Annotated in this window: 42 protein-coding genes and 11 tRNA genes; 15 read left to right on the forward strand and 38 right to left on the reverse strand. The window is 47.0% G+C overall.

Going from position 1 to position 45,526, the window contains the following annotated elements:
* The 5 genes from TY10_RS18785 to TY10_RS18805 all read right to left on the reverse strand — a co-directional run.
* A partial coding sequence (locus TY10_RS18785) for a hypothetical protein (RefSeq protein WP_042166788.1) occupies positions 1-431 on the reverse strand: 431 nt, incomplete at its 3' end.
* A 16-nt stretch (positions 432-447) separates the two neighbouring features.
* Positions 448-1,335, reverse strand: coding sequence for a hypothetical protein (locus TY10_RS18790; protein ID WP_042166791.1), 888 nt, complete (start codon positions 1,333-1,335; stop codon positions 448-450).
* Positions 1,336-1,867: 532 nt separating this feature from the next.
* Positions 1,868-2,068, reverse strand: a complete 201-nt coding sequence (locus TY10_RS30550) for a hypothetical protein (RefSeq protein WP_155985967.1) — start codon at positions 2,066-2,068, stop codon at positions 1,868-1,870.
* Positions 2,043-2,618, reverse strand: a complete 576-nt coding sequence (locus TY10_RS18795; RefSeq protein ID WP_052350640.1) for an HNH endonuclease — start codon at positions 2,616-2,618, stop codon at positions 2,043-2,045. Before TY10_RS18795 ends, TY10_RS30550 begins: the two co-directional genes overlap by 26 nt.
* Positions 2,619-3,402: 784 nt before the next feature.
* Entirely contained in the window at positions 3,403-4,119 is a 717-nt protein-coding gene (locus tag TY10_RS18805) for a hypothetical protein (protein WP_042166795.1), read from the reverse strand.
* Between the two features lie 569 nt (positions 4,120-4,688).
* Here TY10_RS18805 and TY10_RS18815 point away from each other — a divergent pair.
* A complete protein-coding gene (locus TY10_RS18815; protein ID WP_042166798.1) occupies positions 4,689-5,336 on the forward strand; it encodes a hypothetical protein in 648 nt (215 codons plus the stop codon).
* A 967-nt stretch (positions 5,337-6,303) separates the two neighbouring features.
* Here TY10_RS18815 and TY10_RS18820 read toward each other — a convergent pair.
* The 3 genes from TY10_RS18820 to TY10_RS18830 all read right to left on the reverse strand — a co-directional run bounded on the left by TY10_RS18820 (position 6,304) and on the right by TY10_RS18830 (position 9,115).
* Entirely contained in the window at positions 6,304-6,951 is a 648-nt protein-coding gene (locus TY10_RS18820) for a pentapeptide repeat-containing protein (protein ID WP_042166799.1), read from the reverse strand.
* Between the two features lie 157 nt (positions 6,952-7,108).
* The gene (locus TY10_RS18825) at positions 7,109-7,780 is read right to left on the reverse strand and encodes a hypothetical protein (protein WP_042166856.1); all 672 of its coding nucleotides are present in this window, start codon (positions 7,778-7,780) and stop codon (positions 7,109-7,111) included.
* 105 nt (positions 7,781-7,885) lie between these two features.
* The gene (locus tag TY10_RS18830; RefSeq protein WP_063510451.1) at positions 7,886-9,115 is read right to left on the reverse strand and encodes a protein kinase domain-containing protein; all 1,230 of its coding nucleotides are present in this window, start codon (positions 9,113-9,115) and stop codon (positions 7,886-7,888) included.
* A 525-nt stretch (positions 9,116-9,640) separates the two neighbouring features.
* Between TY10_RS18830 and TY10_RS18840 the strand changes: the two genes are divergently transcribed.
* From TY10_RS18840 to TY10_RS18850, 4 genes are all read left to right on the forward strand, one after another.
* Positions 9,641-9,931, forward strand: a complete 291-nt coding sequence (locus TY10_RS18840; RefSeq protein WP_042166802.1) for a transposase — start codon at positions 9,641-9,643, stop codon at positions 9,929-9,931.
* A gap of 23 nt (positions 9,932-9,954) precedes the next feature.
* Positions 9,955-10,578: an IS3 family transposase gene (locus TY10_RS18845; RefSeq protein WP_155985968.1), complete on the forward strand. Its 624-nt coding sequence runs from the start codon at positions 9,955-9,957 to the stop codon at positions 10,576-10,578.
* 39 nt (positions 10,579-10,617) lie between these two features.
* The gene (locus TY10_RS30555; RefSeq protein WP_155985969.1) at positions 10,618-10,815 is read left to right on the forward strand and encodes an IS3 family transposase; all 198 of its coding nucleotides are present in this window, start codon (positions 10,618-10,620) and stop codon (positions 10,813-10,815) included.
* Positions 10,816-11,247: 432 nt separating this feature from the next.
* Positions 11,248-11,493 (forward strand): hypothetical protein, encoded by a 246-nt coding sequence (locus TY10_RS18850; RefSeq protein WP_042166804.1) that lies wholly within the window; start codon positions 11,248-11,250, stop codon positions 11,491-11,493.
* Between the two features lie 305 nt (positions 11,494-11,798).
* On the opposite strand, the gene TY10_RS18855 is transcribed toward TY10_RS18850, so the two are convergent.
* From TY10_RS18855 to ppc, 10 genes are all read right to left on the reverse strand, one after another.
* Entirely contained in the window at positions 11,799-12,131 is a 333-nt protein-coding gene (locus tag TY10_RS18855; RefSeq protein WP_042166860.1) for a helix-turn-helix domain-containing protein, read from the reverse strand.
* A 172-nt stretch (positions 12,132-12,303) separates the two neighbouring features.
* The gene (gene glmS, locus TY10_RS18860; protein ID WP_042166806.1) at positions 12,304-14,136 is read right to left on the reverse strand and encodes a glutamine--fructose-6-phosphate transaminase (isomerizing); all 1,833 of its coding nucleotides are present in this window, start codon (positions 14,134-14,136) and stop codon (positions 12,304-12,306) included.
* A gap of 623 nt (positions 14,137-14,759) precedes the next feature.
* Complete coding sequence (gene glmM, locus TY10_RS18865) at positions 14,760-16,100, reverse strand: phosphoglucosamine mutase (RefSeq protein ID WP_042166809.1); 1,341 nt, start codon at positions 16,098-16,100, stop codon at positions 14,760-14,762.
* Between the two features lie 103 nt (positions 16,101-16,203).
* Entirely contained in the window at positions 16,204-17,652 is a 1,449-nt protein-coding gene (locus TY10_RS18870; RefSeq protein WP_052350643.1) for a CdaR family protein, read from the reverse strand.
* A complete protein-coding gene (gene cdaA, locus TY10_RS18875) occupies positions 17,645-18,484 on the reverse strand; it encodes a diadenylate cyclase CdaA (RefSeq protein WP_042166810.1) in 840 nt (279 codons plus the stop codon). The genes TY10_RS18870 and cdaA overlap by 8 nt, the downstream gene beginning before the upstream one ends.
* A 189-nt stretch (positions 18,485-18,673) precedes the next feature.
* Entirely contained in the window at positions 18,674-19,324 is a 651-nt protein-coding gene (locus TY10_RS18880; RefSeq protein WP_042166812.1) for a zf-HC2 domain-containing protein, read from the reverse strand.
* 96 nt (positions 19,325-19,420) lie between these two features.
* Positions 19,421-19,987 carry an RNA polymerase sigma factor SigW gene (sigW, locus tag TY10_RS18885; RefSeq protein ID WP_042166813.1) on the reverse strand — a complete coding sequence of 189 codons (567 nt, stop codon included), beginning with the start codon at positions 19,985-19,987 and terminating at the stop codon, positions 19,421-19,423.
* Positions 19,988-20,434: 447 nt separating this feature from the next.
* Complete coding sequence (locus tag TY10_RS18890) at positions 20,435-21,577, reverse strand: S1C family serine protease (protein ID WP_042166815.1); 1,143 nt, start codon at positions 21,575-21,577, stop codon at positions 20,435-20,437.
* Between the two features lie 140 nt (positions 21,578-21,717).
* A complete protein-coding gene (locus TY10_RS18895) occupies positions 21,718-22,764 on the reverse strand; it encodes a hypothetical protein (RefSeq protein WP_042166818.1) in 1,047 nt (348 codons plus the stop codon).
* Positions 22,765-22,926: 162 nt separating this feature from the next.
* Positions 22,927-25,734, reverse strand: coding sequence for a phosphoenolpyruvate carboxylase (gene ppc / locus TY10_RS18900; RefSeq protein ID WP_042166821.1), 2,808 nt, complete (start codon positions 25,732-25,734; stop codon positions 22,927-22,929).
* A 564-nt stretch (positions 25,735-26,298) separates the two neighbouring features.
* Between ppc and TY10_RS18910 the strand changes: the two genes are divergently transcribed.
* Together TY10_RS18910 and TY10_RS31720 are read left to right on the forward strand one after the other, a co-directional pair.
* Positions 26,299-26,661 (forward strand): hypothetical protein, encoded by a 363-nt coding sequence (locus tag TY10_RS18910; protein ID WP_042166826.1) that lies wholly within the window; start codon positions 26,299-26,301, stop codon positions 26,659-26,661.
* A gap of 40 nt (positions 26,662-26,701) precedes the next feature.
* On the forward strand, positions 26,702-27,160 hold the full coding sequence (locus TY10_RS31720) for a WGxxGxxG family protein (RefSeq protein ID WP_052350644.1): 459 nt from the start codon (positions 26,702-26,704) through the stop codon (positions 27,158-27,160).
* A gap of 22 nt (positions 27,161-27,182) precedes the next feature.
* Here TY10_RS31720 and TY10_RS18920 read toward each other — a convergent pair whose 3' ends face one another.
* The 8 genes from TY10_RS18920 to nfsA form a co-directional block, all read right to left on the reverse strand.
* Positions 27,183-27,404 carry a hypothetical protein gene (locus TY10_RS18920; RefSeq protein ID WP_042166828.1) on the reverse strand — a complete coding sequence of 74 codons (222 nt, stop codon included), beginning with the start codon at positions 27,402-27,404 and terminating at the stop codon, positions 27,183-27,185.
* A gap of 173 nt (positions 27,405-27,577) precedes the next feature.
* Positions 27,578-28,102, reverse strand: coding sequence for a hypothetical protein (locus TY10_RS18925; protein ID WP_052350645.1), 525 nt, complete (start codon positions 28,100-28,102; stop codon positions 27,578-27,580).
* 264 nt (positions 28,103-28,366) lie between these two features.
* Positions 28,367-28,440, reverse strand: a tRNA-Gly gene (locus TY10_RS18930).
* Positions 28,441-28,447: 7 nt separating this feature from the next.
* A tRNA-Pro gene (locus tag TY10_RS18935) sits at positions 28,448-28,524 on the reverse strand.
* 15 nt (positions 28,525-28,539) lie between these two features.
* Positions 28,540-28,616: transfer RNA gene (locus TY10_RS18940), tRNA-Arg, on the reverse strand.
* 9 nt (positions 28,617-28,625) lie between these two features.
* Positions 28,626-28,700 (reverse strand) — tRNA-Gly (locus TY10_RS18945).
* A 145-nt stretch (positions 28,701-28,845) separates the two neighbouring features.
* Positions 28,846-29,700, reverse strand: coding sequence for an ABC transporter ATP-binding protein (locus tag TY10_RS18950; protein ID WP_042166830.1), 855 nt, complete (start codon positions 29,698-29,700; stop codon positions 28,846-28,848).
* 224 nt (positions 29,701-29,924) lie between these two features.
* A complete protein-coding gene (gene nfsA / locus TY10_RS18955; protein WP_042166833.1) occupies positions 29,925-30,665 on the reverse strand; it encodes an oxygen-insensitive NADPH nitroreductase in 741 nt (246 codons plus the stop codon).
* A gap of 261 nt (positions 30,666-30,926) precedes the next feature.
* Between nfsA and TY10_RS18960 the strand changes: the two genes are divergently transcribed.
* Genes TY10_RS18960 through TY10_RS18975 form a run of 4 tightly spaced genes read left to right on the forward strand, consistent with a single transcriptional unit; the run spans position 30,927 to position 36,640 of the window.
* Complete coding sequence (locus TY10_RS18960) at positions 30,927-33,290, forward strand: AraC family transcriptional regulator (RefSeq protein WP_042166835.1); 2,364 nt, start codon at positions 30,927-30,929, stop codon at positions 33,288-33,290.
* A 22-nt stretch (positions 33,291-33,312) separates the two neighbouring features.
* Entirely contained in the window at positions 33,313-34,215 is a 903-nt protein-coding gene (locus TY10_RS18965; RefSeq protein WP_081735365.1) for an ABC transporter permease, read from the forward strand.
* Positions 34,215-35,087: a carbohydrate ABC transporter permease gene (locus tag TY10_RS18970; RefSeq protein WP_042166841.1), complete on the forward strand. Its 873-nt coding sequence runs from the start codon at positions 34,215-34,217 to the stop codon at positions 35,085-35,087. Before TY10_RS18965 ends, TY10_RS18970 begins: the two co-directional genes overlap by 1 nt.
* 17 nt (positions 35,088-35,104) lie before the next feature.
* On the forward strand, positions 35,105-36,640 hold the full coding sequence (locus tag TY10_RS18975) for an extracellular solute-binding protein (protein WP_042166842.1): 1,536 nt from the start codon (positions 35,105-35,107) through the stop codon (positions 36,638-36,640).
* Between the two features lie 44 nt (positions 36,641-36,684).
* Here TY10_RS18975 and TY10_RS18980 read toward each other — a convergent pair whose 3' ends face one another.
* Positions 36,685-37,956 (reverse strand): TolB family protein, encoded by a 1,272-nt coding sequence (locus TY10_RS18980; RefSeq protein ID WP_042166843.1) that lies wholly within the window; start codon positions 37,954-37,956, stop codon positions 36,685-36,687.
* Positions 37,957-38,092: 136 nt separating this feature from the next.
* On the opposite strand from TY10_RS18980, the gene TY10_RS18985 reads away from it, so the two are divergent.
* Entirely contained in the window at positions 38,093-38,941 is an 849-nt protein-coding gene (locus TY10_RS18985) for a helix-turn-helix domain-containing protein (RefSeq protein ID WP_042166844.1), read from the forward strand.
* Positions 38,942-39,009: 68 nt separating this feature from the next.
* Positions 39,010-39,333, forward strand: a complete 324-nt coding sequence (locus TY10_RS18990) for an MGMT family protein (protein WP_042166871.1) — start codon at positions 39,010-39,012, stop codon at positions 39,331-39,333.
* A 55-nt stretch (positions 39,334-39,388) separates the two neighbouring features.
* Here TY10_RS18990 and TY10_RS18995 read toward each other — a convergent pair whose 3' ends face one another.
* Positions 39,389-39,610, reverse strand: a complete 222-nt coding sequence (locus TY10_RS18995) for a hypothetical protein (RefSeq protein WP_042166846.1) — start codon at positions 39,608-39,610, stop codon at positions 39,389-39,391.
* Between the two features lie 125 nt (positions 39,611-39,735).
* Entirely contained in the window at positions 39,736-40,965 is a 1,230-nt protein-coding gene (locus tag TY10_RS19000; protein WP_042166847.1) for an MFS transporter, read from the reverse strand.
* Positions 40,966-41,175: 210 nt separating this feature from the next.
* Between TY10_RS19000 and TY10_RS19005 the strand changes: the two genes are divergently transcribed.
* Positions 41,176-42,516 carry an ABC transporter substrate-binding protein gene (locus TY10_RS19005; protein WP_042166850.1) on the forward strand — a complete coding sequence of 447 codons (1,341 nt, stop codon included), beginning with the start codon at positions 41,176-41,178 and terminating at the stop codon, positions 42,514-42,516.
* Positions 42,517-42,634: 118 nt separating this feature from the next.
* Here TY10_RS19005 and ytaF read toward each other — a convergent pair whose 3' ends face one another.
* Positions 42,635-43,324, reverse strand: coding sequence for a sporulation membrane protein YtaF (gene ytaF, locus TY10_RS19010; RefSeq protein WP_042166852.1), 690 nt, complete (start codon positions 43,322-43,324; stop codon positions 42,635-42,637).
* 171 nt (positions 43,325-43,495) lie between these two features.
* Between ytaF and TY10_RS19015 the strand changes: the two genes are divergently transcribed.
* Positions 43,496-44,158, forward strand: a complete 663-nt coding sequence (locus TY10_RS19015; RefSeq protein ID WP_042166854.1) for a DUF1232 domain-containing protein — start codon at positions 43,496-43,498, stop codon at positions 44,156-44,158.
* A gap of 56 nt (positions 44,159-44,214) precedes the next feature.
* Here TY10_RS19015 and TY10_RS19020 read toward each other — a convergent pair whose 3' ends face one another.
* From TY10_RS19020 to TY10_RS19055, 8 genes are all read right to left on the reverse strand, one after another.
* A complete protein-coding gene (locus TY10_RS19020) occupies positions 44,215-44,703 on the reverse strand; it encodes a ferritin-like domain-containing protein (RefSeq protein ID WP_238327786.1) in 489 nt (162 codons plus the stop codon).
* Between the two features lie 133 nt (positions 44,704-44,836).
* Positions 44,837-44,919: transfer RNA gene (locus TY10_RS19025), tRNA-Leu, on the reverse strand.
* 22 nt (positions 44,920-44,941) lie between these two features.
* A tRNA-Lys gene (locus TY10_RS19030) sits at positions 44,942-45,017 on the reverse strand.
* 10 nt (positions 45,018-45,027) lie between these two features.
* A tRNA-Gln gene (locus TY10_RS19035) sits at positions 45,028-45,102 on the reverse strand.
* A 9-nt stretch (positions 45,103-45,111) separates the two neighbouring features.
* Positions 45,112-45,187: transfer RNA gene (locus TY10_RS19040), tRNA-Val, on the reverse strand.
* 27 nt (positions 45,188-45,214) lie between these two features.
* Positions 45,215-45,289 (reverse strand) — tRNA-Glu (locus tag TY10_RS19045).
* Positions 45,290-45,307: 18 nt separating this feature from the next.
* Positions 45,308-45,383, reverse strand: a tRNA-Thr gene (locus tag TY10_RS19050).
* 4 nt (positions 45,384-45,387) lie between these two features.
* Positions 45,388-45,463: transfer RNA gene (locus TY10_RS19055), tRNA-Asn, on the reverse strand.
* Between the last annotated feature and the right edge of the window lie 63 nt (positions 45,464-45,526).

Raw genomic sequence — 45,526 nt, forward strand, 5'->3', positions numbered from 1 at the left:
GAAACATCTTTAAGTATCTCTTCTATACTAGTAGTTTTGACTTCGGGTAAGTTTATGGTGGCTAATTTTCTATAATTACTAATTAATTGTTCTGAAGTCTGGGAAATTAAATCAATTTTTGTGGTTGAATTATCTACAAATTCGATTGTTTCCCAGAAAAGACTGACAGAAAAAATATCTTCTATTTCCTTTAATAAGAACCGAACATCACTTTTGATCTTTTCATATATTTTTGTTTTGCTTTCTACTCCTCTTTGAGAAAAGTATTGATCAATTACCCTTTGATCAATTGAATCGATTTTATAAATCTCTGGATAGATTTCTCTGTATAAGAAAGTCAAATTAGGAGAGTTAAGTCTTGAGGAAACAATGACAGACACTGTGCTCGCACGATTTATTAAGTATTTAATTGATGAGATCGTTCTATCCACGTCATGAATACTTACCTCATCTAGTCCATCGAAAAAAATAGATAAATTTCTGGTCAGTTTCCCCATAGGATATAAAATAATCTTGCAATCTATAGCGTATAAGGGACTCTATATCACCCATTACACACTCTCTTAATCTGATAAATACGGGTATAGGCTCAGCTGTAGCGCTTAATGTTTCATAATAACTTTCTAGGAATTTCTCCGAGCAATACAAAAATAACTTTTTTATAATTTCTGTTTTTCCTGTCCCTGCATGTCCTAAAAGGATGCTCATTTTATTACTGAGAATCTCTCCTTGTGACCTACTAAGCTCGTCTCCATTAATAGTTAACTCTAAGAAAGAGGTGGATTTTAAGAAGGTCCTTTCTTCTACTGATATGGAAGAGTCTATAAATGCAATTTCATTTTGGGAAGAAAAGTAAAGTCGGTATATATCAAGATTTCCAACTTCATTTAGCAGTTCAGAGAAGTTTTCTTCCTTAATCCAGCGTAATGTAACATTGTGCTCTCTGGCATTTCTTTGAATCATAACCCGAGAACTCTTTAAATTAGTATTAGCCAATTCTTGATCTGTACATTCTGGCTTTATATCAAGATTGGTATAAATATATATTTCATTTAACCTTCCTTTATAAAGGTTAAATGCTTTCTCTAATGATCCATGTACTTGATCATAGAATGATGTGGAATTGTGACTGGTAGAATATTTGCATTGAAATCCATAGTATTTATCACCAGAATTGATTGGCTCGGTTTCTAATCCTGCTTGATTATAATTTGCTGTAAAATCATATCCGCTAACTTTAAATTTTCGCATGAATAGATGCCTGCACATTCTTTCAAATGCATCTTGTTTATCCGGATTCTTGATATTAAACTTGTTCCAATTAATAGAAATCATAAAATCACTCCTCTTCTCTTACATCGATATTACATCCTAATTCCGAAATGTATGATTTGCACCACAGTTATGACTGAATCAGCTCCGTTAACGTTCAATTGGCTTGGGTGAGCGTATGAGCACGTGTACGCTCGGGAAGGACTTGATTCATGGGGTGACAAAGGGAGAACGCCCTGGTGGACGTTCTCCCCTTGTATTGGCTTGGTGACCCCAGCAGAAAATAATTGACTGCTGGTATCCACATGGGACAATGCTTCTACATTTCTCTGTTCTCCTTGCAAAATCCGATTCAGCCACTATTGGGCTCCATGATCGCGATAAAACTCAAAGGAAACATCCAAATTATATTTTCACCGTCACAAGCACTGCTATCCTTCGATTAGGCTATTGCCGATACACTTGCCCCAGAAAGAGTACAAGTATTGTGTAGTAGCGATATTTGGCCAATGATGTGCTTCTTATCTTATGTCCTTTAAAATGTATTGAAACCAACACAGACATTGAGGTTACGATAGGACAATATTATAAATTATTAAATCTCTTCTTTGACTGCACTCTGCTTCTTTAAATTATCTTTGTGCTTCACATATACAATCGCTATAGGAAAATTTATTGCAGCCCCCTTTCCTCCATTCAGCAATCTAACTTCACGTGCACCGAAAACGTAATATTCATTTTCTAATAATTTCTTGATCATTTTTGTTAATTCAAAATCCCAATCTAACTCTTTCACCGGATTCAAAATCACTTAATAAATCACCAAAATCATGTAGGTATTGCAAAAAGCCTGAAATCAATTCAACCTCAGTCTCATTTTTGGGTTCATCATGATCAAACTCATATCCCATTGCTCGATCCAAAATATTAATGATTTCTTTTCCCGTTGTAACTCTAGGTAATTTTTCAGGAATATTCTCTTTGATTCTTTTAATTCTCAGAAGTTTATCCTCTTGGCGCTCAAGGCTTTTAGATACCCAATGCTCATGTTTTACTTTAATTTGTTTAATAATTTCTTTGGTAAACGTCTCAGGTTGGTCATCAATCATCTTGTGATGAATGCGACATAAAAGAATTAAGTTGTCATATCTATCGATTTTATCCTTAGGACGGTTTTGATCATGTCTAGGCCCATTCATTTGACCAGAAATAATATGGCATTCCTCACCGATAATTGACGAATCATCTTTTTCAGTCTCATCAATAATTAGTTCAAGCTTGCATATGGAACATCTATTTCCCGATCTACCCCATAATGTCTTTCTAGTCTTATCTGAGATCGACATGCAATTATCGCTGACCTCCCTTAAATATGGGTTCGACTTGACTTATGTCATAGATATATTATTCCAAGTTTCCCCATTGAAACAAATAGCTCGCTATTTGCTATTTAGTACAATCATTCCACGTTATGAATTGTAGTTTTAAATCTCCCCCCAAGAGGCTGCCTCTTGAGGAATAACACAATATTATAGCACCATTCAAACACTTTTTAAGCTTCTATAACCTTCTTGCATTGTCATTTTTTTTCGTAACTTATGGAAATATCACTTAATAATCTGTTCCAGTAGAGCACATGCACCAAATGGTGCAGACTGGTCATATGGCCAAAGGAAGGTTCTTGTCAACTTTGGACATGGCAGCAGAAGTCTGGCATGATTAGAGACGCTTATGGTAAAAGTACTTGTTCTTTAAGTTGTTCATCAATACTAATTGATTTAAATAATAAGGCTCTACACTTCTTTTCTGACTTCCACGTTAATTTAGTAATCAATTTCAGGTTTTCGCGTTCAATTTCACCAACATTTGCTATGGTCGAGCTAATGTCCTCTATGGAGTTTCTCCTAATGAAAGTGTATAACTTCCCAAGGAACCCCATCATAATATCTGACAACTGAATTAGTCCTGAACTTTTGGAATTAATAAATTTATAATGGTCTAACTCTCTTCCTCTATCCATAAATTTATAGTCTTTCAATATCAACTCTATCTGATCTTCTTGATCAAAATAGTGAATTGAATTCTTAAACATACACAAGGGATTAGTATAAAAAATCGAATAATCATTCATCAAAATATGCTTTTTTCATTTGTTATAAATGGAATGTCTTTAGTTTTTTTAGAAGCCTTTAGAATTTGTACTGTTGTTGCAATTCCCAGGTGACTTTTCTCATTATCGCTATAGGGTTCAATCAACTCAATGATCTCGTCTATAAAATCAACAATTTCATTTTCTTGAATACTAGGGTAACCGTACCTGAAAAATATCTCTTCTGTTCTTTCTATATTCTCGTTTAAGACTAGATAAAAATCATTTTTAATATGATTTGCAAAAGTAAAGTCAAAAGCCCCTATTGTTTCTGAACCTACTATTGCCGAATCAATGATATCCACAATTGAAAAATACAGCGGGTTCAAGTTACTATAGTGTAAATACAAATTCTTGGAATCTATCCACTTTAGAACTTGATTTATTTTTCTAGATTTCAGTACATCTGGAAAATCCCCGGAAGCTATATGCTTGAATTTAACATCAGTGATCGTTTTTTGTAGTTTTAAGCTTTGGAACAATTCCGTAGTATCAACATTTGTACTCTTCCCCTCATATGCCAGACCGCCTAGAATAAAATTTTGATCTACAGGAATATTAAATTTCTCTTCCTCAACATGAAACTTTCTTCCGTTATTGGTTTCATCATAGTAAAAAGTATATGTTTCATTCACTCCTTCCAACCCATGAAGAAGAATCGCATTATTTCGAAATTCATTAACATCAATTTTAATCATACATTGGACCCCTTATTGTTAGAGTTACCATTCAGCTAATATTTTTGTAACGAACCTCATACAATTCGTTAAAACCCTGGTGCGCGAATCACCTCTTCTAAATTCTACCATACCTTGGGGCATTAGCACACAATTCTCTAGTCAAAAAGAACTAAAAAAACCTGGAACTTTAGGTCTCAGAGGTTGCAAAATTCTTAATATCACATACTTCTAAACTTTCGATCTCTACTAATATCAAGAACGAGTTATATCTTAAGACTTTTCGTTTATAGTTGAAAGTTATGGAGTATAATTGGAAGGATGAGGATGTTGGTGAAAAGAGAAAATTAGACAAACTGATTTTCCTTAGGTATAGCGGTATCATTAATACTTATGGGGGATATGTGATATGAATGAAGAGATACTGGAGATGTTCTCCTTCTTTGAACAGCAATATGATGCTTGTGTACTCCCTTTGAATTGGGAGGGTGTGAAGTATCTCGGCTCTAAACAAGATCAAACTTGCCGTTTCTGTCAAAAAAGGCAGATCAGAAGTTACTTTCAAGAAGAAAGCTCATGCAATCCCCGAAATGCTCGGTAATAAACGTTTATTAAGCCATTATGAATGCGATAGCTGCAATCAATTTTTCTCCGATATGGAGAACCATCTTGGCAATTATACTTCCTTCTGGCGGGCTGTTTCTCAGGTTAGAGGAAAGCGCGGAACCCCAAAGTATAAGAAGAATCTTGAGATCCAATCAGTTGATGGTCAACTGCGAATTGGTGATTACATCGATAGCCCTTCCATCATCCACAATGATGAAAATAAAGAGATCATCCTCCCTGGGGTAAGAGAACCATACATTCCGATTGCAGTATATAAATGTTTCGTAAAAATGGCTCTCACCTTAATGCCAGAATCCGAGATACAGCATTTCAAAAAAACCATTGAATGGGTAATGGAACCCGATCACTCGATAAAGAAATGTCCGTTTGGATTGAAAGCTTTTGTACAGTTTACTCCTGGATTCAAAGTATATCCCCATCCCTGTAATTGGTTATTTTTCCGGAAAGAAAATATAGAACCTCACATCCCGTATTCTATCTATGCAGTTTGCTTCAGCAGTCTTATGTTTCAAGTTACTATTCCTCATTGCGAATGTGATATTAATTTTCTTACTTTTTTAGAAAAAGGGGGGGCAAGCAGAAATCGCTGCTTTGCCTTCGCCGTATTATGAGAACCATCCTCTTGGACCATCTCATATCCAAGTAAAAGATTTATCTGGCACTGACTGGGCTCGTGGTGAAAAAGAATACATCTCGATTTCATACGATCTCAAAGAGGAAATACTCTCAAACAAAATAAACTCTGAGGAACCATAGCTGTAAAAGTTAAACCATTCCTAGTAAAGAAAATGCCCATGATCAAGGGACCTCGACCTGGGCAGACATTAATCACCAAACTATTCTCTTCAGTAATGGACCAAGTCCAACTAGAATTTCATACAGCTACCCCTTTTCTGGTATAGCCGCTCCTTCAATGTTTATTTATCTTCACTTCTCATACTGCGGGAGCCTACCCGCAACATACTCCTTATTTGAAGGTAACATAAGAAAGGTGCTGATTTTGTCAGCACCTTTCTTATGTTACATATTAACCAATTCCCATTCTCGATACTTTCAAGATCAATCAGTTGCCATAGTACTCTCCGGTTCCTGCAGAATACGATTAAGCGTTTGAAACTGCTTTTCACTAAAACTGTCAGCTTGTTTACCCTCTACTGCCATTGCCCACCATAATGTGCCGTTAATTCCACAACTCCCGCAGGTTCTCGGAATGATCTTGAACTGACCCATTTGAGGTGGGTAATACCGTTTTTGTGAGGGCTGAGTGGATAAAGAAAAACCACCCTGCGAGAGGGTGGTTGGGTGTTAAGCCTATTTAATATATTTAAAAGTCCATTATCAGCCATTGTAAATAAAACAGATGAAACAAACTTATTATAGAGTTTACTTTACCTCACACAATCGAGAGATAGCCATATAATCGAGTACTTTCACAACGATCAAAGCAATGAAGCCTGTCAAAGTAGCAATTTCACCAACCATAGACATCATCTCCCGAATGTTATCCATTATGCCATGTCCCCGATCGACATTGAATTCCAACCTCTCGATTGGATGAGGCGGGACACTTCTGTTATATCACATTTGAAGATATGCGTGCAAATAGTCTTCAACACACTTGAATGTCAGGAACTTTTCCTTACGATTCTTGAGTCTCCTTAACCCTCTAACTAGCTTATGTTCAGGAAACATATCTAAGAGTAACTTCAAATTCAGGTGGTTGAGCTTCGTGGTCGATAAGTGCAGGACTCTAAAAGTGAATACATTTTTGTTCTCAATTAGAGCATTTAGTGCATCTTGCAACTGATCACTTACTGTAACCCTTGGATACTCGGTTAGGATTGTAACTCCAGTTCCTAAATTCAGGTGTTTTACATCTTTAAAAGATGTGTTCACAAAAATTACATTCTCAAACTTAGCACTCCTAAAATTACACCCTTCAAGCAGCGCTCCGACAAAAATACAGTTTCTGAATGTAGCCCCCTCAAAATCCCCCTTCCTTAAGTTAGTCCCAAGAAAGTCGACCCCATCAAATCTAGCCTTCTTGAAGACACATTTGGTCAGGATTGCACCTCTGAAGTTTACGTTCTTAAACTTTGCACTATCAAAATTAACCTGAAATGACCTGCTCTTACAGAAGTATATGTAGCTATAACTTCGACCGATCTTCATTGTCTTAAAAGAGTTTAGTCGATATATCTTCAATCTCTTGATAGCTTTTGCCATTAGGACACCTTCAATTTAACATTTTCCATATAACTTTATTATACCAAAGTGCTGTTTTGGATCGCAAATTCATACCTTCATCCCCGAACATATACTAACATATAGACCCCCACTCAAGCAGACAGCCCTTATTAATCTAATAAGGGCTGTCCACTGCTTACACCAAAATACTTTTCAATGTAGAGATCCCATGAATCTGACTTATAATTTCTTTTGGACAATCCTTCAGAAACTTTGTAACGCATGCAGGGTTATATAAGACGATATGAAGATGACCTCTATCGAAATCAAATACCAAATCTCCCTTGACCCTCCACTCGCGCTCGTGTGTCCAATCAGTTATATCCCATTCTTTCGTGGATTCGTTATATTTGAACTCATTGTCGACAATTCTCCACCACTCATCCTTGTGAAGAAAATCTTTAGCGGTTTGTGTCTCTTCGTATATCACTGACCGTGCACCATACTCTCTATACATTTGGGATTTTACGAATGAAAGTCCTACCCCACAGTAACGTAGTTTTTCTTTCAGGTTTTGACTTCTCCTAAATTTCTCATGTTCTACATTTTGAACAATAGCGTAGAGTGGAGCATCTTGGAAGCATACGGCTTTTGAATCACCAACAATATAAGCATCTTTGGTGCTTCCATTCAGTTGCTTTGCTTTTAATATTTCGATCAGGTTTTCGACAGCCAGTAGATTTATCTCTTCAAATGACTTTCCAGATAAATCAATTCCGGCTGCGGGTCTAGTCAAATGAGTGAGCCGTCCTGTCAAATCCGACCTGCTAACAATTCTATTAACCCATGCTTCATATGTAATTCCCACTACCATACCATCTCCTTAATAATTTATAAATGTGTCTATTAAATTCACTTTGATAGTTTAGGCTCAACCTGTTGTTTTATTCCATAAGGTTTATAGACTTGTTACCTACTCGGCAGATTCTTTGCGGAGTGAAGGGAACACCTTCGAATACAATTCAGCCTTCATTTCTTCAATACTAGTAAACCTCTGGCTCTTATCCGGAGAAATTGCTCTTGAAATGAATTCCTTCAATGCTTCATTGGTTTCACGATGATACCCAGTTGTTCGACCAGTAAGAATAAAATAAATGACTTTTCCAAGTGCGTAAGTCTCGTGTCTTATTTCATAATTCTCGAAACCAACTGCAGTCAAGTCAGTGTAATCATTAATAGCTCCTTTGATTTCTGTTCCCTGTCTGGTTAAAGTACTATTAGGTCGTTTTACCAAGCCGAAATCGGAGACCTTTAAGAAGGAAGCACCATCGCCATAATGCTTGACTAAAATATTTGTGTAACTGATGTCCCTATGGAGTATTCCTGTTGAATGAATATAATTGAAGGCACGAATTAACTGTTCTACATAAACTCTTCTTTTGTTAAACGTTAGTGTAGAGTTGCTCCGGTTTATGTATTTAGACAATGTCTCATCTGCGTACTCCATTACATACTCATTCTTCTCATCATCATAGGAATAGGCTTTAATGACAAACAGACTATCCAAGGTTCGAAGATCGTAAAATTCATTCTTAAATCGCTCCAGCTCATCAGGTCGCAAATCACCTTCCGCTCGTTTAACAGCGAAGTAAGAATTATAATGTGGATCTTTATACTTTAGCACCTTCGCGTATGAACCCTCACCAATAAACTTTAATTTTGCAATAGCACTTGGTATTGTGCCTGGGATTGTCATGGTATCAACTAAAGTAAAAATAGGCTTGTCCTCTATGATATCTATTGGTGGGAAATCCTCAGGGATAGGACTTCCTCCACTCATGGATAGGAAAGATCTGCATTTGCCCATAATTTCTTCATAGTAGTCATTGATCTCAAAAGCAAAATCACCTTTAAGTGTAGCTTGAGTTACCCTTATCTGTTCAATTAAATCGATGAGCTCTTTACTTTGAGCAGCATTATAATGTCCACCACCATCTGTGTAGCGCTTCTGATTCATGAATTCGAACAAACTATTAAACTGAGTATGAAATATTGCAAACAATTCTTTAAGCCTCTCATCAGAAATATCATCGTAGAACCCTCTGAAGAGCGCCACACTATCTGAACTGTGTCTTGAACCCACTTGATTTAGTTTTATATGCAAAAATTTTGTTGGATCAGTAATGTAGATCTCCTCCATCATTAACCCATCTGGGAATAATCACCACACTACCATTATACTAAATACCTACTACTGTTTTCACCTCTTATTCGAGCAGCTGTGGAAACTCATTACAAATCTCATGGTCGAGTGAGCTGATAATGCTGCATAAAAAATGCCCCATTTGCGGGGATGGTCGCACATGGGGTCGTCTGAAGGAGGAGAGCTGATACTGTTCAAGGATTTCATCTCCCATTTATAATGTGTTCTGGCTACAAGATCTTGAAATTCGCCCAGGTCTACCCCTGATCTGAGAAGCTGCGAATTAGACCTACGCCATTCTGATTTGGGGCATACCTCTAGCTTCAAACTTTTCAACAAACAATTCCATGCGAGTGATAACCTCCTGAGGAGTAACTTCAATCATATTTACACTAATAATTGATAAGAGTTCTTCAATACTTTCTTGATATGCCAGATACCCATTCTGGAGTGCTACGATAAAAATGCAGTCGAAAAACCCCCTCATATGAAATAAAATGAAAGCTAACGAGGGGATGAGAGACAATGAATCGGTACGACAAAACATTCAAAGAAGAAGCCGTAAGGTTGAGTGATGAGGTTGGATCAAAGAAAGCCGCTGAGCAGTTAGGCGTGCCCTACCACACGTTGCAGGAATGGAGAAAGCGAAGAACCCTTCACGGCGACGGAGCGCATATCGGGAGTGGACGCGCTTATGCATCTGCCGATAAGACGGCGCGTGAAATCGAATTAGAAAAAGAAATAGGCGAGCTGCGCCGCGCGAATGAAATTCTCAAGGATGCACTCGGTTTTTTCGCAAAAGACCGGAAGCGGTAAAGGCATGCCAGCTCTATGCATACATCCGTGAAAGACGGGATCAGTGGACCGTCAAGGAGATGTGTGAAGTGCTTGCTGTCAGCGAATCGGGCTATTACCGTAGCTTGAAGCCCCTACCCAAACAGGAGCGGCAGCAACTTCTTCTGGTCAAGATCAAAGACATCATTGGTGAACATGAAGACAACAGTAATTACGGTGTCCAGCGTATTCTGCTGGCGCTTTCCCAAATCGAGATCACAACCAGCTACAGCACCGTCTACCGAATCATGAAGAAGCACGATCAGCTGAAGAAAGTGAAGCGTCATCCAAACGGCATTACACACGAGGATGCCGCAGCTCAAAAGAGCGAGAACCTGATCCAAAGAGACTTCAAAGCCTCAGCACCCAACCAAAAATGGCTATCGGATATCACCGAAATCCCTTGTTCAGACGGCAAGCTCTATCTGTCCGCAGTCCTTGATTGTTTCAACGGAGAGATCGTGGGCCTGGCCATGGACGACAACATGCGTAAGGAACTCTGCATCCAAGCTTTTGAGAACGCCTGCAAAGCGAGAAATGCTCGCGGAATGACTTTTCACAGCGATCAAGGCAGCCAATTCACGAGTCATGCTTTCCGGGAGAGTCTGGCTGAACGTAACGCCATTTAGAGCATGAGCGGCACGGGTCGTTGTTATGATAACGCAAGGATGGAAAACTTTTTTGCTACGCTAAAGAAAGAGAAACTGTACAAGATCAACACGGAGCGCTATCCGATGGCCGATATCAAATCGATCATCTTTAGATACATTATGGTTTACTACAACAGGCGGCGGATCTACACCTCTAATCCGGGGGGCTGGCCGCCAACTATTTATCGCGAAAGAATGCTGTCACAAGCAGCCTAGCAACGGGATTTCTGTATGAGGGTGTTTTCAAACTGCACTTTTTTTGACAACTCCAGTTGGAAACGCGATCGTATTGTTTCTGGTGGATTATGCAAGAAAACAAATATTCCGCTCCAGCAGATTTTTAACGAGAAGGATTTTTCAGCATTGGATTGAGCCTAGCTGCGTTCATACAAAATATGAGGCGGTTTGTTCACTTAAACCGCCTCTGGATTTCCTCACAATACAATTGTCGTCACTTACGCTCAGTCTATAATATACCACTGAAAATTGTCACTAATTTCTCCATAATGTCATTGTCAATTTTTCTTAGAGTTTCCCACTCCACCCTCCCTCTCTAAATCCCCCACGCCCCACAAGGCTTCCCAGCCCTTCCCCCTCTCTCCCCCCTAATCCCTAAAGCAAAATAAGTTTGCCACTGAAGCCCTCAAAATGACCGAGCAAATCACAAAAAAACGAGAAAAAGAAGCGGAGAAAAAACAAAATAAGTTTGACGTGAAATCAGGGGGAGGGGGGGAAAGAGCAGGGATTAAGGACACAGGGTTAAAGGAAAAGACTGAGGAGATGCCTGGGAACAGCCGCTCATTATTGGCATCAATCACTTTAATTGATCGGGGAAAGGAAAGAGGAAAAGGCACTGTATTAAATCGGAGGAATCCTTATTTATCAAGGCTTTAAGCCGTTATCCTTAGAGCCGATGGCTGAGAAAAGGATTGAGGAAACAGAGGTTCGGGTCAGGATATCATAGGGAGATACAGGGCTGAGGGTTAATGGCTTAGGATCCTCCTATACCCTCTTTCCTTTTCCCTAAGTGCCTGCTCAAATGAGAAAAAAGCCGACCAAAATCAGGAGTGAATCCTGAAAATCGTTGGCTTAGTGGTAAACTTCAAGTGATGAGTGGCAAACTTTGTGAGATAGTTACAGACTTAAATTGTTATCTACACTAACCTGTTTGTTGGTTGAGAAGATAGTTTGTGAAGGAGTTAAGATCTATGTCTTTTAAGCTTAATCCCAATAATCTCTATAATCTCATGTTGATCCTCGTTATTAAGTTTTCTGAAACCTGAAAACAATTTGTTTTCCTTTTCATTTAAATTGATGCTATATGTATCTTCGGCTGATCCGATGATTAACCATTCTAGACCCACCTTAAATTTATCTTGGATTACAATAAGAATGTCAACTGAAGGCTTGTACTTATCTTGTTCCAGTTCGCTAAGGGTACCTTGTGATACGCCGATCATATTGGCAAATTCAATTTGATTTAATTGATTGTTCTTTCTTATCCCCCTAATTCTCTCCCCTAAGGTTGACAATTCCCTCACCCCAAAATAAGAAATAAAGTCCCGATGAAAATGTTCCATCGGGACTGACTTAACGGTTCTTTTACTGCCGCCAAACTTTTACTTAACACATTAGTTACGAACATTATTGTCTAGTTACCAACATTAATGTCACTGAACATCAAATTATCGATCTTTATTAACCCTACTCCACCGTAACGCTCTTCGCCAAGTTCCTCGGCTTATCAACGTCATGCCCAAGCGCGAGCGAGGCGTAGTAGCTCAGGAGCTGCAGCGGCACGACGGACAGGGCCGGCGTCAACAGTGGCAGCGTTCGTGGGATCGCGAACAGCTCATCTACGGATTTGCCCACTTCCTTCTGAGCGCCTTCGTTGACGATAGCCAGAACGTGAGCGCCGCGCGCCTTAACCTCTTTAATATTGCTCAGCGTTTTCTCATACAGCTCTTCTTGCGTCACGAGTGCGATGACTGGGATGCCATCCTCGATCAGAGCCAGCGTGCCATGCTTCAGCTCGCCTGCCGCGTAAGCTTCAGAGTGAATGTACGAGATTTCCTTGAGCTTCAGCGAGCCTTCTTGTGCGACTGCATAGTCGACACCGCGGCCGATGAAGAACAGGTTTTTATGCGAGGAGATCGACTCCGCTACTTGCTTCAGTACGGCCGATTGCTCCAGAATGCTTTCCACTTGCTCTGGCAAGTCATGCATCGCCGTGATGATCGCTTCAATCTCGCTCTCCGGCTTCGTACCCAGCGTTCCCGCCAGATGCAGGCCGAACAGGTAGAACGCGATCAACTGCGACGTGTATGCTTTTGTCGAAGCTACAGCAATTTCAGGCCCCGCCCAAGTTACAATCACGTCATCCGCTTCGCGGGCAACCGAGCTGCCAACTACGTTCGTAATGGCGAGTACACGAGCGCCATTACGTTTTGCTTCACGCAGCGCAGCAAGCGTATCAGCTGTTTCGCCCGATTGGCTCACGACGATAACGAGCGTTTCCGGCGTGATGATTGGCGAACGGTAACGGTATTCGGAAGCGACATCCGTCTCAACCGGAATGCGAGCCAGCGATTCGATAACCGTCTTACCGACCATACCGGCATGGGATGCAGTACCGCAAGCTACGATATGCACTTTGTTAATCGATTTGATGTAATCCGCTGTCATCGACAGCTCTTTCAAGTTCACGGATTTGCCGTCGTCCGCGATGCGACCCAGCATTGTGTCGCGGTACGCTTTAGGCTGCTCATAGATTTCCTTCAGCATAAAATGATCAAATCCGGCTTTCTCCGCTGTGACGAGATCCCAATCGACATGATATATTTCCTTGGAAATAAATTCGCCTTCGGTCGTCATCAATTCGACAGCATCACGTGTCAATACAGCCATTTCACCGTCGTTTAGAATATAGACGTTGCGAGTATGCTCCAGAATGGCTGGTATATCCGAGCCAATAAAGTTCTCGCCTTCCCCGATCCCGATAACGAGTGGGCTTGCAAAACGAACCGCAACCAGCTTCTCGGGTTCGAATTCAGTCAGAACGCCCAGCGCGTAAGCGCCGCGCATCCGTTTTACCGCACGTTGTACCGCTTCAACGATGTTGCCGTCATACTCATCCGCAACGAGATGGGAAATAACTTCTGTATCCGTCTCGGATACGAAATGATGGCCTTTCGCGATCAGTTCATCCTTCAAGTCCAGGTAGTTCTCGACAATGCCGTTGTGCACGACCGAGAATTTCGCCGAATTGTCGGTATGCGGGTGCGAGTTGACGTCGGACGGTTTGCCGTGTGTCGCCCAACGTGTGTGACCGATGCCTACAGAACCGGCCAGCGGCACCGTGCGGAGTTTATCCTCCAGATTAGCCAAACGGCCTTTCGACTTGGAAATTTCCAGACCGTTGCTCGTAAATACAGCGATGCCCGCAGAATCGTAACCACGGTACTCCAGCTTCTTAAGTCCTTCGATCAAAATATCCTGAGAGTCGCGTTTACCAATATATCCAACAATACCACACATAATTATATAGACCTCCGTTATCGGTATGATTACCCGTACGGATGCCAGCTTATGCGCAGCACAAGCGCTATTCGGTTGTCATTATTATGCAAGTCTGCATCTGCAATGCGCAACCCTTCTGCCCATGCCCGCTTCGCAAGCGGCATCGTAGACATACGGGAGCTAATGTTGTCTTCCTCAATAAAAAACTATCGAGCAGCCTGCCGCAAGTTTGTGGAATCGGTCGCCCAATTCTTTTGCTTGTCGGCTTTCGATTGGTCTGCAATAACCGGAAGGTCCCCGCCGAAATTTCGAACACCTTCACCTCGTCAGCTTCCCGTATGGACGTTCTCTCTCGAATCATCAACTGAATCCTCATGAGCCGAACCGTCTCATCACGCAAGCTCTGGCGCTTATCTTACAAGTTGTAACCTCTGTCCTCGCTTTCCTGCTGGAATGATATGTTCTATCATATTCATTTTCGACTCATTTCGCAACCTATACTTTAGGCTTAGTCTGGCAAACCAGGGCTGCAGTCCGTTTTGCATAGTCTTAAAGCACTTCCCGCCTGTGTAAAAAAGCCGCCTTGCACCCGGCAAGGCGGCGGCATCCTACACTTCATTAACGGTATTGCCCGTTAATCATTAACCGAGCTGCTGCTTCACAACGTCAACGATACGCGCAACGTAACCTTCGATCTGGTCCTTATCCGGCCCCTCCGCCATAACGCGGATCAGTGACTCTGTACCGGATGGACGAACGAGTACACGACCGTTGTCGCCAAGCTCCGTTTCGACCGATTCCACAGCGGCTGCAATCGCTTCATTGCCCGCGTAAAGACTCTTATCGGCCACACGAACGTTAATGAGCACCTGCGGATACTTGCTCATGAGCGTCTTCAGTTCGCTCAGCTTGCGGCCCGAAGCAACCAGTGTGTCCACGAGCTGCAAGGCAGTCAGAATGCCGTCGCCTGTCGTATTGTGATCGAGGAAAATAACATGGCCGGACTGCTCGCCGCCCAGGTTGAATCCGCCGCGACGCATTTCTTCCATGACGTAACGGTCGCCTACAGCCGTCTGTGCCGTTTTCAGACCGATACGTTCCGTTGCTTTGAAGAAACCGATGTTGGCCATAACCGTCGTCACGACGGTCTCGCCGTTCAGCTTGCCTGCCCGCTTCAGCGCATCGCCGCATATTGCGAGAATATAATCGCCGTCCACTTCCTCGCCTTGATCGTCAATCGCAATCAGACGGTCAGCATCACCGTCAAAGGACAAGCCCAGATCTGCGCCATGCGCCAGTACTTGCTCACGCACATATTCCGGATGCGTCGAACCAACACCCTCATTGATATTGCGTCCGTCCGGCTCTGCACCGACTGTAATAATCGTTGCTCCGAGCTCTTCGAATACTTTCGGCGCCAGCTCGTAAGCAGAGCCGTTGGCGCAGTCGAGCACGATTTTCAGACCGGCAAAATCACCCTTGATCGTCGTCTTCAGATAGCTCAAATAACGGTATTTCGCATCTTCATCGGTGAATACTGAGCCGATATCGCCGCCAACTGGACGAGGCAGTTCATCGGTTTCCGCATCGATCAACTGCTCAATCGCTAGCTCCGTTTCATCCGACAGCTTGAAGCCGTCGCCGCCAAAAAACTTAATGCCGTTATCCTGTACCGGATTATGCGAAGCAGAGATCATAACGCCTGCATCCGCCTTCAATTCACGTGTAATATAAGCGACTGCTGGTGTCGACACAACGCCTAGCCGTACAACGCTTGCACCGATCGACAGCAAGCCTGCGACAAGAGCAGATTCCAGCATCGGACCCGAGATCCGTGTATCCAATCCAATAACAACCGTAGGCTTATCCGCCTGTCCAGTAAGTACATAGCCGCCACTGCGGCCGATTTTATAAGCTAATTCAGGTGTAAGCTCGACATTTGCCACGCCGCGCACACCGTCAGTTCCAAAGTATTTCCCCATAATTGTCGTTCTCCTTCTGTTTCGAATATAAGTAAGCATATTGTCATCTATCGTAATGGATGAACATGCCGCGCGTCAAAGCAAGCGTTCGAAAGCGTCTCAATTACGCGCCTTTATTGGTCGGGTTATTGCTGCTACCGTCGCTATTGCCTGGACCAACGTGACCGTCATCCTCCGGCGTATTCGAATTTCCTCCGCCGCCTGAATTACCCGAATTTGCAGTCTCTTCAGGCGGTGGTGTGCCGTTACCATCCGGCGTCTCGGTCGGCGGTCCGGTCGGGGTACCCGGCTCTCCCGTCGGGTCCGTTCCGGTGCTGACCGAGTTGTCTTTAATTTCTATATTCACCGTGAGTGTCCCACCTGCAAGCTGCACGAAACGCGGCAGGACAGCCTTCAGCTCCACGGAATGCGTACCTGGTGCAAGCCCGCTCAAATCAGCGGACAACTGGATATCATCCGTCTTCAATGCATCCAGCACGTTAGGCGCTCCAAGCACATCGAAGGCGAATGCGCCCTCCGACTCAGCCATAACGGTCGCCTCAAGTCCGTCAGCCAATCCTCCCAGCTGAATATTGCGACTCAAGGTTCTTGTCTCGGAGTTAACGACCGTTACTTCGACGTTGATCTCGTTCGGCTCTACCATCTTCACGCCATCGGTTGCAGTGACTTTCGCCTTATAGGTTCCTGTTCCCTTGATTTTGGACAGATCCAGCGTTACTCCCTTGTAGAACTGCAGGGAATCAAGCAGCTTCTGGTCGCCGTAGACGGCTACCTTATCCATCTCAGGCTTAACCGCAGAAACGCTAAGTCCGTCCGGCAGCGAGCCGGCGTAGCTAAGCTGCAGCGGCAGCATCTTGAACGGCGGAGTTACCGGCACCGTTACCGCAACTGTGGATGGATTAATAACGGCATGCTCCATCGGATGGCCTTCCGTATCATAGACGACGATCTTCGACTTTTTCTCCTCGACCGTCTTCTCTGCGCCTTCTACGCTGATGCTCGTGCTGACCGATCCTACAAGCGCCATCTCTTCCTTCGGAAGCGTGACTTTAACTTGACCGCCGCCTGTCGTTACAAAGTTAGGTGTACCCGTTATATAGCCATTCGCAGGCGTGCCTTCGATTTTGACGCCAAGGTCGAAAGCCTTCGTCTGAATCTCGACAAGCTCAACCGTCACCGTCGTCGGCGACATCTCGACGAGCTCGATGCCTTTCGGCAATTTATACGTCAGCGGCAGCACATGCTCGCCTTCCTTGATGCCGCTTAAATCGACATTAAGTACGATATTCTCATCTTTCAAACCGAGCAGATTGGCCCGGCGGCCTTCCACGACCACACGGACGACCGTCGGCTCTAGCTTCACTAGCGCGTAATGCTCCTCATCCAGTCCAACAGGAATAACAGACTGCGCTTCATAGGCCTTCGTATCCAAATTAGACGTCACCGTAGCAGGCGTCTTCTCCGGGTCGAAATGGACGACAGCCCATAGCAGCAGCGCAATAATGACCGACAGCACCTTCAGCGCGGTCGGATGGCTCAGCCATTTATCCATCGCTGCGACCCCCTTTCCGCTTCAGGAAGGAGGAGAAGAGCGACTGCTCCTTGCCCGTCTCTTTCGGCGTCAGTTCCTCGTACAGCTTGGAGATCAGCGATTCTTCCTTAATATCGCGCACGATCATACCATTTAATGCCAGGGAGACTTGTCCGGTTTCTTCAGACACGATAACCGCAACTGCATCGCTCACCTCACTTACCCCGATTGCTGCCCGGTGGCGCGTGCCAAGCTCCTTGCTGATGAACGGGTTCTCCGACAGCGGCAAATAACAGCCAGCCGCCATAATCTGATTGCCCCGTATTATAACAGCTCCATCATGAAGAGGTGTGTTTGGTGTGAAAATATTAATTAACAGCTCCGACGTTATCCGCGATTCCATCTGAATGCCGGATTCGATCAGCTCATTGACGCCCGTCATTCGCTCGAACACGATCAGCGCGCCAACCTTACGGCTCGCCATCGTCTGCACGGCCCGCATCACGCCTTCAATCTGATCGCTGACGACATCCTTCTCCAGCGAGGATGTACGGGCGAACAGCTTGCCCCGTCCCAACTGCTCCAGTACACGCCGCAGCTCTGGTTGAAAGATAATAAGCACGGAGACGACGCCGAACGTAAACATCTGGTTCATCAGCCATTTCAGCGTATACAGATTCAGCCAGGTGCTGATTGCCCAAGTCGCAACTAGGACAAATATCCCCTTCAGCAGCTGTACGGCTCTCGTTCCCCGTACAAGCAAAATCATTTTATAGATAATATAGCTGACAATACCTACATCGATAACGTCTTTAACCCAATCATTCCAGTTCAAATCGGTAAAGTAGCTCATTATAAAACCCCCAAACAACCGACAGCTACTATTTTTTTGTATTATATAGGCTATATCAGTTTCGCCTTGTATGCTGTCTTCTAAAATCAATGCGAAACCTAACAACCTTATTATTTTCTAGAATTGGGCTTGGAAATCCTTTTTTCGCAAGAAAAAAATAACTGCCTCCTTCAAGGGAGGCAGTTGACGTTAGGAAGCCAATCCGCTGAACGATTGCGTTACTTTGAACCAGAACCAATCCAGCGCTTGGTCGATCGTCCGCTGTTGACCGGTAATGTAGCCTGTCGAAGCCAGGTTAAGCGAGCCGTCGATGACGGTTACGTTGCCTTCCACTTCGCCTCTTACATCGGCCTCTCCATTCTCAACGATCAAATTGCCTTTCACATGAACACCTTCAGGTATGGTCACTTTCTTGCCTTCAATCACGACCTGCTGAAGCACTTCCCCTTCGCCCGATATGACCAGCTTGGAATTCTGCTCCCACATCGAAATGAAGCTGCCGAGCATCACCACTACGAATAGGGCCGCTACAGCAAGACCCGGATATTTATACAGGAAGCGCAAGGCTCCGCGTCGATTCTGCCGCGGAGTCTTCTCTTGCGGCAGCTGTGACATAATTCGTTCAGTCAGCTTCGCAGAAGCGGCCCCATCATAGGCAGGAATTGCCGGCGTATGCTCCAGCGCGTTATACAATAACGCCTCGGTTCGCTCCAGCTGTTCAAAGCGGGCCATACACGAAGGACATGAGCGTAAATGAGCCTGTAGTTGCTGCGCTTCCTCGCGCGGCAGATCGCCGTCTAAATAATCATGCATTCCTACGATGGCGACATTGCATTCCATAGCAGCCAGTCCTTTCTTTCGTTTGCTCGCGCATAAGCTCATTAGTAGGATACGTTGCGCCGAACAGGATGTTTCACTTTTTTAAAAGATTAATGATTACAGCTTATGCTCCAGTTTTTTCCTCAGAAAATCCCTGCCGCGGTGAACCCGCGTTTTGATCGTCGTAACCGGCATATCCAGCACATCGCTAATTTCCTGAAGAGACAGCTCCTGAATGTAGCGCAGCATCATGACTGTTTTGTATTTCGGGGCCAGCGAGTCGATCGCATCGTGAATGATCCGCTGCGTCTCGGAGAGCAGCATTTCTGACTCTGGCGTCCGGTTATCGCTTGGTATCATCGAGTAGCCGTCCAGCCCCTCGTGATCATTGGATTCGGCATCCAGCGAATAAGTCGGCTTGCGCTTCCTCAGCCGGTCAATACACAGGTTTGTAGCAATACGGTAGATCCAGGTTGAAAATTTCAAAGATTCATCATAGCGTTCCAAATTTTTATGGACGCGCAGAAACGTTTCCTGTACGACGTCCTCCGCCTCCTGGCGATTATTCAACATGCGATAAGCCATATGGAACAATTTATCTTGATACAGCTCCACAAGCTCAGCAAACGCCCGCTGATCGCCCTTTAACGCTAATCGGGCGAGACGAGCTTCCAGTAGATTCACTATTACTCCTCCAAACCTTCCGTTTGAACGGATTGCTGCCGCAACACCCGGCTGGGGGCGACAATATCATCAAGCAGATGATTGTAAAGACTTCCAGAGCTTAGCTTGTCCAAGCAAGCGCTATCTGTTATTCAGCCCTGCGGCTCCGTTCAGCAGCAGACCGTTCGGCTGCCGCTTTCACAAACCTATAAAATCACAATTCGACATATATTTTAGATCGTAATACGCTAGCAAAATCGTAATCCACCTACACTGAAAAAGCAATACTATTGCATGAAAAGTACCGGAATTAATTATATAGTTTTTGCCTGACGATGGCAAAGGAATCGGTAGTGGAAGCCGCCATTTTCTGAAGCAACGGAAAAAGACCGGCTCCGGGGCAATTTCCCCTGGGCACCGGCCGCTTTCTCTCGCATAATTTTCGGCAAAATCAGCTTCTCCACCTGTTTATAAAATGCTGTTCCCCATAATGGTCTTGAGAACATCCTTAATGGTGCTCGTCGGAATCGCGAATCCAATACCTTGTGCCTCCGAATTGACGGCCGTGTTAATGCCGATCACTTCGCCCTTCGCATTCAGCAGCGGCCCGCCGGAATTGCCTGGATTAATGGATGCATCCGTCTGCAGCAAATGCTCATACACATGATTGCCGGTTTCATCCGCTATCGTAATCGGGCGTTCCTTAGCGCTCAATACGCCTACTGTCATCGTATGGTCGAAGCCGTAAGGGTTGCCAATCGCAATGACCCAGTCACCAATTGCACTTTCATCGGAGTTGCCGATTGGCAAGGTCGTAAGATCGCCTCCGCCTTCGATTTTCAGAACGGCCAGATCATGGTCTTTGTCCGCTCCAACAACGGTTGCAACAAACGGCTCATCATGGCCTTGCACGGTAACCTTCACTTGGGCAGCGTCCGCTACGACATGCTCATTGGTAACAATATAACCCGCCTTGTCGAAAATAAAGCCTGTCCCCGATCCGGTCAGCTGGAGATTGGATGTGTCCGTCCCTTGCCCCTGTCCCTGCTGCTGTCCTTGCTCCTCCTGCCGGTTCAATCCTTGCCCTTCATCCTGTCCGAAGATTCCGCCACCGAACGGCCATCCCCCTCCGTCTCTTCCGGAAGGCTGCTTCGGCGCTGCATAATTCTCAATCTTCACAACGGCAGGAGATGCCTTGGCATAGATGCCGGAGATCGTCTGATCTACCGAAGTGGACGCCGTTTTCACCCCTGCACCCGAGCTGCCCTTATCGGCCACATGCGTGACGGATGCGGTTTCCGTACCGCCGGTAAACAAGTTGTTGCGGTCGGCTGTATACATGAACCCGCCAATGACGACGGCTCCCACCAGGAAAGCGGCCAGCATAGCTGTCGGAGATCCCTTGCGTTTGCGTCTGCCGTTATGCTTGGGTTCATTATTATCTTCACCCGGCTTCTCCTGCAAATATCCGCTTGCCTGAAGCAGCTCCAATTGTTTCTCGTAATTCGACTTCATGTCCATCGCCGATTGGTTAGGACCGTATGTGTAAGTGGCGGCCTCTTTGACTTGATCACCTGATTGCTGTTTTTCCTTATCGTTGAATGAATTCATAGATGATGCCCTCCTTCGATTCATGCGGCTTGCTTACACCGCTTCGTCGTTGTCGTTTGCTTGATGTCTTCATAATGAAGGCCGCACCTTAAAGCAAACTTAAGAGGACTATAAAAATAAATAAAACCTTGGACAAGCGGTTACTGTGCTGCGCAGACTCTCGCTTGGTCGACAAGCTTCTGCGGCTCATCCACCTTTAAATAGATAACACGAGTCTGCTTAGGCAAAAACAAGAACCTTTCAATCCGCTTCTCCCGGTGCAATTCAAGCTTCACATTAGGCGTGCCTAACATCGGACCAGCAGAACGTTTGAGCTCCGCTTTATCCAGCTCATACCCTGTTTTAGACCAGTCGATGGACGCAATATCACTCCACTTCAAATTCCCCTGCAAGCGCAACCCGTAACGCAGCCTAATGCCCTCCCCGTCCATTCGGATGGGCTGAAGCACAGCCGCGCGCGTATCAGCCCACAACAGCATAAGCAGCCAAATTTCAGAGATCGTCACAATCCATGCCGCGATAGGCGACCACATGGCCAGCAGCAAATGGACGACGATGGACTCCATAATGATGATTTTCGTAGCAAATGCAGCCATAAGCACTTGATTCGTTTCTTTATGATAAGTGAAGGAATAGCTGTCTCCCTCTGTCTGCTGACGCATCCTATTGCGTGCACCCCAAGAGAAGAACAAGTAGTAAATCATGCTTGCATCATGCATGAGAACCGACGCTAGCTTCCCGCTCCCCAGTACATCTTGTACCGCAACCCGGATGGCCTCTCCTGTATTGGCTTCCGTCCGCCTGATCTGCCTGAACCTCTTCACAACCCGAACTATTAATCGCACCTCATAAAATATAATCGCAGCTTCTGCTGTTACGACGAGCAGCTCGATCGGCCAGATCGTATGCCACACGGCCCCTTTCATTGACGAAGGCAATATGAACCACGCCGCCAGTCCTCCTAGCACAGGAAGCGGCAGCACCGCCTTCAGCTTGCGGCCGGACCTTCGGATAACAAGCAGCCAGTACAGAAGCGGGACGACGAGCATAAAGTCAAATAGAATCGCATAAGCAAGGAACGGTTCCTCTTTCATTGTAAGCACTACAGTGCTGTCGACGCTCATAATAAGCAGCGCAGCTCCAATGAACCAATACATAGAACGGGATAACTTCGACGGTGAGACCATGACCAAGACCTCCCTGGACCGATTTGATATCAGTATATAACGACGATGAATTGTAAAACCGTTCCTTTTATGGATTTTAAACGACAGTTTGCGCTGCATACACAAAAAAAACCGAGCCAAGGCAAAAATCGCCTTGCTCGGTTTCTTCTTTATATAATCCTATTAGCCCGTATTTCTCAGGCCGGCTGCAATTCCGTTGATGGTGAGCAGCACCTCGCGGAGCAGCTCAGGCGCATCCTCATCCTGCTCGCGAATGGCGCGAAGCTCGGACAGCAGCTGCACTTGCATATAGCTGAGCGGATCGACGTACGGGTTGCGGAGACGGATCGACTCCTGAATAACCGGTACATTGTCCAAAATCTCTTCTTGTCCTGTAATTTGCAGAATCAGATCGGAAGTGAGCTTATACTCCTCTTCAATTTGCGTGAAGATCCGGTCGCGAATCTCTTGATCGGAGATCATGTCTGCATATTCTTTGGCAATCAGCAGATCTGCTTTGGCAAGCGCCATTTGCAAATTGTCGATCAGAGAGCGGAAGAACGGGAACTGCTCATACATCGTCTTGAGCGTATCCATCCGCTTCTCATCATCGCCTGCATAGGTTTGCAGCGCTGTACCTGCCGCATACCAAGCTGGCAGCAAGTAACGGCTTTGCGTCCATGCGAATACCCAAGGGATTGCACGGAGGTCTTCAAAGCGGTCGCTGTTTTTCCGTTTCGACGGACGGGAGCCGATGTTCAGCTCGCCCACTTCCGGAAGCGGCGTCGATTCTTTGAAGAATGTCATAAAGCCCGGATCACGGAAAATCAAATCCTGATATTTCGTAAGCGCCGTCTCCGAGATGGAGCGGGCAATATCATTCCATTCCGCTACAATCTCTTGCTCTTGCTGCTGCGGATACTTCGCCAGACGAGCGGCTGTAATAAGCGCCCATGTCGCTTGCTCCAAGCTCCGGTAAGCGATGCCCTGCATGGAATAACGCGAGGAAAGCACTTCGCCTTGCTCCGTGATTTTGATGCCGCCGCCAATCGTATGCGGAGGCTGTGCCAGAATGCTGCGGTTAAGCGGCATGCCGCCGCGACCGAGTGCTCCGCCGCGTCCGTGGAAGAACTTCAGCTTCACGCCATGCTCGCCTGCTGCCGCTGTAATTTCATTCAGCGCTACGCGAAGCTCCCAGTTCGCTGTCACTACTCCGCCGTCTTTGTTGGAGTCGGAGTAGCCCAGCATAATTTCATGCAGATTGCCGCGTGCCTCTACCGCTTGACGATAGATTGGCAGCTCGAACAGCTGCTTCATGATGCCAGGAGCGGCATGAAGATCGTCGATGGTCTCGAACAGCGGAACCGACTGCAGTGTGCAGCGAACCGTGCCATCCACATCTTTGACAAACAAGCCAACTTCCTTCGCGAATACCATAACCTCCAGCATATCGCTTGCGCCCTGTGTCATGCTGATCAGGTAGCTCGAGATACAGTCCACGCCAAACTCTTGCTGTGCGCGATAGACAGTATGGTAGACATCGAGACATTCGCGCGTCGATTCCGTATAGTCCAGATGACTGGATGTCAACGGACGCGGATCATTGAGCAGCTTATGAAGCAGCTCGATCTTCTCGTCCTCGGACAATTGGCCATAGTTCGAAACGATGTTCATTTTGGCCAAAATTTCTCCCATCGCATTCTCATGCTCTTGGCTGTGCTGGCGGATGTCCAGCTGCAGCAGATGGAAGCCGAACAGCTCTACTTGACGTACCAGCTTGCCGATTTGCGTATCAGCGACATGATCAGCGAAGTGGTGACGCAGGCTGCGGTCAATAATGCGCAGATCCGCCAGCAGCTCGTCAGCATTATTGTAGCGCATCGGCGAGCCTTTAAGCGCCTCATCACGGGCGTTAGCCAGCTTCTCCAGCATGAAGCCCAGCTTGATGCGGTAAGGCTCCTTCGCATTGCGCCACAACTCGACACATTTCACATCGATTAATTGACGATCTTGCTTGATCGATTCAATCAGCTCTTCCGACACTTGGACGATATTCGTGCTGAAGCTGAGCTGATCAACCAGTTCATTGATTTTTTCCTCATATTTCTTCAAGGCCAACTGGCGGTTAAGCGTCAGCGTTTCCCAAGTGATCTTAGCCGTTACGGACGGGTTGCCGTCGCGGTCTCCGCCAATCCAGGAGCCAAAACGCAGGTAGCTTGGCACATGCCAATTTTCGCCCGGATAGTATTTCTCCAAGCAGCGCTCCAGCTCTTCATAGACGGCAGGCAGCGCTTCGAAGAGCGTCTCGTCGAAGTAGTACAGGCCGTTGCGTACTTCATCAATAACGGTAGGCTTACGGTCGCGAAGCTCATCTGTCTGCCACAAAATGAGGACTTCATTCAGCAGCTTGTCCCGAAGCTTCTCGCGCTCGCGGTAAGTCAAAGTCGGGTTGTCAAGCTCCATCACGTCTTCAGCTATCCGTTTGTGGATATCAAGGACGGCCCGGCGCGTTGCTTCCGTCGGGTGGGCGGTCATAACCAGTTCGAGCGAAATGCCGCTCAAAATTTGCTGAACGTCTTCAATCGCGATTCCGCGCTCTTTTAAGTCTTGGACAGCGCTTTCGATGGAGCCGCGCTGCACGCCTTCGCCTGCCGAACGCTCGTAATCACGCTTGCGGCGGATACGGTGGTTCTGTTCAGCAATATTTACCAGTTGGAAATAAATAGCGAATGCACGAATGACTTGATGGCGAATTTCCGGATTAAGGGAAGCGATCTTCGATTTAAAATCCCCAAACAGCTCAGGAACGAACTCTGCACGAAGCGACTTGCTCGTCTCGCGAATTTGTTCGACGATATCCAACAGCTCGCGTCCACCTTGATGCACGAGCACTTCTCCGAGTATATTGCCTAGGAAACGGACATCCCTGCGCAGCAGGTTATTCGCCTGCGGCCGGTTGGCCGATAACGTTGATGTAGCTTGTTCCGACATACTTTTCCTCCTGTGGGCGTCGTCTTAGACGCGATTTCAACTCATTTCATCATACTACAAAATGTTGCAGGGTTGAAGCCCTGTCGACAAGCAAAAATAAGCCTCCGAACCATATGGAAGTCCCACTCCAGCATGATAATACCATTTCAAGCTCCATTTAGGATAAGGATATCGATCCGAAATTAAGGAATTGAAGAGTGAGGAACAGCTTGAAAACAGAGCAAGAACAACCGTTTTTACCGAATAAACCCTATCTGGCGCTTATGACTGCTGAACTGATCTTGAACCCCGACGAATGGATCTATCTGCTTGCCACCCTTACAGTTACTGGAATTAAATGGAGTACAATCAGGCCGGCAGACCTATTATTCCGCTTTCTTGTAAACATTTACCCAAAGCAACGCCCCTTGAATCAGAGCTTCCTCTTATATTGAATAAAGCGATGAATGGCACACAGGCTTCATGGCTTCGTTTTTTCATTTTCCCATTATTAGTGGAGCATATGGACGCCGAATGTGAAGACAATAGGTGGGTACTCAACTCACTTATCTGGAGGCTGATCACATGTACCAGAACTCAAACCTGTCTAGCCAAATTAACCAATGCGAGCAAATCGCCCAACAAATGATCCAACAAACGCAACAAGCATCCCAAATGTATCAGCAATTGCTGCAGCAGGAGCAGCAAAATGCCAGAACACTTGAGGATATCGCTCAAAAAGAGCAGCGTGCCGTGCAAATTATTCAAACTGCGCTTCAAGGTCATCAGCAAGCCGTGCAACAATTGCAGCAAGTTACTCAAATTTGCCGTCAATTGGAGCAGTCCGCTGCTGCTCAACAAACTTTATCGATGAACAGCTTCCAGCCGCAGCATCAGCATCAACAACACAGTCATTACGAAAATCATAACCTGCGAGGCTTTCAATAATTGATTACTTCTCAACAATAACCTCAGGAGGGATTATCCAATGAAAAAGACAGTTGGATTTATGCTGGCTACATGCCTGACACTGACGATATCGGCTTCGGCTTACGCCAATCAAAGCTCAATGAACAGCAATAGCACCGTCTCGCCGATAACGCCATACTCCAATAATCAGAACAACTCCGGCACTTATGGTACCTATACCAACGGTACCTATAATGGTACTGGACGCGGCTTATCAACCGGGAATGGTCTGGGAACCTATTCTGATTACGGCACTGGCACCCGTACTGGTACAGGGATGGGAACCAACAACTATAGAGGCTATTCTTACAATAACCAAAACGGTAATTATTATGATAACACCGTTAACGGCAATCGTTATCGGGCGACTGCTGCCGCAACTACAGCTACTAATCGCGGATCGAACTGGGGATGGCTTGGTTTGCTTGGCCTATTCGGCTTAGCTGGCATGCGCAGCCGCAACCGGGAAAGAACGTAACGGAAACCAGCAGCAGCCGCTCCTAGGAGCGGCTGCTTTTTAATGATGCACTGCCATGCTTATTGCTCAATACGTCTGGCAGTGCAGTCAGCAGTTGTTCTCGTGTAATCGAATCATCATAGTTCCATTCCGCATGCATTCGATAGACGAGATTTCTTTGAACAGGCGACAGCCCTTGCCAAATTGAACTTTTTAACAGCAGCCTGGTTGCATTCAGTGAAGTCTGATCATTGCTAACCAACAAAAAAAGCCGATCCCCCATTTACATCTGCAGCCTGTCAGCCGAAATACGCTGAAAATCAATTCCTTGCCGAATGAGCTCACGAATCTAAATGATGAGCTTGCCGCTGCAGGCGATAGAACGAAAAAAGGTATCCCACCGTCAAATTAACGGTGAGATACCTTTTCTGTGTATGATTACTTCACTTTGGTCGTAAGAATAGCAAAAACGCCGTATTTTTGAGGATTATCCTTTGTGGCGCGGAACCAGACTTCGCCTTTTCCTGCCATTACACCATCTTTCGTTGCCGATAAACCATTTACCTTCTGTTCCTTCAGCACTTTCTCGATGTCGGCTGTAATAATCGTATCATATTCTTCGAGAAATTGGGCTCTGTCCTTAATTGTACGAGATTCTTTGCCGTCATGAACCATTAACGGATAAAGAATGAGATCAGCAAGTTTTTCCTTATGGTGAATCATAGCCGAGACGCGAACGTCCCGAAACATTTTGCCGAATGCGATAGGATCGCTTACTCCCGCTGCCTCGAACGGATTGCCTGCCACTTGTTCGTCGCCCGTATTCACTTTATCGATATCCGTGAAAGTCGGGATGCCGCCTTCATTACTGCTATTGCTGCCGCCCTTAGTGCAGCCGGCGCTTACAGCGAGACATACAACTAGTGCGCAAGCTAGCGCTGTACGCTTCCATGTAAATTTCATTTTTAAAGTATCCTTTCCAGCTTATCATTTTCTTGAAATAGTTTCCGCTACTGTAATTAAGCTTGTACAAAGGTTAACGGACATCTTTATATTCTAGCAAGCACCGATGGGATTGACAACTAAGTAGCGTTATTTTCCAATACTGGCGCGGCTTTCTCAGAGTATTGCCCCAGAATCTGCTCCAAAAACCGAATCAAATTTCTGCTGCTAAAAAAGAAAAACAAAAAAAGCCTTGCTGCGCAAGGCTTTCGTAATTTAATTAGATGGAGCGGGTGATGGGAATCGAACCCACGCTATTAGCTTGGAAGGCTAAAGTTCTACCATTGAACTACACCCGCATATAACTGGTCGGGATGACACGATTTGAACATGCGACCCCCTGGTCCCAAACCAGGTGCTCTACCAAGCTGAGCTACATCCCGACATATAAGTAAAAGTGGCGCGGCCTAAGAGATTCGAACTCCTGACCTTTTGATTCGTAGTCAAACGCTCTATCCAGCTGAGCTAAGGCCGCAAAAAATTATGGAGCGGAAGACGGGAATCGAACCCGCGACCCTCGCCTTGGCAAGGCGATGCTCTACCGCTGAGCCACTTCCGCATGTATGTTTGTCGTTTCAGCGATTGTATTATCGCGGCGACAAGTAATAATATATCACCTTTACGAAAGGAATGCAACTGTTTTTTTAACTTTTTTTAAAAATAAAAGCTGCGCCGGCAACGGCACAGCTTCTCCGTCATATTTCTTATGCTCCTGCTGCCGCCAGCATGGCCGGAGCCGGGGTAAGCTGATCCATCGCTTTATCTGCAACCGGCTCTGCAGCCAGCGCAAACGGCAGGCAAAGCGGCACACCCGTACGCGGATCCGGTACGATATCAGCCTCAATATTGAACACTTCGCGCATAATGTCAGGCGTCATGACTTCCACTGGGGAGCCTTCTCCGACGACCGTCCCTTTTTTAATCGCGATCATATGATGCGCATAACGGGACGCATGATTCAAATCATGGACAACCATAACGATCGTACGCTGGTTGCGTTCGTTCAGCTTTTGCAGCAAATGGAGAACCTCCAGCTGATGCGCCATATCGAGGAATGTCGTTGGCTCATCGAGGAACAAAATATCCGTTTCCTGAGCCAATGCCATCGCGATCCAAGCACGCTGGCGTTGACCGCCGGACAATTGGTCTACAGGCCGGTCGGCAAATTCAGCCATTCCCGTCGCTTCGATCGCCCAGCTTACGATTTTACGGTCATCCTTCGTCATCGAGCCAAAGCCCTTCTGATAAGGAAAACGTCCGTAAGAGACAAGCTCGGCCACTGCCAAGCCATCCGGTGCAGTCGGGTTTTGCGGAAGAATTGCAAGCTGCTTCGCCACTTCTTTCGTCGATTGCTTATGGATGGACTTGCCGTCCAGCATGACTTGACCGCCTGAAGGATTCATCAAACGTGCCATCGTTTTCAGAATCGTCGATTTGCCCGATCCGTTTGAACCCACAAGCGCTGTTATTTTGCCTTGCGGGATAGCGATATTTAGATTTTGAACGATAAGGCGATCATCATAAGCAATGTCCAGATTCGAAGTCGTAAGGCGAATCATTTGACTTGCACGCTCCTTCCAAGCCCGTTTCCCGGGATATCATCTATTTGGTGAAATATTTATGATAACAATTATCATTAGCACTACTTAATGATAATTGTTCTCATCATCGATGTCAATGCCGTTGGAGCTTTATTTCCAAATAAAACGATGTCCGTTTTATTTTGTTCACGCCATCGCCTCATATACTCATTTTGCGAACTGCTCACGCGTTCCCCTCTATCCTACTCCAGCCTAAAACCCTGTTCCCGCAAAAACTCACGCATATGCAGCCGCGGAGCCTCCTTCTTGGCCGCCATCGCTTCCGACCAGCTCGCAGCAGCTTTTCCGTTCGTCCGCTCGGCCATATAATTGCTCATTGCTACATTATATTGATCAATCGCAGGATCAATGCGCTCCTCGCAATATCCATTCTCGTGCAGAATGGCCTCTCTCGGCAGCCGCGGACGTACAAGTGGCTCCTGATCCGGCACGCCAATGCACATGCCAAACACCGGATAGACATGCTGCGGCAATCGCAGCAGCTCCGATACTTGCCGCGGATTGTTGCGCAAACCGCCGATATAGACGATGCCAAGACCTAACGATTCAGCGGCAACAGCAGCATTTTGCGCGGCCAGTGCGGTGTCGACCGTTGCAACGATGAAGTTTTCCGTCGTGCTGCGGTGCTCCTCGCCTTCCGGAAGCGCTCTAGCTGCCGCCCGTTCATACCGGTGCAAATCAGCACACCATACCAGAAACTCCGGGCATTGCAACACATACGCCTGATTGCCCGCCAGCGCAGCAAGCTGTTCCCTCAGCCCGGCATCGGTAATCCGAATAACGGTAAAAGCCTGCATATTGCTGGACGTGGACACATGCTGCGCCGCCTCTATAATGGCATCAAGCTGCTCCCTAGCTACTGGAGCCTCTTTAAATTTTCGAATCGAACGATGCCCCAGCATCACTTGTATCGTTTCATTCACAGCTTATTCCTCCTCATGTAATACGTTTATCCCCATACTAGCACGTCTCAAGAGAACGACTCCAGCCCCTGTGTCAAAACGCTGCTTCCGTGTAAAATGAAGCGGTACGCCGTGCTTTACGGCTATTGGCTAAAAAAGTGCAACGATTCTTGCGAAAAATATCCAATGCGATAAGCGCGTCACCATAAAAATGTCTAATTGTCTGCAAGGATACGCCCTCCTATAGTGAGGGTATGCAGACGGAGAAAGGGATTCGATCGAATGAAAAATGGCAGACCCCGGAACAACGTCAGCTTCTTCCATAAGAGCTTAATCATTACGCTGCTCATCTCAAGCATCCCATTAATTACGCTCGCTATCCTTACCTACTATACGGGGGTTCGCGAAATTGAACGGGAGGTCGGTCGCACCCAGGAGCTTCAGTATGCGCAAGTATCAGAGAGGATGGATGCCCAGCTCACTCAGTTGAAAATGACAGTCAATCAATGGGCGTACAATCCGCTCATTATGGAGCTTCCAGGCCACTCTATCGGGCAAGATGTCCGCTATACGCTCGATCTATTCAATCAGTTGGTCGTCATGAAGCAATCCGACCCGCTCATTAGCCAAGTCTCCTTGCTGCTTGGAGGCAACAAGCCGCTTCTGATCGATGGAGAGGATGGGAGCCGCCCGCTTCCGCAAGAGCTGTTCGAAGCTCAATTTCTTCCGCTGCTGGAACAGCAGCAGATGATTTTTTGGACAGACCGGCTAGACGCCGCAGAGAACCTCACCGGTAATTCGTTGAGCTTGTCGCTGGTGCAAAAGGTTCCTGTATTAAGCGACCCTGCCTACGGTGCAATTATTGTCGGACTTAACAAGGGGGAGCTTGCCTCCTTGGTGGAGCAGCTTAGTCCGCCGGAAAAAGGAAGCGCATTCATTTTTAACCCGGATCAAGATTATCTGGTTGCTAGCGCGGCATACCCGGCCGGAGCCGATAATAACAAGTCCAAGCTGAATGATGCCATTCTCGCTGCCGTACAGAACAGCGGGAAAAACTCAGGTTCCTTCTCCTACTCTTTGGATCGGGAAGTGTATGTCGTCACCTATGGTCATCTGAAAAGCACAGGCTGGCTGTACGTATGTGCAACCCCGCTGTCCCATCTGATTAAGCCGGTAGAGCGGATATTCAAGCTGCCTCTATTTGCAGGAATACTGGGACTGGTCATTGCCTTTATTTTGTCATGGCTCGCATCGAAGCAGCTTTATCGGCCTTTGCTCCATTTAACCAAGGTGTTTGGACATGATCAGCCCGTATCCGCCGCCGATGCACCCAGAAGAAATGAGGTGCAGTTCATCGAGTCTAGATGGAACTATCTGCTCCGGGAAAGGACGGATATGAAATTCAAGCTGGAGAAGGCGATGCCCGCCCTGCGGGACGGATTCGTGCTGCAGCTCGTGCAGGGGCATCTGAATGCCTTGCCCGACTACCGGATCCGCGAGCAATTCGAACAATATGAGCTGCCGACGGAATACGTCTGCTATTCAATGCTGCTGGTGGAGCTCAGCGGTTTTGCCAACCGCTACGGCAATTTGACGAGCGGCGACGACCGGCTCCTTACGTTCGCAGCTGCCAACATTATGGAGGAGATGCTTCAAGAGCTACAACAGTCTGAGCACTCTCCACTGTCTATGCCTGCACTCGTGATTAATTTCCAAGACTTGACGATCGGGGTGCTGTTCACCCACTCTGATGAGTTAGCCAAGGAGCAGATCAAAGCTGCCGTCTCGGGATTTGGCCGGCAGTTGATCGCACCTTTGCAAACTTATCTGAAGCTCCAGGCAACCGTCGGCGTCAGCCGGGTGACTACATCCGTGAAGCATTTGTCCATCATGCTGGAGGATACCCGCCGGGCAATGCGTCACCGGGGAACGGAGACGGGCGATTCTGTGATCGATACAGAGGCAGCGGCGCCGGCAGGCGAGCCCGCTTCCATCTATCCTTTCCTTCAAGGAAATCTGCTTCTCCAGGCGCTGCAATCAGGCATGGAGGAACAAGCCGCCCAGCATGCCGAGGCTTTCATGGACGCTTTGCGAGCCAAATCGTCCAATGCTTACGCCATTCAGCAGGGAATGCTGCAATTGCTGGGCAACGTTCTTTTTACGATGATTCAGATGGGCAGCAATCCTCAGCGCTTATACAAAGGGATTAATCTGTACGAGCAGCTGCTGCAGCTCCGTGAGCCTTCTGCCATGCTGAACTGGTTCAACACCGCCGTACTGGCGCCTTTTATGGAGGAAATGCAGTCGCATAAGGATATGGAGATCAAACAGACGGTAGAGAAAGTGATGGCCCTCATGCAGGAGCATTACATGCAGGATCTGTCACTGGAGGATTGCGCCGAACGATTCGGCACTTACCCGCAGAAGCTCAGCGTCAGCTTCCGGCAATACGCCGGCGTTAACTTCATTGATTATTTAACCCGTTTACGATTAAACAGGTCAAAGGAACTGCTTGTCGGCACGCATTTGAAAATTAGCGAGATCGCCGCACAGGTCGGCTATCAGCCTGCTTATTACAACCGTACATTCAAAAAACACGAAGGTCTCACGCCTGGACAATACCGTGAGAAGCATACACCTGAGTAACGGCTTTAGGAGGAACGAGGTTATGAAGGTTCTAACCGGCATACGGAAAGATGTATTTTTATATTTGCTTATTTTACCTGGCGTCATCTATTTCCTGCTGTTCAAATATGTGCCGATGTGGGGCATCATCATTTCATTTCAAGATTACTCGCCTTATATGGGCATGTGGAGGAGTCCCTGGGTCGGGTTCGAGCATTTTGTCACCTTGTTCAAAAATCCCGACTTCTTTCTGATTTTCCGCAATACGATGGTGATCAGCCTGATGAACATCCTGTTTTATTTTCCAATGCCGATCATCATTGCCCTTATGCTGAACGAGCTTCGCTTGAAACGGTATAAACGCGTCATTCAGTCCGTCATTTATTTGCCCCATTTTCTGTCCTGGGTCATTATTTCGGGCATTACGTTTCTGCTGCTGTCCCAAAGCGGAGGCATCATTAACAAGCTGCTCGTGAACTTCGGCTTCGAGCCGTATAATTTCCTGACGAATCCGGGCATCTTCTGGCAGCTGCTCACCGTGCAGAGCATATGGAAGGAGACCGGCTGGGGCACAATCATCTTCCTTGCGGCGATGGCCGGCATTGATCCGCAGCTTAATGAAGCGGCCAAAATCGACGGCGCCAGCCGGCTCCGGCAAATCTGGCATGTCACGCTTCCCGGCATCCGCCACGTCGTCATTACGCTCTTGATCCTGCGCCTCGGCAGCATTATGGACGTCGGGTTTGAGCAAGTCTTCCTGATGATGAACAGCGCAGTTACGGATGTGGCGGACGTGTTCGAAACCTATGTCTACCGCAACGGTATACAGCAAGGCCAGTTCAGCTACAGCACCGCCGTCGGTTTGTTCAAATCGGTCATCGGCCTGATCATGGTTATCGGTGCCAATAAGCTGGCCAAACGATTCGGCGAGGAGGGACTGTACTAATGAAAGAAGGCAAGCTGTTCGATATCATCAATATTTTCATTCTGACAGTGGTTGGACTGGTAACGCTCTTCCCGCTCTATTATGTATTTGTCGTCTCGTTCACTGATCCCGCCGAATATATCGCCAAGCAAGGCTTTGTGCTATTTCCCGAAAAATGGTCGCTGCTGTCGTACAAATACATCCTGTCCACCGCTTCATACATTCGCGCAACGGGCGTCAGCACCTTTCTGGCAACAGTAGGCACGGTACTTAGCCTCATGGTAACCGCTACGCTTGCCTATGGTCTTTCCCGAAAGCGCTTAAAAGTCCGTAAACCGCTCATGATGATGGTGCTCTTCACGATGCTGTTCAGCCCTGGCATTATTCCGCATTACATTCTCGTGCGTGACCTTCATCTCATCAATAACATCTGGTCGTTGATTCTACCTGTGCTGAGCAGCGGCTGGTACGTGTTTCTGATGAAAAGCTTCTTCGACAGCATTCCGCCAGCGCTAGAGGAAGCAGCTATGGTAGACGGCTACAATGACATCGGTATCTTTTTCCGCATCATTTTGCCGTTGTCGCTGCCGGCTATGGCCGCATTTGGCCTCTTCTACGCCGTTGGCTACTGGAACACCTATTTCAATGCGGTCCTCTATATCAATGATTCTACGAAATGGCCGCTGCAAATTTTGCTGCAAAACATATTGATTGAATCATCAACCTCATCACAAGGCTCGGGTGCCGCAGAGCTGATGAATGAACAGCAATTGCCCGCCCAAACGTTGAAAATGGCTGCCGTCGTCGTAGCGACAACGCCAATTCTCATGATCTACCCGCTGCTGCAAAAGCATTTTGCCAAAGGCGTTATGCTCGGCTCTGTCAAAGAATAAAGGGAGGGTTTCTTTCTATGAAAAAACAAATCAACCATTGGGTGAAGCTGATGCTTACCGCCTGTCTCGCCGTTACACTGCTCTCGGCCTGCGCTTCCAATTCATCCAATCCATCATCAGGCCAAGGTGACAAGTCATCCCCGGATGCCTCCGGTGATAAGCCGGTATCGATCAGCATTATTACCGAATTCAATACGCCGGAGGCTCCAGGTCCCGACAATCCAGTACTGAAAGAATTCGAGAAAAAGACGAATACAAAGCTGAACATCATGTGGACATCTCCTAACAGCTACGGGGATAAAATCAACCTTATTCTGGCATCTGGTGAAATGCCGGATCTGGTCAAGGTGCTCGACTTCAACAACTCCCTCATGCGTCAAATGATTAAGCAAGGCGCATTCTGGGATTTGAGCCCCTACTTGAAAGACTATCCGCACCTAATGGAATATCCTGAAGCGACGTGGGAAAAGACGAAAATCGACGGCAACAACTACGTCATTCCTTCTGTTCGTCCTTCCCATGGCGGCCCATGGCTGCCGATCATCCGTCAGGATTGGCTGGAAAAGCTCAAGCTGGAGACGCCTCGCACGCTGGATGATTTGTTCAACGTCATGAAAGCCTTCGCCGAACAGGATCCGGACGGCAACGGCGTTGCAGACACGATCCCGCTTCTTCCCCGCAATGATCTGGGCTGGGCAGAAGGCGTACTCAATCATAGCAACGGCAAATGGAAAGAAACCGGCGGCAAGCTGATCGACACGACCTTCGAGACCGGCACGCGTGAAGCGCTGGTCTGGCTGAACAAAGTATTCGCAGCCGGCTACATGCCAGCCGATTATGCGATTATGAAGGAAACACAATCCGAAGACTTAGCCAAAGCAGGCAAAGTCGGCATTTACCCGAACACTATCGAGGCAATATGGCGCGTCCAAGCCGAGCTGATTAAGACCGAGCCGCAAGCGAACTTCCTGCCGCTCAGCTATCTGGAATCGGACGCAGGCACGTATGCGCCATCCTCGCCGGGCTTCAGCGGCGTATTCCTTATCCCGAAATCGGTGCCGGAGGATAAAATGAAACGCATTCTAGCGCTGATGGATTACGGCGCTTCTGAGGAAGGCTTCACGCTCGCCTGCTTCGGTATCGAAGGCGTCCATTACACGGTAGGCGAAGACGGCTTCAAAACCGCCACCGATCAAGCATTCAAGGACAGCGTATCCCAAAGCTCATTCGGCAAAGTGTTTGAACGGTCCGATCCTTACTTATGGGCTTACCGCACCGGTATGCCGAAGGAACTGTTCGAGCGCAACAAGCAAATCGTAGACGAGCGGACTTCCCACTCCGTCGACGATCCTAGCGTTGGCCTGATCTCCGATACATGGCTCAAAATCGGACCGGACTATACGAAAAAAATGAATGATCTCAAAACAAAGATCATTATGGGCCAAGAATCGATTGAAGCTTGGGACCGTTATGTTAATACGTTGAAGGCTGATGCCAGCTACATGAAGGTCATCGATGAAATGAACACTGCTTACGCCGCAAAAAAAGGATAAGATACAGAAAGGCCCCTTGCCTTCTTACGGCAAGGGGCCTTCAGTTATTTCAAGAGAGGACCAAAGTCGGCGATAAAGACACGGCGTGTTCCGTCGACATAGCCGTTAAATACGACATGGCGATGATCCGGTGCCCAAGCGGGATGCGGATCGACCCGCAGAACCGGCGTGACACTCGTTCCGGGATTGCCGACCGGTATCCTAATCGCCAGCTGTTCTGTCCCGTTCTCCAGATCAATGAACCTTAATGGCACGGAACCATCATCGAACGCGACTTTTTCTTTCTCGTACGCGTCCGTAAGCATATGCCTTCCGTTCGGATGCACAGTGGGATGACCGGAGCCAGGTACGGCTTCCGTTATTTTGGCAAGCTCCGTACCGTCATCATTCACCTGAACCAAGTACAACTGCTTGTCGCCATCGAGACATAAATTCATCGATAGTCTGCGCCCGTCCGGGAACCAGTTGATATGATGGCCGCCCTTGTCCCATTGCTCCGGTCCGACAGCCACATGGATATCGCTTCCGTCCGGCTTCATCGTTAACACCCAGAACTTCAACGCTTGCTTATGCAGCATATTCCATGGCTGCTCTTCATCGGTTTTGAACCATCGCATGGTGAAAATAAGCCGATCGCCTTGCGGGTTGTATTTGCAATGGAAGCCGTAGCATTCGCCATCGGCATAGCGCTCCCAATCGATAGCAGGCTTAGCCCGCTCCACGATTTGCCGCAACGACACGAGAAGCGTCCGCTTCCCCGTCTGCACATCAGTCGCATAGAGGCCGTCATCGTCCGGAAAACCGGTATTGCGGGGAACGAAGACATCCGGTACCATGACACCATAGCCGAATTGCGTCCGGCGCATCCGCTTCATACAAGCGGAGATGATCGTCCGGCCATCTGGTGAGATTTTATAAATACCGCCTTCAAGACGGCGTTTATGTCCCGTCAGCAAGTTAAGCTCGATACAGATCGGCTCCCATATCGCGGTATCGACGTCATTATAGTATAGCGTCTCATCGCTTGGGCCCCAGTTGATGTTCGCACCGAGCTGAGGCTCCCAGCCCCGGGTGCTCGCGGCGATCCGTTCTTCGCCGGTATGCAGATCGATGACGGCAATATTGGCCGTCTCCCCCGGCTCCGGCAGCCTGTCCTCCTGCGGCATTTGCAGTACGGCGACATAGCGGCCGGACGGACTAACCGCCGAGGTATCGAAAAAACGGTGAAAGCTGCCTTTGCTGTCAGGCGTCAGGCACCATACGGGAATAAGCGGATCAAAGCCGGTATAACGCGGAAATTTCTCACTAATGATCAAGGGACATAACTCCTTTACACTGCAGAATGTGAAAATGGATGATCCCCTTCATTGTAATACCGCCCGAAGAAGCAGGTTTATCCGGGAGCGGCTTATCTTTGTCGCTAAGCGCGAATGAAATCAGGAGGCTGTTGGCATGAACCATCATGGACTGCAAATACAATGGGCCGCTCGCTATGAGTACAAGCGGGGCGATCGTCTGGAGCCTCATCAGCATCGTTTCTTTCAGTTGATCTATTTCGTCGACGGAAGCGGCAGCTTTACGTTGGATCAGCAAGCCATTCCGATCTCTCCCGGCGTTTTCTTTCTAATCGCGCCCGGCGTCACGCATGGCTTCGCCCCACAAGGCGGCCGGGCCAGCCGAACGCTTGATCTGAAGTTCAATCTGTACGACGAGGAGCTGCTTGAAGCTGCACTAGGCTGTGCAGGCTCCTTCACGGACGATGATGGACAAATAAAGCCGCTGCTGGAGAAGATCCGCAGCGAAGGGGACGGCAAGCAGCCCTATTATCAGGCCATATCTGCACTGATGCTGAGCCAGTTGATCTATCAACTAGCGAGGAAACGGAGTTTGGCTGAGCCTGAGCCGGATGCAGTCTCTGCGGCGGAACAAGATGTGGCGCTCACCTACGAGCCGCAAGAAGCGGCGCAAAGGCTGGCCGCCTATATCGAAGCTCATTTTCCCCAGGATATTTCCTTGAATGACGCGGCTTATGAGATCGGGTACAGCAACAGTTATTTAGGACGAGTATTCCGCGCCAGCTATGGAATGACGTTCTCGCAATATTTGCGCCAAGTCCGAGTGAAGCAAGCGCAAAAGCTTATTCTCGGGACATCTGGCAGCTTGAAAACGATCGCCTGGCAGGTCGGGTTCAAAACGATTTACCATTTTACCCGCGTGTTTAAAGAAGTGGAATGCATGTCCCCGGGAGAGTGGCGCCAGCGGGAGCAGGCCGGTATTCGCAAAGATATCTATTTCGATTGAGAGCTGTGCTATGCTTAGAGAAAGCTATAAAGAGAAGAAGGAGATTGAGGTTGATGACGGAAAGCAAACTGCAGCCTTTTACAGAAAGAGTACTTCGCATCATTAAGGAAATACCTGAGGGTTATGTGATGACTTATGGGCAAATTGCGGCTGCTGCCGGCAGCCCTAGAGGAGCAAGACAGGTCGTACGCATATTGCATTCGATGAGCAAAGCGCATAAGCTGCCGTGGCACCGGGTCGTTAACGCCAAAGGAGAGGTTGCAATGATGGACGATGAATCCCGCTCGCTTCAGATGCTGTATCTAGAGGGCGAGGGCGTGGAGCTTTATCGGAACGGCCGTATCGATCTCGAGCAATACCGTTATGTGCCTGAAGATCATGATCGGCTATAAAATAAAAAAGGGAATCATGTTCCCCCTATTATGGGGTGAATGACTCCTTACTGTTCTATGAAGAGTAGTTAAGATCCCTTATAATCTGCAAAAGCTCGGCTTTCTGTTGTTTGGTTAAATACTTCGTAAATTTAATGTACATGCCGGAAGCCGTTGCCTGCACAAGAAAGCCGCTTGGACTCTTGTACCATTGTTCAATGACTTTAACATACGCGTCTCTTGGCTGAGAGGCCACGCTCACTATAATCTCGGTTCCGTCTGCGAATACTTGATCCATAGCTTACCTCGCTGCGCTCGTTAGTAAATAATAATTGTCTTTCGCTGCCTACTGTCACCTAATAGGCCTTATTGCCATCATACCACAGAACTAAAATTTACTGCATATCGAGTTTTGCAAGATGACTAGAAACGGTGCAGCGTTTCGCTATTCTCAAGGGGCGAACTTGCTTTTTCTCTAGGGAAACGCCAAGCAATCGGAATCGCCAGCAGCACGACCATAATCAGCAAGCCGATGGCTGCTATACGATGATCCAACAGGAGCTGGACAGCCAGCGTTAGAACGATGCCCCCAAGATTGCCGAACATAAGCAGCAGGCCGGCCACCGTGCCCGCTTCGCCAAGCGAAGCCCGCTTCTCCGCCGAAGAGAGAATAACCGGCAGATTAGCAAGCAGCAGACATCCTGTTATGGCAAACAATCCGATAAATAGCGGAAACGAAGCTCCTAATTCAAGGGCAGTCAATGCTGCCGTACTGACCAGCAGTGATGCAATTAAAGCTATCCTCGCTCTTCCCCCTGCAGCAGCCCAACCGGGAATGACAGCAGCCCCGGCAATCCCGGCTAGCGTCATGCCGCCGATGCCAAGCCCTACTTGAGTTGAATCCAATCCTATTGGAAGTGCCAACACTTCCAGCCAAGTCGTCAAGGTGACGAACAAACCAAAGCCTGCAAATAGAAGCAGACTATATAGCCGCACCCACGGGTAAGCCCAAACAGCGCGAATGGATGTAAAGACGGTTATACCTGCATTCGTACTATCGCTATCGCTATACAATGCCGGAGCCCGCAGCGCCCAGAGTAATGCGAAGCCTGCAATAACGGCCAGTACTGCTTGAATAAGATGGATGGATAGAAGGCCACCCCACTCCATCAGATATGGCGAGCTTACCGTTGAGATCAGTATGCCAACGAACAAGCTCGCCGTTCCGGCTGCAATGGCAACAGGGCGTTTGGCAGGAGCCGCATATTGACCTGCCAGCTTGTTAATGGCATTAAGGATAAGCGGCTGCCCGATGGAAATGATAATCTGTCCAGTAAGCGCCCACTCGTAGCCGGGCAATAGGCGCAGTACTGCGCCTGCCACGGTCGCAGCTACCCCAACGGATAACGAGCTTTTGAAACGGCGATCAGCCCAATAGCCAAAGGGAACGGCCAATAAGACATACAGGAGCGGAAACACTTGCGCAAGCCAGCCCACCGCATCAATAGAAACGCCCCAACTCTCGGCGGATGCTGTCGTAATCGGCGTGTACGTCACCCATAGCAGCTGCGTTACTGCCGCAAGACAGGCATAAGCGATCAGAACGGTCCACCGCGTCTTTCCGCCATTCGGTTCATCATTCGAAGGGTTCATCCCTGCACCTCTATCGATTTAAAGTCGAGAATCAGGTATACGCATTCAAAAAAATGAAGGAAACTTCATTGAGATTATACTATAATTGGAAATATAATCCTATGATTTCCTGCTTGCTATTTTCACGTTATGTGAGAGAGTCTACTTCATCTTACGATTTGGGGACATTGCTTATGCCGATTACTTGTTCCAATTCAAAGGAGGAATGTTATGAACGGTTTACTTCGCCTGCTGCCCTTCAGCATCGTTCTGATTCTGTTATTCACCGGATGCACGCAAACCCCAGAACCCGAACAAGCTGCTATTAAAGTGATGTACGATAATGAATTCTCGTTTAAATCGGAGTACGGGAATGTATTCGCCGCCAAATATCCGAAAATTGAGGTGGAAGTAGCAGAAATAATGATCGGCATCTATGATCCAGACGGAATCGAAATCGTGAAGAAAAAGCTGGAGCAGGAAAAGCCGGATGTGCTGTACTTGAATCCTGAACAGTATAAAGCGCTGCTGCGGGAAGGCAAGCTGGCTGTACTGGACGGGTTTATAAAAACATCCAAATACCCGCTGGACAGCTTCCATCCGAGTGTACTGGATACGCTCAAGCAGATGGGCGACGGAGAGCTATTCGGATTGGCTCCTGTCTTTAGCGCATCCGCTTTATTTTACAATAAGAGACTGTTTGACCGCTATCGTATTGAATATCCAACCGACCAGATGACATGGGATCAAGTGCTTCAATTAGCCCAGCGTTTCCCGGACAAGGATGAGTCCGGCGAGCCGGTCTACGGTTTATCGCTGCAGTTCTGGGAATCGACGCCAAGCGGCTTGCTGGGGCGGATTAACGGTGTAGAAGGCTTGGAGGAATATAACTATAAACAAAAAAAAGTGCTGATCAATCAGGACAAACAGAAACGAAATGCGGAAAAGGTAATCGGTCTTTTTCAGGCGGGACACATCTCCTATTATGAAATCCAGAATAGCACTATCGATTATGCAGATATTGAGCAATCCCCTTTTATAACCGGAAAGTCTGCAATGTATTTGGGTGATTACAGCTATTTCAATCAAATTAATCAGCTGGCGTCCGCAAAAAATGCGATTGCCCTGGATTGGGATCTTGTAACCGAGCCAATCAACCCCCAATATCCTGATCAGGCCTTATCTTCCTCCCTTATTAAAATTTTCGCCATCAATGCGGAGTCGCCGAATCAGCAAGCTGCATGGGAATTCATTCAATTTGCAAATAGCGAATATTTATCGAAGCTGAAGTCCAAGAGCGATTTCCTTCTCTCATCTCGCACAGGACAAGTGAAAGAGAAGAACGGACACAGCCTGGAGCCATTCTATAAGCTAAACTTTAAACAAGAGTTCACTAAGCCCGATAAAAACCATCAGCTCTTTCTAAGGGAGTATGGAGCTCTCAAAACGAAGCAGTTCAAAGAGGTATTAGAGCAGAAAAAAACACTGGATGAGGCGCTGAATACGATTCAAGAGGAAGGCCAGCGGTTGATGGATACCAGCAGCCTGCTTCAGCAAAATGACTCAGAGTAGCAGAATCTTGTCATAACCATGATAAGGACAACAAAAAGCGGCCCCGCACAGGCCGCTTTTTGTCGCTTAATTACACAAACACCTCATACAGACCGTTAGCAATCAACATCACCCCTCCTTAGAAGAAGCTATTTACTGCAATTAATAAGAGTATAATACCGCTCATCATCGTTCCAAACTGCCCTAACGTAAAGGGTCCGACCTTCACGCCTGCAGCTTTGCAACCTATCCATACCCCAAGCCATACAGTCAGGAAGCTTCCGCCTGCAGCCATTAATGAAATGATCATTGGCGATATGCCAAGCAAACCGGCACTCAGTCCATTAGTCAGTGCATTAGCCGAAAGAGCGACTCCTAGAATCAGTGATTCGAATATTCCGATATGATTCGATTTATCCAAATCCACACTTTCCGGATTCCGCAAAATCGCTGATAGTCCCTTTATTCTCGGAGCAGCCCCTGCTGCTGCTGCTGTCCCCCCTTCTTGCCCTTGCTCCTCCTGCTCTCCTGATAGCTCTGGTTGCCCCGCTGTTTCCTGTACTTTACGCGGAACGGATAGCAGGATGATACGAAGTCCGATGATGAAAAGAACAAAAGCGCTGAGCAGGACGGGAAGCACACCCGGGAGCACGGCAGAGATCCATTTTCCAAACCAAATGCCTGAATAACTAAACAAGAAGCATACGACAGCAATGAGCAAATTTGAAACGAATCCAATCTGTATTTTTCGAATGCCGTAAGAAAGTCCAACTCCTAAATTATCCAGACTCGATGAAATAGTGAAACCAAGAATAAGCAGCCAAGTCATATCTGATCACCTCAAGTTGTATTTGCTAACAATGTATGAAGTGTTGAGATTTAAGTGCACGTACATTGAGAAAAACTCAACAGACATTTGCTCTTTGCTGAGTGATTGCATGGTAAATTTCTCAACATAACCGCATATACTATAGGAAGAACAAATCGTGGAGGGATAGGAATGGATGGGTTTGATCAATCGAAGGAATATGCTCTCGGAGACTTGGTCAAATACTTGCTCAAGAAGCATTCGCTCTCCATGCGCAAGCTAAGCAGCCTTAGCGGGATCGATACCGCTACCATATCGAGAATCGTGAATGGCAAACAACAGCCTAAACTAATTCATTTGAAAGCTTTTTCTGAACATCTGCAAATTCCGCTCGAAAAACTAATAGAAGCATCCGGTTATGAGATGGCTGGTGACAAATACGAAAGCGATACCGGAATCTTTGATTCGCTTCATACGATAAAAGACATGCTAGGCAATTCCAACCTGTATGATCCCGATGTGACAACAGCACGCATCGCGCAGGAATTAGATAAGTATGAGCAGTATGCGCGAACTGAAGAAGGCCATCGTATGATCTGTGATGAATTTCATGCGAAGGTCAAACAAGTTAACGGCGCAGGTCCTTTCATCGAGCATCTGAAAGAAATGTACATTCAATATTGCAATGAAGATACACTTGGACATGAGCGTTCTGTGCTCGGCAGCGCTTTACTCTATTTCATTTTATCGGCGGATATCATTCCGGACTATATTTTCCCAATCGGCTATCTAGACGATGCTATTGCTGTTCATCTCGTACTCGATCGTCTGAATCAACAAGGCTTCACAGCATAAAAAAAACGTTATGACCTATTGGCCATAACGGACTTCCTGCAATTTGGTGAATGCGACTACCTTAGATTTAATGTAATAAGATAATTATACTTGGCAGCGTGTTTTAGCTCATCCAATATGATACCGAACACCGTATCTTTATAGATCCCGGCAGGCAAGCCAAACCAGATCCTGCGGTATTTTTCCACCGCGCCTAACTCCCCCATCAAGGCGCGCTGCAGACCTTCTATATAGGATTGAACCCGCTCATATTGCTCACTGCTGATGCCTGCAATTTCCTGTCCGGCCAAAGCCCGATACATCTCTCGAAACATTTGATTGTGGGCGCGCTCATCATTACGAATGCTTTCGATAATAGCTGCCTGTTCTTGGGAGGGAGCCAGTTTGATCAATTCATCGTAGAACAGCTCATCGTTACGTTCGTCTTGTACTGCTTCCTTTATCATTTGTAATGCTTCCGGCAAACTTGTGTTCCAGATAGGCACAAAATCGGCCCTTATATAATATGGATTTGGATTTCCCCAATATAATGGTACTTGATACAAGCTTGTGTCCCCCCAACATTAGTATATACAAAGTATATGAGTATCAGCCTATGTGGGTTCCTAAAATCAACACGCTTGAATTAGATAAATAAACAGCAAAAAACCCTTGGGTTACAAGGGTTTTCTCATGATATGGTGCGCGTAGAGGGACTTGAACCCCCACGGTCGCCCGCCAGATCCTAAGTCTGGTGCGTCTGCCAATTCCGCCATACGCGCATGGGTGAAGCTAGGATAAAAATGGTGAGCCATGAAGGACTCGAACCTTCGACACCCTGATTAAAAGTCAGGTGCTCTACCAACTGAGCTAATGGCTCTTATTAAAAGTGGCTGGGGATTCAGGGATCGAACCTGAGAATGACGGAGTCAAAGTCCGTTGCCTTACCGCTTGGCTAATCCCCATCGGCTAACTGGTGGAGGCTGAGGGGATCGAACCCCCGACCCTCTGCTTGTAAGGCAGATGCTCTCCCAGCTGAGCTAAGCCTCCAAAGGCGCTTTGCTAATAAGAAGTTGTTGGTGACCCGTAGGGGATTCGAACCCCTGTTACCTCCGTGAAAGGGAGGTGTCTTAACCCCTTGACCAACGGGCCATATGTAAAAAGATGTCCTGGAGCTCTCAACCGGGATCGAACCGGTGACCTCATCCTTACCATGGATGCACTCTACCTACTGAGCTATGAGAGCATAATGGCTCCCCGAACAGGACTCGAACCTGTGACAACTCGATTAACAGTCGAGTGCTCTACCAACTGAGCTATCAGGGAATATGAACCAAAGCTTTGCGCCTTGAAAACTGGATGCGAATTGAAATGAAGTCCGATTAGCAG

The sequence above is a fragment of the Paenibacillus gorillae genome (assembly GCF_000513275.1).
Classification (GTDB): domain Bacteria; phylum Bacillota; class Bacilli; order Paenibacillales; family Paenibacillaceae; genus Pristimantibacillus; species Pristimantibacillus gorillae.

What these genes read in the sequence shown, in the direction of transcription:
- TY10_RS18790 (WP_042166791.1), bottom strand. Translation starts at nt 1,335, where the DNA reads ATGATTTCTATTAATTGGAACAAGTTTAATATCAAGAATCCGGATAAA.
- TY10_RS18795 (WP_052350640.1), bottom strand. Translation starts at nt 2,618, where the DNA reads ATGTCGATCTCAGATAAGACTAGAAAGACATTATGGGGTAGATCGGGA.
- TY10_RS18805 (WP_042166795.1), bottom strand. Translation starts at nt 4,119, where the DNA reads ATGATTAAAATTGATGTTAATGAATTTCGAAATAATGCGATTCTTCTT.
- TY10_RS18815 (WP_042166798.1), top strand. Translation starts at nt 4,689, where the DNA reads ATGCTCGGTAATAAACGTTTATTAAGCCATTATGAATGCGATAGCTGC.
- TY10_RS18820 (WP_042166799.1), bottom strand. Translation starts at nt 6,951, where the DNA reads ATGGCAAAAGCTATCAAGAGATTGAAGATATATCGACTAAACTCTTTT.
- TY10_RS18830 (WP_063510451.1), bottom strand. Translation starts at nt 9,115, where the DNA reads ATGATGGAGGAGATCTACATTACTGATCCAACAAAATTTTTGCATATA.
- TY10_RS18840 (WP_042166802.1), top strand. Translation starts at nt 9,641, where the DNA reads ATGAATCGGTACGACAAAACATTCAAAGAAGAAGCCGTAAGGTTGAGT.
- TY10_RS30555 (WP_155985969.1), top strand. Translation starts at nt 10,618, where the DNA reads ATGGAAAACTTTTTTGCTACGCTAAAGAAAGAGAAACTGTACAAGATC.
- TY10_RS18850 (WP_042166804.1), top strand. Translation starts at nt 11,248, where the DNA reads ATGACCGAGCAAATCACAAAAAAACGAGAAAAAGAAGCGGAGAAAAAA.
- glmS (WP_042166806.1), bottom strand. Translation starts at nt 14,136, where the DNA reads ATGTGTGGTATTGTTGGATATATTGGTAAACGCGACTCTCAGGATATT.
- glmM (WP_042166809.1), bottom strand. Translation starts at nt 16,100, where the DNA reads ATGGGGAAATACTTTGGAACTGACGGTGTGCGCGGCGTGGCAAATGTC.
- TY10_RS18870 (WP_052350643.1), bottom strand. Translation starts at nt 17,652, where the DNA reads ATGGATAAATGGCTGAGCCATCCGACCGCGCTGAAGGTGCTGTCGGTC.
- cdaA (WP_042166810.1), bottom strand. Translation starts at nt 18,484, where the DNA reads ATGAGCTACTTTACCGATTTGAACTGGAATGATTGGGTTAAAGACGTT.
- TY10_RS18880 (WP_042166812.1), bottom strand. Translation starts at nt 19,324, where the DNA reads ATGGAATGCAATGTCGCCATCGTAGGAATGCATGATTATTTAGACGGC.
- TY10_RS18890 (WP_042166815.1), bottom strand. Translation starts at nt 21,577, where the DNA reads ATGAATTCATTCAACGATAAGGAAAAACAGCAATCAGGTGATCAAGTC.
- TY10_RS18895 (WP_042166818.1), bottom strand. Translation starts at nt 22,764, where the DNA reads ATGGTCTCACCGTCGAAGTTATCCCGTTCTATGTATTGGTTCATTGGA.
- ppc (WP_042166821.1), bottom strand. Translation starts at nt 25,734, where the DNA reads ATGTCGGAACAAGCTACATCAACGTTATCGGCCAACCGGCCGCAGGCG.
- TY10_RS18910 (WP_042166826.1), top strand. Translation starts at nt 26,299, where the DNA reads ATGTACCAGAACTCAAACCTGTCTAGCCAAATTAACCAATGCGAGCAA.
- TY10_RS31720 (WP_052350644.1), top strand. Translation starts at nt 26,702, where the DNA reads ATGAAAAAGACAGTTGGATTTATGCTGGCTACATGCCTGACACTGACG.
- TY10_RS18925 (WP_052350645.1), bottom strand. Translation starts at nt 28,102, where the DNA reads ATGAAATTTACATGGAAGCGTACAGCGCTAGCTTGCGCACTAGTTGTA.
- TY10_RS18950 (WP_042166830.1), bottom strand. Translation starts at nt 29,700, where the DNA reads ATGATTCGCCTTACGACTTCGAATCTGGACATTGCTTATGATGATCGC.
- TY10_RS18960 (WP_042166835.1), top strand. Translation starts at nt 30,927, where the DNA reads ATGAAAAATGGCAGACCCCGGAACAACGTCAGCTTCTTCCATAAGAGC.
- TY10_RS18965 (WP_081735365.1), top strand. Translation starts at nt 33,313, where the DNA reads ATGAAGGTTCTAACCGGCATACGGAAAGATGTATTTTTATATTTGCTT.
- TY10_RS18970 (WP_042166841.1), top strand. Translation starts at nt 34,215, where the DNA reads ATGAAAGAAGGCAAGCTGTTCGATATCATCAATATTTTCATTCTGACA.
- TY10_RS18975 (WP_042166842.1), top strand. Translation starts at nt 35,105, where the DNA reads ATGAAAAAACAAATCAACCATTGGGTGAAGCTGATGCTTACCGCCTGT.
- TY10_RS18985 (WP_042166844.1), top strand. Translation starts at nt 38,093, where the DNA reads ATGAACCATCATGGACTGCAAATACAATGGGCCGCTCGCTATGAGTAC.
- TY10_RS18995 (WP_042166846.1), bottom strand. Translation starts at nt 39,610, where the DNA reads ATGGATCAAGTATTCGCAGACGGAACCGAGATTATAGTGAGCGTGGCC.
- TY10_RS19000 (WP_042166847.1), bottom strand. Translation starts at nt 40,965, where the DNA reads ATGAACCCTTCGAATGATGAACCGAATGGCGGAAAGACGCGGTGGACC.
- TY10_RS19005 (WP_042166850.1), top strand. Translation starts at nt 41,176, where the DNA reads ATGAACGGTTTACTTCGCCTGCTGCCCTTCAGCATCGTTCTGATTCTG.
- ytaF (WP_042166852.1), bottom strand. Translation starts at nt 43,324, where the DNA reads ATGACTTGGCTGCTTATTCTTGGTTTCACTATTTCATCGAGTCTGGAT.
- TY10_RS19015 (WP_042166854.1), top strand. Translation starts at nt 43,496, where the DNA reads ATGGATGGGTTTGATCAATCGAAGGAATATGCTCTCGGAGACTTGGTC.